This window comes from Streptomyces sp. NPDC102258, from assembly GCF_055584685.1.
This window is the reverse complement of the sequence record NZ_JBVJLO010000001.1, coordinates 257,478-313,167: the sequence shown is the minus strand read 5'-3', so window position 1 is coordinate 313,167 and position 55,690 is coordinate 257,478. Positions and strand designations below refer to the sequence as shown.

Annotated in this window: 52 protein-coding genes (1 of these 52 running past the window's edge); 16 read left to right on the top strand and 36 right to left on the bottom strand. The window is 74.5% G+C overall.

What is annotated here, in order from left to right; all coding sequences use genetic code 11:
- The 3 genes in view from ACZ6ZT_RS01460 to ACZ6ZT_RS01450 are tightly spaced (at most 51 nt apart) and all read right to left on the bottom strand, a layout consistent with a single transcriptional unit that may run on beyond the window.
- On the bottom strand, positions 1-116 hold the 5' end (the start) of the coding sequence (locus tag ACZ6ZT_RS01460) for a histidine phosphatase family protein (protein WP_469714482.1). It extends 520 nt beyond the left edge of the window; the window shows 116 of its 636 coding nt (coding positions 1-116); its start codon is at positions 114-116; the stop codon falls past the left edge of the window.
- Positions 117-167: 51 nt separating this feature from the next.
- Positions 168-1,922, bottom strand: coding sequence for an asparagine synthase (glutamine-hydrolyzing) (gene asnB / locus ACZ6ZT_RS01455; RefSeq protein WP_469714481.1), 1,755 nt, complete (start codon positions 1,920-1,922; stop codon positions 168-170).
- A gap of 9 nt (positions 1,923-1,931) precedes the next feature.
- Positions 1,932-3,041 (bottom strand): hypothetical protein, encoded by a 1,110-nt coding sequence (locus ACZ6ZT_RS01450; protein WP_469714479.1) that lies wholly within the window; start codon positions 3,039-3,041, stop codon positions 1,932-1,934.
- A 188-nt stretch (positions 3,042-3,229) separates the two neighbouring features.
- Between ACZ6ZT_RS01450 and ACZ6ZT_RS01445 the strand changes: the two genes are divergently transcribed.
- Positions 3,230-3,727: an NUDIX domain-containing protein gene (locus ACZ6ZT_RS01445; RefSeq protein WP_469714478.1), complete on the top strand. Its 498-nt coding sequence runs from the start codon at positions 3,230-3,232 to the stop codon at positions 3,725-3,727.
- Positions 3,728-3,740: 13 nt separating this feature from the next.
- On the opposite strand, the gene ACZ6ZT_RS01440 is transcribed toward ACZ6ZT_RS01445, so the two are convergent.
- A complete protein-coding gene (locus ACZ6ZT_RS01440) occupies positions 3,741-4,772 on the bottom strand; it encodes a hypothetical protein (protein WP_469714476.1) in 1,032 nt (343 codons plus the stop codon).
- Between the two features lie 128 nt (positions 4,773-4,900).
- Positions 4,901-5,638: an SDR family NAD(P)-dependent oxidoreductase gene (locus ACZ6ZT_RS01435; RefSeq protein WP_469714474.1), complete on the bottom strand. Its 738-nt coding sequence runs from the start codon at positions 5,636-5,638 to the stop codon at positions 4,901-4,903.
- 180 nt (positions 5,639-5,818) lie between these two features.
- Here ACZ6ZT_RS01435 and ACZ6ZT_RS01430 point away from each other — a divergent pair, with 180 nt between their 5' ends.
- Together ACZ6ZT_RS01430 and ACZ6ZT_RS01425 are read left to right on the top strand one after the other, a co-directional pair.
- Complete coding sequence (locus ACZ6ZT_RS01430; RefSeq protein ID WP_469714473.1) at positions 5,819-6,406, top strand: P-loop NTPase family protein; 588 nt, start codon at positions 5,819-5,821, stop codon at positions 6,404-6,406.
- A complete protein-coding gene (locus tag ACZ6ZT_RS01425) occupies positions 6,403-7,422 on the top strand; it encodes an aminoglycoside phosphotransferase family protein (protein ID WP_469714472.1) in 1,020 nt (339 codons plus the stop codon). Before ACZ6ZT_RS01430 ends, ACZ6ZT_RS01425 begins: the two co-directional genes overlap by 4 nt.
- Before the next feature lie 6 nt (positions 7,423-7,428).
- Here the strand turns inward: ACZ6ZT_RS01425 and ACZ6ZT_RS01420 are convergent, their stop codons facing one another.
- From ACZ6ZT_RS01420 to ACZ6ZT_RS01355, 14 genes are all read right to left on the bottom strand, one after another.
- Positions 7,429-8,571 (bottom strand): phosphoenolpyruvate carboxykinase (ATP), encoded by a 1,143-nt coding sequence (locus tag ACZ6ZT_RS01420; protein WP_469714470.1) that lies wholly within the window; start codon positions 8,569-8,571, stop codon positions 7,429-7,431.
- A gap of 73 nt (positions 8,572-8,644) precedes the next feature.
- The gene (locus ACZ6ZT_RS01415; protein WP_469714469.1) at positions 8,645-9,454 is read right to left on the bottom strand and encodes a histidinol-phosphatase; all 810 of its coding nucleotides are present in this window, start codon (positions 9,452-9,454) and stop codon (positions 8,645-8,647) included.
- A gap of 4 nt (positions 9,455-9,458) precedes the next feature.
- Complete coding sequence (locus ACZ6ZT_RS01410; RefSeq protein ID WP_469714467.1) at positions 9,459-10,247, bottom strand: SDR family NAD(P)-dependent oxidoreductase; 789 nt, start codon at positions 10,245-10,247, stop codon at positions 9,459-9,461.
- A complete protein-coding gene (locus ACZ6ZT_RS01405; protein ID WP_469714465.1) occupies positions 10,244-11,260 on the bottom strand; it encodes a hypothetical protein in 1,017 nt (338 codons plus the stop codon). Before ACZ6ZT_RS01405 ends, ACZ6ZT_RS01410 begins: the two co-directional genes overlap by 4 nt.
- Positions 11,257-12,447 carry a methionine adenosyltransferase gene (locus ACZ6ZT_RS01400; protein WP_469714462.1) on the bottom strand — a complete coding sequence of 397 codons (1,191 nt, stop codon included), beginning with the start codon at positions 12,445-12,447 and terminating at the stop codon, positions 11,257-11,259. Before ACZ6ZT_RS01400 ends, ACZ6ZT_RS01405 begins: the two co-directional genes overlap by 4 nt.
- 31 nt (positions 12,448-12,478) lie before the next feature.
- Entirely contained in the window at positions 12,479-13,546 is a 1,068-nt protein-coding gene (locus ACZ6ZT_RS01395) for a hypothetical protein (RefSeq protein ID WP_469714460.1), read from the bottom strand.
- Positions 13,547-13,589: 43 nt separating this feature from the next.
- Complete coding sequence (locus ACZ6ZT_RS01390; protein ID WP_469714458.1) at positions 13,590-14,606, bottom strand: NAD-dependent epimerase/dehydratase family protein; 1,017 nt, start codon at positions 14,604-14,606, stop codon at positions 13,590-13,592.
- Positions 14,603-15,046, bottom strand: a complete 444-nt coding sequence (locus ACZ6ZT_RS01385; protein ID WP_469714456.1) for a type II toxin-antitoxin system RatA family toxin — start codon at positions 15,044-15,046, stop codon at positions 14,603-14,605. The genes ACZ6ZT_RS01390 and ACZ6ZT_RS01385 overlap by 4 nt, the downstream gene beginning before the upstream one ends.
- 104 nt (positions 15,047-15,150) lie before the next feature.
- On the bottom strand, positions 15,151-16,302 hold the full coding sequence (locus ACZ6ZT_RS01380; RefSeq protein WP_469714454.1) for an acyl-CoA dehydrogenase family protein: 1,152 nt from the start codon (positions 16,300-16,302) through the stop codon (positions 15,151-15,153).
- A 191-nt stretch (positions 16,303-16,493) separates the two neighbouring features.
- Positions 16,494-17,150: an HAD family hydrolase gene (locus ACZ6ZT_RS01375; RefSeq protein WP_469714452.1), complete on the bottom strand. Its 657-nt coding sequence runs from the start codon at positions 17,148-17,150 to the stop codon at positions 16,494-16,496.
- Between the two features lie 69 nt (positions 17,151-17,219).
- Positions 17,220-18,002: an ABC transporter permease gene (locus ACZ6ZT_RS01370; protein ID WP_469714451.1), complete on the bottom strand. Its 783-nt coding sequence runs from the start codon at positions 18,000-18,002 to the stop codon at positions 17,220-17,222.
- Entirely contained in the window at positions 17,995-19,038 is a 1,044-nt protein-coding gene (locus tag ACZ6ZT_RS01365) for an ABC transporter ATP-binding protein (protein ID WP_469714449.1), read from the bottom strand. The genes ACZ6ZT_RS01370 and ACZ6ZT_RS01365 overlap by 8 nt, the downstream gene beginning before the upstream one ends.
- Positions 19,028-19,600, bottom strand: coding sequence for a hypothetical protein (locus ACZ6ZT_RS01360; protein WP_469714447.1), 573 nt, complete (start codon positions 19,598-19,600; stop codon positions 19,028-19,030). Before ACZ6ZT_RS01360 ends, ACZ6ZT_RS01365 begins: the two co-directional genes overlap by 11 nt.
- Complete coding sequence (locus ACZ6ZT_RS01355; RefSeq protein WP_469714445.1) at positions 19,597-20,643, bottom strand: hypothetical protein; 1,047 nt, start codon at positions 20,641-20,643, stop codon at positions 19,597-19,599. Before ACZ6ZT_RS01355 ends, ACZ6ZT_RS01360 begins: the two co-directional genes overlap by 4 nt.
- A 218-nt stretch (positions 20,644-20,861) precedes the next feature.
- On the opposite strand from ACZ6ZT_RS01355, the gene ACZ6ZT_RS01350 reads away from it, so the two are divergent.
- Positions 20,862-22,145, top strand: coding sequence for an aspartate aminotransferase family protein (locus ACZ6ZT_RS01350; protein WP_469714443.1), 1,284 nt, complete (start codon positions 20,862-20,864; stop codon positions 22,143-22,145).
- A gap of 91 nt (positions 22,146-22,236) precedes the next feature.
- Positions 22,237-23,133, top strand: a complete 897-nt coding sequence (locus ACZ6ZT_RS01345; protein ID WP_469714441.1) for a class I SAM-dependent methyltransferase — start codon at positions 22,237-22,239, stop codon at positions 23,131-23,133.
- Here ACZ6ZT_RS01345 and ACZ6ZT_RS01340 read toward each other — a convergent pair.
- Positions 23,114-23,836 carry an IclR family transcriptional regulator gene (locus ACZ6ZT_RS01340; protein ID WP_469714439.1) on the bottom strand — a complete coding sequence of 241 codons (723 nt, stop codon included), beginning with the start codon at positions 23,834-23,836 and terminating at the stop codon, positions 23,114-23,116. The genes ACZ6ZT_RS01345 and ACZ6ZT_RS01340 overlap by 20 nt on opposite strands.
- A 560-nt stretch (positions 23,837-24,396) precedes the next feature.
- Between ACZ6ZT_RS01340 and ACZ6ZT_RS01335 the strand changes: the two genes are divergently transcribed.
- On the top strand, positions 24,397-24,639 hold the full coding sequence (locus ACZ6ZT_RS01335) for a three-helix bundle dimerization domain-containing protein (protein WP_469714437.1): 243 nt from the start codon (positions 24,397-24,399) through the stop codon (positions 24,637-24,639).
- A 24-nt stretch (positions 24,640-24,663) separates the two neighbouring features.
- On the opposite strand, the gene ACZ6ZT_RS01330 is transcribed toward ACZ6ZT_RS01335, so the two are convergent.
- From ACZ6ZT_RS01330 to ACZ6ZT_RS01320, 3 genes are all read right to left on the bottom strand, one after another.
- Entirely contained in the window at positions 24,664-25,056 is a 393-nt protein-coding gene (locus ACZ6ZT_RS01330) for an ATP-binding protein (RefSeq protein ID WP_469714435.1), read from the bottom strand.
- 135 nt (positions 25,057-25,191) lie between these two features.
- Complete coding sequence (locus ACZ6ZT_RS01325; protein WP_469714433.1) at positions 25,192-25,416, bottom strand: hypothetical protein; 225 nt, start codon at positions 25,414-25,416, stop codon at positions 25,192-25,194.
- A 74-nt stretch (positions 25,417-25,490) separates the two neighbouring features.
- A complete protein-coding gene (locus ACZ6ZT_RS01320) occupies positions 25,491-26,174 on the bottom strand; it encodes a TetR/AcrR family transcriptional regulator (RefSeq protein ID WP_469714431.1) in 684 nt (227 codons plus the stop codon).
- Between the two features lie 146 nt (positions 26,175-26,320).
- On the opposite strand from ACZ6ZT_RS01320, the gene ACZ6ZT_RS01315 reads away from it, so the two are divergent.
- Complete coding sequence (locus tag ACZ6ZT_RS01315) at positions 26,321-27,352, top strand: medium chain dehydrogenase/reductase family protein (RefSeq protein ID WP_469714429.1); 1,032 nt, start codon at positions 26,321-26,323, stop codon at positions 27,350-27,352.
- 48 nt (positions 27,353-27,400) lie between these two features.
- Here the strand turns inward: ACZ6ZT_RS01315 and ACZ6ZT_RS01310 are convergent, their stop codons facing one another.
- Positions 27,401-28,585 (bottom strand): ROK family transcriptional regulator, encoded by a 1,185-nt coding sequence (locus tag ACZ6ZT_RS01310; protein ID WP_469715001.1) that lies wholly within the window; start codon positions 28,583-28,585, stop codon positions 27,401-27,403.
- A 485-nt stretch (positions 28,586-29,070) separates the two neighbouring features.
- On the opposite strand from ACZ6ZT_RS01310, the gene ACZ6ZT_RS01305 reads away from it, so the two are divergent.
- The 4 genes from ACZ6ZT_RS01305 to ACZ6ZT_RS01290 all read left to right on the top strand — a co-directional run bounded on the left by ACZ6ZT_RS01305 (position 29,071) and on the right by ACZ6ZT_RS01290 (position 38,792).
- Entirely contained in the window at positions 29,071-33,303 is a 4,233-nt protein-coding gene (locus ACZ6ZT_RS01305) for a molybdopterin-dependent oxidoreductase (protein WP_469714426.1), read from the top strand.
- Positions 33,304-33,467: 164 nt separating this feature from the next.
- On the top strand, positions 33,468-35,201 hold the full coding sequence (locus ACZ6ZT_RS01300) for a cytochrome c biogenesis protein DipZ (RefSeq protein WP_469714424.1): 1,734 nt from the start codon (positions 33,468-33,470) through the stop codon (positions 35,199-35,201).
- A 105-nt stretch (positions 35,202-35,306) separates the two neighbouring features.
- Positions 35,307-37,310 carry a hypothetical protein gene (locus tag ACZ6ZT_RS01295; RefSeq protein WP_469714423.1) on the top strand — a complete coding sequence of 668 codons (2,004 nt, stop codon included), beginning with the start codon at positions 35,307-35,309 and terminating at the stop codon, positions 37,308-37,310.
- A 3-nt stretch (positions 37,311-37,313) separates the two neighbouring features.
- The gene (locus ACZ6ZT_RS01290; protein ID WP_469714421.1) at positions 37,314-38,792 is read left to right on the top strand and encodes a type 1 periplasmic-binding domain-containing protein; all 1,479 of its coding nucleotides are present in this window, start codon (positions 37,314-37,316) and stop codon (positions 38,790-38,792) included.
- An 8-nt stretch (positions 38,793-38,800) separates the two neighbouring features.
- Here ACZ6ZT_RS01290 and ACZ6ZT_RS01285 read toward each other — a convergent pair whose 3' ends face one another.
- From ACZ6ZT_RS01285 to ACZ6ZT_RS01275, 3 genes are read right to left on the bottom strand one after another with little or no spacing between them, the layout of a single operon-like run.
- Positions 38,801-40,888 (bottom strand): xanthine dehydrogenase family protein molybdopterin-binding subunit, encoded by a 2,088-nt coding sequence (locus tag ACZ6ZT_RS01285; protein WP_469714419.1) that lies wholly within the window; start codon positions 40,886-40,888, stop codon positions 38,801-38,803.
- A gap of 37 nt (positions 40,889-40,925) precedes the next feature.
- Positions 40,926-41,936 (bottom strand): FAD binding domain-containing protein, encoded by a 1,011-nt coding sequence (locus ACZ6ZT_RS01280; RefSeq protein WP_469714417.1) that lies wholly within the window; start codon positions 41,934-41,936, stop codon positions 40,926-40,928.
- On the bottom strand, positions 41,933-42,553 hold the full coding sequence (locus ACZ6ZT_RS01275; RefSeq protein ID WP_469714415.1) for a 2Fe-2S iron-sulfur cluster-binding protein: 621 nt from the start codon (positions 42,551-42,553) through the stop codon (positions 41,933-41,935). Before ACZ6ZT_RS01275 ends, ACZ6ZT_RS01280 begins: the two co-directional genes overlap by 4 nt.
- A gap of 233 nt (positions 42,554-42,786) precedes the next feature.
- Here ACZ6ZT_RS01275 and ACZ6ZT_RS01270 point away from each other — a divergent pair, with 233 nt between their 5' ends.
- Positions 42,787-43,722, top strand: coding sequence for a SigB/SigF/SigG family RNA polymerase sigma factor (locus tag ACZ6ZT_RS01270; RefSeq protein ID WP_469714413.1), 936 nt, complete (start codon positions 42,787-42,789; stop codon positions 43,720-43,722).
- 25 nt (positions 43,723-43,747) lie between these two features.
- Here the strand turns inward: ACZ6ZT_RS01270 and ACZ6ZT_RS01265 are convergent, their stop codons facing one another.
- From ACZ6ZT_RS01265 to ACZ6ZT_RS01235, 7 genes are all read right to left on the bottom strand, one after another.
- Positions 43,748-44,026: a hypothetical protein gene (locus ACZ6ZT_RS01265; RefSeq protein WP_469714412.1), complete on the bottom strand. Its 279-nt coding sequence runs from the start codon at positions 44,024-44,026 to the stop codon at positions 43,748-43,750.
- 31 nt (positions 44,027-44,057) lie between these two features.
- Positions 44,058-45,251, bottom strand: a complete 1,194-nt coding sequence (locus ACZ6ZT_RS01260; RefSeq protein ID WP_469714410.1) for a spore photoproduct lyase family protein — start codon at positions 45,249-45,251, stop codon at positions 44,058-44,060.
- Between the two features lie 71 nt (positions 45,252-45,322).
- Positions 45,323-45,811, bottom strand: a complete 489-nt coding sequence (locus ACZ6ZT_RS01255) for an MSMEG_6728 family protein (RefSeq protein ID WP_469714408.1) — start codon at positions 45,809-45,811, stop codon at positions 45,323-45,325.
- Positions 45,812-45,982: 171 nt separating this feature from the next.
- On the bottom strand, positions 45,983-48,088 hold the full coding sequence (locus tag ACZ6ZT_RS01250) for a S9 family peptidase (protein WP_469714406.1): 2,106 nt from the start codon (positions 48,086-48,088) through the stop codon (positions 45,983-45,985).
- A gap of 44 nt (positions 48,089-48,132) precedes the next feature.
- The gene (locus ACZ6ZT_RS01245; protein WP_469714403.1) at positions 48,133-49,914 is read right to left on the bottom strand and encodes an N-acetylglutaminylglutamine amidotransferase; all 1,782 of its coding nucleotides are present in this window, start codon (positions 49,912-49,914) and stop codon (positions 48,133-48,135) included.
- Positions 49,915-50,154: 240 nt separating this feature from the next.
- Positions 50,155-50,466, bottom strand: coding sequence for a hypothetical protein (locus ACZ6ZT_RS01240; RefSeq protein ID WP_469714402.1), 312 nt, complete (start codon positions 50,464-50,466; stop codon positions 50,155-50,157).
- A gap of 13 nt (positions 50,467-50,479) precedes the next feature.
- A complete protein-coding gene (locus ACZ6ZT_RS01235; protein ID WP_469714400.1) occupies positions 50,480-51,577 on the bottom strand; it encodes a carboxylate-amine ligase in 1,098 nt (365 codons plus the stop codon).
- 143 nt (positions 51,578-51,720) lie between these two features.
- Between ACZ6ZT_RS01235 and ppk2 the strand changes: the two genes are divergently transcribed.
- On the top strand, positions 51,721-52,671 hold the full coding sequence (gene ppk2 / locus ACZ6ZT_RS01230) for a polyphosphate kinase 2 (protein ID WP_469714397.1): 951 nt from the start codon (positions 51,721-51,723) through the stop codon (positions 52,669-52,671).
- Between the two features lie 111 nt (positions 52,672-52,782).
- Entirely contained in the window at positions 52,783-53,109 is a 327-nt protein-coding gene (locus ACZ6ZT_RS01225) for a plasmid stabilization protein (RefSeq protein WP_469714394.1), read from the top strand.
- Positions 53,110-53,239: 130 nt separating this feature from the next.
- On the opposite strand, the gene ACZ6ZT_RS01220 is transcribed toward ACZ6ZT_RS01225, so the two are convergent.
- Together ACZ6ZT_RS01220 and ACZ6ZT_RS01215 are read right to left on the bottom strand one after the other, a co-directional pair.
- Positions 53,240-53,596, bottom strand: coding sequence for an STAS domain-containing protein (locus tag ACZ6ZT_RS01220; protein WP_469714391.1), 357 nt, complete (start codon positions 53,594-53,596; stop codon positions 53,240-53,242).
- A gap of 39 nt (positions 53,597-53,635) precedes the next feature.
- The gene (locus tag ACZ6ZT_RS01215; RefSeq protein WP_469714389.1) at positions 53,636-54,310 is read right to left on the bottom strand and encodes an HSP18 transcriptional regulator; all 675 of its coding nucleotides are present in this window, start codon (positions 54,308-54,310) and stop codon (positions 53,636-53,638) included.
- Positions 54,311-54,458: 148 nt separating this feature from the next.
- Here ACZ6ZT_RS01215 and ACZ6ZT_RS01210 point away from each other — a divergent pair, with 148 nt between their 5' ends.
- Together ACZ6ZT_RS01210 and ACZ6ZT_RS01205 are read left to right on the top strand one after the other, a co-directional pair.
- Positions 54,459-54,893: an Hsp20/alpha crystallin family protein gene (locus ACZ6ZT_RS01210; protein ID WP_469714387.1), complete on the top strand. Its 435-nt coding sequence runs from the start codon at positions 54,459-54,461 to the stop codon at positions 54,891-54,893.
- A 150-nt stretch (positions 54,894-55,043) separates the two neighbouring features.
- Entirely contained in the window at positions 55,044-55,520 is a 477-nt protein-coding gene (locus ACZ6ZT_RS01205) for a DUF2267 domain-containing protein (protein WP_469714385.1), read from the top strand.
- The last annotated feature ends 170 nt before the right edge of the window (positions 55,521-55,690 follow it).

Genomic DNA, 55,690 nt, shown 5'->3' with positions numbered 1-55,690 from the left:
ATGGCGGCCGCCTCGCGCAGGCCGGTGGGGGTGAGGTCGGAGTCGTGCCATCCCCCGACCAGCCCCTCGACGTGGTGGGTGGCCTCCGGGTGGGTGACGACGTGGATGGTGCGCACGGGGGTGCCTTTCCGGTGTGGGGTCCGCGCCCGGCCGGCGGGCGCGGCGGGTTACGGGAGGGACAGTTCGAGGACCATCAGACCCCACAGCAGGCGGGCGTGGTCGCGTCCCCGGCCGTGTTCGGTGAGGACGGTCCTGACGGCCGCCGCGTCGAGGAAGCCGGACGCGCACAGGCGCGGCTTCGACAGGGTGGCGACGGCGAAGTCCCACAGGGCGGTGCCGGGAGCCATGAAGGCGCGGACGGGGAAGGTGAACGGCTGCTTCTGGCGGGTTCGTACGGCTTCCGGGACCAGCGGCGCGCCCGCGTCCCACAGGATCCGCTTGCGGTGGGGGCCGTCCACCTTCCACGCGTCGCGGGTGCGCCGCGCGAAGCGGGTGACGGCCGGCTGGCAGTAGGGCACCCGGCCCTCGACGGCGTGCGCCATGGAGAGGTGGTCGAGTTTGCGCAGGTTGAGGCCGGGCAGTTTATGCAGCCGGTCGAAGGCGAGCATCTGTTCCAGCCGTGACGGCGCCGGCCGGCTCAGCAACTTCAGGGACCGCTCCCGGCTGCTGCCCTCCGCGTCGAGCAGCGCCCGGTACTCGCGGGTGTACAGGCTGCGGTACTCGGCCTCGGGAACCAGCGAGAGCCGGTCGAGGTAGCGCGGCCGCCAGTCGCCGTCGGCGGCGGCGAGGGCGGTGCTGTAGCGGCGGTAGCCGCCGAACTGCTCGTCGGCGCCGTCGCCGACGAAGCAGACCCGCAGTCCCCGGTCGGCGATCCGCCGGAAGAGGACGTACGCGCTGAGGGCGTGCGGGGTGGCGTTGGGCGCGCCGAGCGCGCGCACCATCCCGGGGATCAGCGAGGGGAGTTCGGCTTCGCGGATCTCGACGACTTCGAGCGGGACCCGGGCGTGGGCGGCGGCCTGGTGGGCGTACTGCTCCTCGTCCGAGTCGTGCCGTCCCTCGTGGGTGACGTGGAAGCCGGTGACGTCGGGACGCAGCCGGCCGAGGAGGGTGGCGAGGACGGCGGAGTCGAGGCCGCCGGATATCTGGACGGCGACCGGGGCGTCCTGGAGGGTCATCCGGGCGACCTCGTCGGCCAGCAGGGCGGTCAGCCGGCCGGGGGTGTGCTCCTCGTCGGCGTCGTCCGTGGTGGGGGCGGTGTCGGTGTCGGTCGGCACCGCCCGTTCGGTGCCGTGGCCGTCGTGGACGAGGAGTTCGCCGGGGCGCAGCGAGGACACCCCGGCGTACCAGGAGGAACCGTCGGGCAGGCACTGCCAGTTCATGTAGTGGTCGACGGCGAACGCGTCGACGGCCGGGGGGTGTGCGAGGAGCGGGGCTAGTCCGGCGAGTTCGGAGGAGAAGGCGATGCCCCGGTCGCCGGCCGCGTAGTAGAGGCTCTTGACGGCGAGCGGGTCGCACCAGAGTTTGAGCCGGGGCGGGCCGGTGCGCCGGTCCACGAGGGCGATGGCGTACATGCCTTCGAGGCGGTGCACGAAGGCGTCGCCGTGGAGTTCGTAGTAGGGGACGAGGACGGAGCCGTCGGAGTCCCCCTCGACGTGGACGCCGTGGCGGGCGAGTTCCTCGCGGATGGCGCGGAAGTTGTAGATCTCCCCGTTGAAGACGGCGTGGACGGTGCCGTCGGCGTTGGCGAAGGGCTGGCGGCCGTGGCCGGGGTCCTGGATGGAGAGGCGGTTGCAGCCGAGGCCCCACCGCTCGCCGCGGGCGTGGCGCTGCTGGTCGGGGCCGCCCGGGAGCTGGGCGTCCCGGGCGGCGTCGAGCACGTCCGCGGCGGGGTCGTAGCCGAAGTAGCCGTAGATGCGGCACACGGGGGCTCCTCAGCGGGACCGGTTGTTCTCGCCGGCGGGCGCCGTACGGGCGGCGGCCCACTGGCGCAGCGGGAGTCCGTGGGCGGCTTCGGCCCGCTTCTCCAGGGCGGCGAGCAGCTCGCGCAGCGGGGGCACGTCGTCGGTGGCCTCGCGGGCACGGAAGGCGTATTCGTTGGAGATCTCCGCGTTCCAGCTCATCGTGCGGTGGAGTTCGCCGCTCAGCAGGGAGAGGAACTCCTCGCGTCCCACGAAGGCTTCGGCGCCGTCGCGGGCTCGGCGGATCTCGGCGAAGGCGAGGTCGATGAGGTCGAGCCATTCCAGGACGGTGTCGCCGACGGCGTCCGGGGTGGCCGGGCCCAGGGTGCTGAGGCGGCGGTAGCGGTCGCCGAGCGCGGTGAGGGGTGCGGGGAGCCGGGTGAGGAACCGGGGCAGGTACTTGGGGTTGCGGTTGGTGTTGCCGTAGACGTGGGTGAGGCCGCGGAAGGTGTCGACCCCCAGCTTGCGGGCGGCCGTCAGGGCGCAGGCGTGGTCGCCCTGGGCCCACATGCCGGCCAGGTCGCGGAAGTCGGGGTAGCTGCCGACGGCGGTGCGGAAGGCGGTGTAGCAGACCTCGCCGGGGCGCAGGGCGGCCGTGATCTCCTCGTACGCGGCCGGGTTCGTCAGCGGGACGCCGTACGTCAGGCGGGACAGCAGCCGGAAGTCGACGGCGGAGGCGGCGAAGCTGGAGGACTTGCGGGCGCGTCCGCGCATGTGGGCGTACAGCTGGGCGTGCGCGTCGAGCATGGCGGTGATCTCGGGCGCGGTCCAGTATTCGACGTCGACGCCGAGCAGGCTGTGCGGGAGGTAGTCGAAGCTGGCCTTCACCCGGTCGCCGCTGGTGTAGTACCGCATGTGGCGCTCGCGCGGGAAGGTGTCCCGGTGGAACCGCCCGTCCTGCTCGGGGGCGATGACGGAGAAGTCGAAGTCCGACGAGGGGGTGCCCGAGCCGTCGACGAGCGAGCCCGAGAGCATCAGGACGTCCCCGTCGGCGAGGTGGATCTTCTCCAGCACCTCCGCCTCGTCGAAGTCGTCCATGCCGTGGACGGTGGAGAGGTGCGTACGGAAGGAAGGCAGGACCACGGGTCCCCTCTCGGTGGTGGTCGGGGTGGCGGGGGCCGGGCGCGGCGGGCGCGGTGGGCGCGGCGGCCGGTCCGGCTCAACGTAGAAGAAGGGTCAGCGGGGGATCAAGGCCGCGATTCCGGCCGCCGCGTGCGGGAAGCGTGTCCGGATATGGCTCTTGTGTCGGTATCCGTGCGTACGGTGGCCCGATGACCGAGGTGAATCTCCGGCGATCGGTGCGCGCGCTCGTCCTCGACGGCGCCGACCGCCTGCTGCTGTGCCGGTTCGTGCTCCCGGGCCCCGCCGGGACGTTCGTGGTGTGGGCCGCCCCCGGGGGTGGTGTGGAGCCGGGCGAGAGCCCGCTGGGGGCGCTGCGGCGGGAGCTGGACGAGGAGGTGGGCCTCACGGTCACCGGTGAGCCGCCGCACGTGTGGCACCAGGAGATCCTCGATCCCGGGATGAGCCGCAGGTACGACGGCGTCGCCAACGACTACTTCCTCGTCCGCACCGCTCCGTTCACCCCGCGCGGGCGGCTCGACGACGCGGCCCTCGCCGCCGAGAACATGCACGGCCTGCGCTGGTGGCCGCTGCGGGAGGTGGCGGAGTACGAGGGCCCGGACCTGTTCTCGCCGCGCGATCTGGCGACCCCGCTGACGGCGCTGGTCCGCGACGGGGTTCCGGAGCGGCCCGTACGGCTCGGGCCGTGAGGGGGCCGGGGCGTCAGGGGGCCGGGATCCGGGCGTGCAGGTGCTCGGCGAGCCGGTCGACCTGGCGGCGCACGTCCCGGAACTCGTAGCGGAAGCGGAAGGTCGGCAGGGCGGTGAGGGCGCCGCGGGTGCGGCGCAGCCGTTCGGGGTCGGGCTCGTGGCCGAAGATGTTGAGGTGCTTGTTGGGCAGTCCGAGGACGTGCCGGTCGAGCAGCGTGCCGCGCTCGGCGGCCGCCACGGGGGCGAGTTCGGCTTCCGCGGGGTCGTCGGCCAGGCTCAGGTGGACGATGGCGTCGACGCGGGCGGACCGGCCGATGCCGCTGCCCAGCAGCTCCGCGTACTCCCAGGGGTAGATCAGGGCCGTCCCGTGCCGTTCGACGCCGGAGTCGCGCAGGCTGAGCAGGGTGTCGTTGGCGGGGTGGGTGAGGGAGGCGCGGACGGCCCGGGCGCGTTCCTCGCCGAACAGCAGGTCGAGGGTGTCGAGCCGGACGGAGACGGACCGGGGCCAGCCCGCGCCGGTGACGACGCCGTCCCGGTCCGCGGTCAGGCTGACGTCGTCGTTGCAGACCATGACGCCCGCCCCGCCGAGCACGGCGGCCATGACGAACGAGGTCTTCCCGGCCCGGCTCCCGCCGACCACGGCGACCCCCAGGCCGCCGAGCCGGACCAGGCCCGCGTGCAGGAACAGGACGCCCTGCCGGCTCGCCGCGCTGCGGTGGATCGCCCGCGTGGCGCGCAGCAGGGACTGGGTGACCCACGACTCGCCGCGCGGGGCGAGGTGGTACAGCTCCTTGCGCGGATGGTCGACGGCGTAGTCGACGGCGGTCTCGCCCTGCGCGGCGACCGATTCCGTGACGGCGTCCCCGGGGGGCGCCGCATCCGCGATGGTGCGCCAGACGCCCGGCTCCCGGGGGCCGGGTTCGAGGGTCAGATAGGGGGCGGCGAGGCGGTGGATGTGCTCGGCGACGGGGCGCGAGCAGCTGAGGCCGGTGCGTGCGAAGGGGGATCGGACGACGTAGTGGTGCGTGGTGCCGAGTGCGGTCATGTGCGTGCATCACCCCGAGGTATGGGTCCGCGCCCGAAGGGGCAGCGTGTGGCGGCGAACCGCGCCGGGTCGTTGCGTCCCCCCGGTACGGCCGGTTCGGCCGGGTGATATGTCCGGTGCGAGCGAGCCTAGGTCGGCCGGTCGCCGCGTGACAAGGGCGCCTCGGCCGGCTCGTCGCCCACCCAGGGGCCGCGCGTGTCCCACCCCAGCTCCCGCGGACCCCGGAAGAAGCGGCCGTTGGACTGCTCGGCGGGCGCGTCCAGCAGCCGTACCAGGTCGGCGGCGGCCGGGGCGGGGTCGTGCGGAGCGGACGGCGTGCCCATGCCCGTACGGATCCAGCCCGGGCAGTAGGAGAACGCCGACAGGTCCCCGCCGGCCGCCGCGAAGTGCCGGGACACCGCGAGGACCAGGGAGTTGGCCGCCAGCTTCGAGGAACGGTAGGCGAAGGAGGCCCCGTCGGCGTCCTGGAGCCGCCCCATGCCGGAGGACACGCAGACGATCCGCCCCGACCCCCGCCCCAGCATGAGCGGCGCGTACCGCAGGACCAGGCGGGCCGCGGCGAAGACGTTGACCTCGAAGGTGTCCCGCAGGTCCGCGTCGGAGAGTGCGAAGAGGTCCCCGTAGCCCCGGCGGGGATCGTCCAGGTACACGCCCGCGTTGTTGACCAGCACGTCGACGTCCTCGGCGGCGAACAGGTCCTCGGGGAGCGGCTCGCGCAGGTCAACCGGCCGGTAGTCGTCGAGCGCGCCGTGCCCCCCGGAGGCCGCCAGGCCCACCCCGAGCACGCGGTGGCCGGCGGCCTTGAGCGCGTGGCACAGGTGCGCGCCCAGGCCGCGGGAGACACCGGTGACGAGCGCGGTCGGCATACGGGCGACAGTAGCGGCGGCGCCGCGCGCTGTCTGCCGTCGCAATCCGGCCGCCGACGGCGGCGGGCGCCCACCGGCCCCTAGGATCGGAAGCGGACGGTCCCGCCGGCCGGGTCGGCGGCGGGGCGCAGCGGCCCGGCGCGCCGAGGTGCGCCGGTGCACGACGAGGGGAGACCGTACATGCGCCGGCGTCGCCTGCTGGTCACCGGGCCAAGCGGAACGGGGACCACGACCCTGGGCCGGTCCCTGGCCTCGCGGTGGGCCGTACCGCACGCGGACGTCGACGACTACCTGTGGCTGCCGACCTCCCCGCCCTACACGCACAAACGCCCGGTCGGGGAGCGGCTCGCGCTGATGGAGTCGCTGTTCCTGCCGCGCGACGCGTGGGTCCTGTCGGGCTCGTTGCGGGGGTGGGGCGACGGCGTCATCGCGGGGGTCGACGCGATCGTGTACCTGTCCCTGGAAGGGGAGCGCCGGATGGACCGGCTGATGCGCCGCGAGGTGGTCCGGTACGGGGACACCATCGCGCGCGGCGGCCGGCTGGAGGCGGCGCACCGGGACTTCCTGGACTGGGCGCGGGGCTGGGACGAGAGCACGGTCACCAGCCGGAGCCGGGACGTGGACGACCGCTGGCTGGCGCAGCGGCACTGCCCGGTGCTGCGGCTGGACAGCGCGCAGCCGGTGGCCCGGATGGCGGCGGCGGTGGACGAGTGGTTCGACGCCAAGCCGGACCCGGACGGGGACGGGCCGGACGGCGGCGCGGCGTGAGCACACCGGCCGGCGACGGCGGGGCGCGGCCCGGGGAGGCGCGTGAAGGGGCCGTCGTCGCGCGGGTCGTGGCGGCCATCGCGGCCGGGCGCGCCGAGGCCCTGGAGGGCCGGGGTGTCAACGCCTCGTACCGGGTCGTCGAGGGCGGCCGGGAGCTGTCGGTGAAGGTGCACTGCCCGGAGCGTTCCTCGGCCGTCGAGCTGCGGCGCGTCGCGGCCGTGGACGCGGCGCTGCGGGGCTGCGCCTGGTACCCGCCGGTGCTCGGCCTGGGGCTGCGGCCGGGCGGGCGGCCGCGCCTGGTGGTGATCCGGCCGTTCGTACCGGGGGCGCCCTCCGAGGACGCGCGGGAGCACGCCGTCGCCCTGGCCGGGATCCTCGCCGAACTGGCGGGGCGCGCGGCCGGGTTCGCCGTCGCGGAGGACACCGTAGGGGACTACGCGTCCGCCTGGCTGGCCGACGGGGAGCGGGAACGGGCTCTCTCGGCGCCCTTCCTGACGGGCCGGTGGGCTTCCCTGGCGGGGATCGCGGAGGCCCGCCTGAGCGAACTCACGCCAGGTGCGGCCCGGTTGACCCGTACCGATGCCGTGGTGGTCCACCACGGCGATCTGCACGGCCGGAACTTGATCCGCGACCACGGCAACCGCCGCCCGCCGACCGTCATCGACTGGGACGAGACCGGCTTCTCGCGGCGGCCCGCCGACGCCGCCAAGGCGCTGTGGCTCACCTGCCGCGCCGGCCGCGGCGACTTCGTCCTGGACCCGGCCGCCGTCCGGCTGTTCCTGGGGCACCTGCGCACGGGGCTCGGCCTGCCGTACTCCGGCGCGGCGGACCTGGCCCGGCTGGGGGCGCTCTGGTTCCTCCCGCGTGCGGGGCACCTGCGGCTGCTCGGCGAGCGCGGCCCGGAGCTCGTGCCCTGGTACCTGGACTGGGTCGGGCGGTTCTGGGCGCGTTTCCCCGGCAACCTGGAGCTGGTCGCGGAGGTGGCGGCGGCGGCCGGGCGCCGCCGCCCCCGGTAGACGGCGTCACGCCCGCGTGGCGGCCTTGAACCCCTCCGCCAGCCGTGCCACGTCGCCGGCCCCGCCCACGGTGCAGCGCAGCACGGGCAGCTTCCCGAGGTGCTCCAGGAAGGCGTCGAGGGACGGGGGCGGGCCGGGCCGCCGGACGGGGACCTCCAGCCAGTCCTCGCCGTAGAGGTTGTCGTCGAGGGAGAAGCAGTTGCGCCCGATCACCTCGGCCGTGTACGGCGGGCTCGCCGCTTCGAGGGAGTAGCCCGCCGTGAGGTCGACGCGGGGCAGGATGACCCCGGCGAGCGGGGCGTCCGGCACGACCTCCACACCGAGGAAGCGGTGCACCTCCCGGGAGCTCAGCTTCAGCTTCTCCTCGCCCTGGAAGCGGTCCCAGTCGGAGTCCGGCGGCGGGAACCCGGCCCGTACGGACCACTCCCCGAAACCGGTGACGCCCATGACGTCGAGGGAGCCCTTGTTGATGGCGAGGGGCAGGGGGCAGGCCGTCACGTGGTAGGTGTCCGCCCGCCGGTCCAGGTGCATGCGGTCGTTGCCCATCCAGCCGGCCGAGGGCAGGAGGCGGGCCAGCGCGACGGCCGTCGTGGACTTCCCGGCCCCGGAGTCGCCGATGACCAGGTACGCGCCGCCTTCGTGGACGAACGCCGAGGAGTGCAGCACGAGGGAGCCCTCGGCCTTGGCGATGCGCGTGGCCGCGTCACGGATGATCCTGGTCAGCCACCGGTCGCCCAGGGTGGAGCGGGGGCGCACGATCGTGACGCGGCCCTCGGTGCGGATCAGCGCGGCCGTCTCGTCGGAGTTCACGTCGCGCAGCGTGAAGACCGTGTGGGTGTCGGCGGTGTAGCGGGGCAGCCGGTAGTGGCGGGTGAGTTCGTACTCGCCCGGGACGGCCGACCCGGCCGCGTCCCGCAGCAGGGCCTCGATGGCGGCGGGGTCGCGGGCGAGGTCGACGATGGTGAGGTCGGGGTCGCTCTCGTGGGCGGAGCCGACCACACCGAGCATGCCCGGGGGGTCGAAGGTCTCCGAGACCAGGCCGTCGGCGCCGGGCGAGTCGGTGACGATCTTCAGGGGCTGGCCGCGGACCCGCAGGAAGCGGGTGGTCGCGGCGGCGGGGTCGTGGGTGGCGAGGTCGAGGACGTGCATACGGGCTCCAGCGGGTCGGTCGGGACGGGTCAGAGCGGGGTCGGTCAGGCGAGGCCGGTCAGAGCAGGGCCCGTCAGAGCAGGGGCAGCGTCCGGGGGACCCCGCGGCGGAACACCGTCCAGGTGCGGAAGCCGATGCCGCGCAGCACCTCCACGGCCTCCTCGTACTGGTCGGCGACGCGTTCGGGGACGTGCGCGTCGGAGCCGAAGGTGATCGGGACGCCGAAGTGGTGGGCCCGTTCGAGGACTTCGGGCTCGGGGTACCAGCCCCCGCACTTCTTGGTGACGCCGGAGGTGTTGAGTTCCATGACGACCCCGGAGTCCCGGAACGCGCGGAGCATCTCGTCGGTGGCGGCGGGGGCCGGGACGGCGCCGAGGACGGGGTGGTTGCCCTTGAGGGCGTCCACGTGTCCCATGACGTGGAAGATCCCGGCCCGCGCCGACGCGGCGACCTGCTGGAAGAACCGGGCCTTGACGGCGGGCAGTTCGGCTTCGCCGACCGTCTCCCACCGGGTGGTGTCGAAGATGTCACGGCCCTCGAACATGTGGACGGAGCCGATGACGTAGTCCAGCGGGAGGCCCTCGAAAGCCGTGCGGTAGGGCGCGGTCGCGCCCGGCAGGTAGTCGGCCTCGGCGGAGACGAGCAGTTCGATGCGGCCCGCGAACTCCTCCTTGAGGGCCACGGCTTCGGCGATGTAGGCGGGGAACTCCGATTTGGGCATGGCCACGCGCGGCAGGGCCTGGTCCTCCTCGGAGGCGAACATCGGCGCGTGGTCGGACAGGCCGAGGACCTGGACGCCCCGGTCGAGGGCCGCTTCGACGTAGTCCCGCAGCGATCCGGTCGCGTGCCCGCACCGGTCGTGCTGGGTGTGGAGATCGATCACCGTGTCACACCGCCAGATATCCGCCGTCGACCGCGAGGTCGGTGCCCGTGATGAAGCTCGCTTCCGCGGAGAGCAGGAAGACGATGGGTGCCGCGACCTCCGCCGGATCGGCGAAGCGCCGCAGCAGGAACTTGCCGCCGTGCTCGGGGGCGGCCTCGGCCGCCGCCCGGTCCAGGCCGAGGGCCTCGCGGTGGTAGCGCTCGTTGTTGGCGTTCCACACGGTCCCCGGGCTCACCGAGTTGACCCGGATCCCGCGCGGGGCCAGGTCCTGGGCGGCGCAACGGGTGAAGCCGAGGACGGCCGCCTTGCCGGTGTTGTAGGTGAGGTAGCCGCTCTGCGCGATGTGCGCCGAGATCGACGCCATGTTCACGATGGCGGCGTCGGCGGCCCGCTCGGGCAGCCCGGCGACGAACGCGCGGGTGACCAGGGAGAGTCCGACGATGGTGGGGTCGAGGGCGGCGTGCCATTCCTCGGGGGTGGCCTCCAGTCCCTTGAAGACGAAGCCCGCGGCGAGGTTCACCAGCAGCGTGGGCGGGGGCCAGCCGTCGGGAAGGGCGTCGAAGGCCGCCCGCACGGCGGCCGGGTCGCTGACGTCACCCACCGCGAGGTGGACCTCGTAGCCCTGTTTCCGCCAGGCTTCGACGGCGTCGTGGCCGTGCTCCTCGCTCTTGTCGTAGACGACGACGCGGCAGCCCTCGGCGCACAGCCGGCCGGTGACCGCCGCGCCGATGCCCTGGGCGCCGCCGGTGACCAGGGCGGTACGTCCGCCGAGCCCGCGTACGGGTGCGCTCACGCCCGTTCTCCTTTCTCGGTGAGGGCGGTGGCCCAGCGCCGGACCAGGTCGAGGACCTCGTCGCGGCGCAGGCCCTCGGTGGCTCCGTGCGGGGCCAGCGTTCCGCCGGAGCCGTCGGCCAGGCCGGGGTCTGCGGCCAGGTGCCGCACGGCCGCGTCGGGGACGCCGCCGCGGGCCAGGGACCGGCCGAGCGGGGTGCTGTCGAGGCCCCGCCCGTCGGCGGCGGCGAAGTACCGCCAGGCCTGGAACATCCCCTCCAGGTGGCCGGCCGACAGGTGGACGCCGTTGCGGCCTTCGGAGAGGGGGATGCCGTGCCGGCGGCCGACGCGGTCGGCGAGGGCGCCGCGCAGCGAAGCCGGGTCCGCGGCGGCCGGGTGGAGGGCGCCGAGGAGGTGTTCGCGCAGGTCGGCGACCTCCCGGGAGCTGTGGCATTCGAACAGGCCGACCAGGGCCGTGGGGTCGGCGTAGCCGCCGGCCAGGGCGGGCAGGAAGCCGTTCAGTACGGTGACGGGCCGTCCGTGCAGTTCGGTCACCGAGGCGTACGAGCCGGAGCCGAGCTTGTGGATGCCCGCCTTGCGGCAGCGTTCCTCCAGGGCCAGGGGGGTCAGGTCCGGGTCGCGGGTCATCGCGTCCAGGGCGCCGAGGGTCTCCCGGGCGCCGGTGGCCGCCGTGAGCGCGGCCAGTTCGCGCCGGGCGCCGGTGGTCAGGGCGGGGGCCCCGTCGGCGGCGATCCGGTGCAGCCGGGGGTAGTGCAGGTGCAGGTGGCCCCGGACGGCGAAGTCCGCGGCCGGGGTGAGGGCGCAGCGCAGGACCGTGACCCCGCCCGCGCCGAGGACCCGTACGGTCTCCTCAAGCGCCTCGGCGGCGGCCCCGGGGGTGAGCACCTCGGGTTTGACGAGGACGGTGAAGTGGGTGCCGGTGGCGGGGACGGGGCGGGGCGCGGGCCCGGTGTCCTGACGGGTCCCGGTGGTGTGGGCGGCGGCCACGAGGGCCCGGACGGCGCCGCCGGTCACCACAGGGTGATGCCCGTCTCGACGAACTCGGCGGTGAGGTCCCCGGTGGCCGCGACGGCCTTGCCGACCAGCGCGGCGACGGTGTCCTCGTCGGCGCGGGGGCTGGTCACGACGACCTCGTCGGGGTGTTCCAGCGGGGCCTCCTTGGAGGTGAAGACGTGGACCTGCGCCGGGCCGCCGAACTCCTCGTGCACCTGTCGGGCGAGGCGGGCGGCGAGCACGTTGTAGATCTTGCCGGTGTGGTCCAGCGGGTTCTTGCCCGCCGGGGCCTCGATGCTCATCGGGCGCATGGGGGTGATGAGCCCGTTGACCCGGTTGCCCCGGCCGACGACGCCCACGTCGCCGGTGTCGGCGACGGAGCCGAGGGCCGTCAGGTAGGGGCGTCCGTTGCGGTCGGTGGCGTTCATCAGCATCCGGAAGTCCCCGATGCCCAGGCGGCCGACGGCCGTCTCCAGCTCCGCCTGGATGACGGCCTTGCGGGCCAGGTAGTGCTCCATCGACTCGATGTGGGCTGCCAGTAAGGGCATGTTGACGACCAGGCTGAACGCCTCCCCGCGACGGCTGCCGAACACCTTGACGTCCCAGCCGCTGTCGGGGTGGCGTTGCTTGAACGCGGCCCCGTTGACCAGGCGTTCCAGGCTCAGTACGGCGTTCTCCAGGCGGGAGAACGGGGCGTAGCCGTGCAGCAGGTTGGTGTCGTTGGAGACCAGCCCGGGGGCGCGCAGCGGGACGAGGTCGGCCGGGGAGGCCGGCTGGTAGCGCGAGACGCCCCGGCCCGAGCCCTGGTGGTCGACGACCCCGGATTCCACGCGCAGGTGGCGGTCGGGGTCGAAGCCGGTGGTGACCTCCGCGAGCACGTCGGCGGCGGCGCGGAACATCAGCTCCGGTACGGGGATCTCGGCGGAGCCGACCCGGAAGGCCGCCTTGCCGAAGTACCGCACCCGGTAGGGGGAGGTGAGTTCGCCCCGCCCGTAGTCGATGTCGGCTCCGCCGCCGTACAGCGTCACCTTGTCGAACCAGTGGTGGGCTATCCCCCCGAACTCCTTGAGGCAGTGCAGGGAGTAGTAGCGCGACATGCGCTCCGCGATGGCGTCGCACATGGTGTCGGGGTGTCCGACGCCCTTGCGTTCGACGAGTTCGTAGGGGAGGTCTTCGACCGACAGGGCGTCGCGTTGGATCGACAGCATGGACCGTCCTTCAGCTGGGGGGCGGCGGGTGTCAGGAGGCGAAGCCGAGGAAGGCGGCCCGCGCCTCGGTCTCGGGCAGGCCGTGCGGCGGGCTCTTGAAGAGCAGGGCGGTGACGTCGTCCAGGACGCCGCTCAGGCCGCGGTCGGCGGCGGTCTTGCTCACGCGGACGGCGTTGGCGATGACGCCGGCGGCGTTGGGGCTGTCCTCCACGGTGAGTTTCACGTCGAGCTCGATCGCGGATCCGAGGACGGAGGTGGCCTTGATGCTGGCGAAGCACACCTTCGTGTCGGCGAGGTGGCCGATGTAGCCGGTGGGTCCGGCGACCCCGTCGACGTCGGTCATCCCGGCGGCGCGCAGGGCGTTGGCCTTGGAGACGAACTTGCCGGCCGAGCGGCGGGCGTCGGCGAGGTTCAGGAAGTCGGTGTTGCCGCCGACGTTGAGCTGATAGGTGTCGGAGAGGACCACGCCACGGCTCAGGAGCAGTTCGATGAGCGCGGTGTGCAGGGTGGTGGCGCCGAAGTGGCTGCGCAGGTCGTCGCCGAGGAGGACGACTCCCGCGTCGGCGAACCGGCGGCGCAGTTCGGTGTCCCGGGCCAGTTCCTCGGGGGTGCAGTTGACCACGGCCACGCCGGCGGCGAGGGCGGCGTGGGCGAACATCCGGATGGCGTGGGAGGAGCCGGTGGGCAGGGCGATGACCAGGACGTCGACGTCGTGTTCGACGAGGGCCTTCGCGACGTGCTCCGGGGTGGCGTCGCGGGCGGCGTCGGCGGGCTGGACGACCGCGCCGAGCGGGCCCTCCAGCCCGTCGAGCAGGGGCGCCGGGAGGACGGGGGCGTCCCGGTCGGAGCCGAGGGCGGTGAACGCCGTCGCGGAGATCGCGGGGGCGGTGAACGCCTCGGCCAGCGGGAGCCCGACCTTCGCCGCGTCCACGTCGAAGGCGGCGACGATGGTGACGTCGGCGAGCCGGTAGCCGCCCACGGTGTGGGACATGAGGCCGGGCAGCCGGGCCTCGGGGTTCGCCTGGGCCAGGGCGGTGAACTGGCTGAAGCTCCAAGCGCAGTTCCCGGCGCCGGCGAGCGCGACACGGATCGGTTCCATGGACAGGGGTTCCTTCCTCTGCGACTGCACGGCGCGGGCCACCTCAGGTGCCCCACGGCCGGGGGACGCGGCGGGCCGAGGCTTCGTGGGTCTCGGCCCAGCGCAGGATCGAGCGGTACAGCACCGGCCCGGTGTCCGGCACCCGGTCGGTGACGTCGAAGGGGTCGGTGACGGACAGGTAGCCCTGGTAGGCGCGCAGGGCGGTGATCCGCGTCAGCTGGCCGCGGTCCAGGTGCTCCTCGGCGAAGGGCAGGTAGAAGCGGTTCCACTGCTCGGGCGCCACGTACGGGAGCCGGTCGAGCGGGGGCACGCCGTGCGCGGTCCGCCAGGAGTTGAGGGCGTCGCGGACGGTGTCGAAGGTCTCGTCGACGCGCTGCGCCCGGTCGCCGCGCCCCAGGACGGTCAGCCGGCGGCCGGCCGGGGGGCCGTCCGCGAGGAGGCGTACGACGTGTGCGGCGACGTCGTCGGTGCTGACCATGTCCATCACCCCCTTCTCCTCCGCGACCAGGGCGGGGACGGCGCCGCTGCACATCGAGGACGGCAGCCAGAAGAAGCCGCTGTAGCGGTCCAGATGGCCGTCGGCACGGGCGCCCATGACGATGGGGAAGCGGACGATGTCGGCGCTCCCGCGCACGGCGTGCACCAGGCGTTCGGCCGCCGCCTTGGACCATTCGTAGGAGTTGCGGTAGTCGTCCGGTGCTTCGGAGGCGGTGTCCCCGCGCAGGCCGGTGACGTACGAGGACGACAGGTGGACGAAGTGCGTCCCGGGCTCGGTGGCGGCCAGCAGGGCCCGCAGGGGCGCCACGTTGGCGGTTTCGGCCCGGTCGGCCGGGAGGTTCCAGCGGGTGTCCCCCGCGCAGTGCACGACGGCGTGCCAGGGACCGCGCAGGGTGTCGGGCCGGTCCTGGCGGCCGACGTTCCAGGCGTGCTGGCGCGGCCCGGCGCCGCCGCGGCGGCTCACGCCGTGCGTCTCGTGGCCCGCCGCCTCCAGGGCCCGGACGACGGCGCTGCCCACGGCGCCGGTGGCGCCGGTGACCAGGACGCGCGCGGGCGGTGTCACGCGACCGTGATCCGTCGCTCGATGGCGCGGAGCATGTGCTCGGAGTTCTCCCGGAGCGCCTTGGTGGCGACGGGGTTGAGCATGTCGGCGAGCAGGGGTATGCCGATCTCGAAGTCTACGGAGAAGGTGACGACCGAGGTTCCGTCCCCGGCGTCCTCGACCCGCCAGAAGCCGGTGAACTCGTCCAGGTCGCCGGAGACCTGATGGAACGCCATGACGTGGCCCGCCTCGTCGAGGACGTCCTCCTCGACCCATTCCAGGACGGATCCCTTGAGCAGCACCGACCAGGCGCTGGTGCGGGTGCCGTCCTCGCTCTGTCCGAGCACGGTCACCGATTCGACGTTCTCCATGAATCCGGCGTAGTCCTCAAGCCGGATGACGGCCCGCCAGGCGGCGGCCGCGGGAGCCTCGATCGGCAGGTTCACTTCGACGTGCGGCATGGCGGGTCTCCTTGGGCGGCGGGGCGGGGCGGGACGGGGCGGGGACGGGGCGCGGCTCGGCGGGCGGGCGGGCGGGTGCTGCCGGGTGACCGGCGGCCGGGTGCTCAGCCGGCCGGGTCGAAGCTCATCTCGCGTCCCGTGCAGTAGGCGCCGACGGCTTCGTCACAGGTCAGCAGGGACGGCGGATGGTGGTGCACGGCGAGGGAGTCGACGAGGAGGCCGGCGGCCGGCTGGCCGCGCCCGTAGAGGCGGCTGCCGATGACCGGGGTGACGGCCGAGAGCACCCGGTCGCGGGTGTCGCTGAGCGAGGCGCGCAGTCCCACCGCCGCCGCGAGCGCCGCCCGCCCGCCGATCGCGCCCCCGTCGAAGTCCGTGCCGAGCTGGCGGCAGGCGCCGCCGAGCAGCAGCAGTTCCCGGGTGGCCCGCCCGAGCAGGGCGGTCCGCGCGCCGAAGGTGCCGGCCCGCAGGACCCCTTCGTAGGCGGCGTCGAGCAGTCCGCTGAGGACCCCGTGGTAGGTGGCGGTGAGCAGCACCGCGAACCAGGCCATGCCGGAGATCACGTTCTCGTCGATGACGTCGGCCGGGCCGCGGTGGAAGACGAGCCGGTCGTCGAGTTCGACGTCGCGCAGGACCAGCCGGGCGGTGTCGGACCCGGTCATCCCGAGCGAGGGCCACTCCCCCTCGGCCGTCAGGCCCGGGGAGGAGCGGGGGCACAGGGCGAGGATCGTCTCGTCGGTTCCGGTGACGCGGGCCGTCACGCACACCAGGGTGGCCGTGGTGGCCAGTGAGCAGGGGTACTTCACGCCCGAGACCCGGTAGCCCTTGCCGTACGGGACGGCCTCGGAGCGGCTGCTCATGAAGTTGGGGCTGCCGCCGGGTTCGGCGAACGCCGACGCGACCAGCGCGCCGGAGCGGGCTATGCCCTCCAGCAGCATCCAGCTCGTGTCCCGCTGCCGCCGCCAGTAGTCGGCCATCAGCCCCACCGTGAAGGCGTGCATGTTGAGGGCGACGGCGGCCGAGGGGTCGGCCAGCCCCAACGCCCTCTGTGCGCAGGCCACTTCGACGAGGCTCGCTCCCCCACCGCCGAATTCGGCCGGGACGGGCAGGGCCGCGTACCCGCTCGCCGCGAGGTCCCGTATGCGCTCGGCGCCGTCGGCTCCCTCGCGGGCCGGCGAGGGCCGCCACACCGTGCTCCACCCCGCGTCGAGGAGGGTCCGGTGCGGGGGTTCCGGCCCGGTCGGCATGGGTGACTGCACGAGGCGACTCCTTCCGCGCGCACGGCGGCGGTGGGGGAACGGGAAGGGAACGGTGACGAAGCGTCGGATACCGATGGAATCAACGCTGTTATGTGCTTGTCGGACGGCTCTGGACAACTGTAGGCAGACCGGTCGGGCGATGGCAGGGTGTGTTCCTCTGTGCGGAACACCGGATCGGTCCGGCTGTCGCCTCAGGGGCCGAACAGAGGTGTGAGCGCGGCCAGTTCGGGCCGCAGCGGGTCCACGCGTACGGTGTCCCAGCCGAGGGCGGCGGCCGGTGCGAGGTCGGTCGCGGGGTTGTCGCCGACCATCACCCGCCGCTCGAAGGAGCCTTCGCCGATCAGCCGGAAGGCCCGGGCATCGGGCTTCTTCGGGCCGCCGTCGGCCGTGAACACGGCCCGGTCCCACACCTCGGGCGCCTTCAGCCGCTCCAGCAGCCTGCGCATCAGGGGCCCCGGCAGGAAGCAGTTGGACAACAGCCGTACGGTGTGCCCGGCGCCGGCGATCCGGCTCATGGCCTCCGCCACCGGCTCGCAGAGCGCGTACCGGTCCTCGTCCGCGGCGCCGAGGGCGTGCCACAGCGCCCGCTCCAGCTCGGCCGGCTCCCTCGGGGCGGCCCGTTCGCGCAGGGCCGCGTCCAGGACGGCGAGGGTCGCCGGCTGGAGGGCGCGGGGGTCGGCCATCGCCGCCAGGATCGCGGCGAGCACCGCGTGGACGACCTCGGCCGCCCGGCGCTCGTCCAGGGCCAGCACCTCGGCCAGACGGGCGGTGAACTCCTCGGGGCCCGGGAAGGGGCGGCGGGAGATGACGAGGGTGTCGAAGCAGTCGAAGACGACGGCGACGGGCACGGTTCTCCTCTCTCAAACGGGCGGACGGGCGGACGGGCACGCCGGCAGGCAGGCCGACGGACGGCCCGGTCAGGACCAGGACACCTTGCGCTGGTCACCGCGGAAGAACACCACGGTCACGGCGGTGAGCCCGGCCGCGAACGCGCACAGGACGGCGGCCGGCAGCAGCACGGCGCCCGCGCCGCCCCCGTCCACGATCACGGTGGTGAATCCACGCATCGCCCAGTAGCTCGGCACTCCGGGCGCGAGCGGCCGCGCCCAGGAGGGCAGCGCGGACAGCGGGGTCAGGGCCCCGCCCAGCCCGGCGAGGACCAGCGCGACGAGGTTGGCGAAGACGGACAGCTGCGAGATGGTCCGGCACAGTGCGACCAGCGCCATCCCCACCATGACCACGCACAGTGCGAGCGGCGCGCCCACGACGACGAGCCCGAGGTACGAACCGCGCACCCGCAGCCCGAACAGCAGCCCGCCCGCCGCGAAGACGACGGCCAGCTGGACGAGGGCGACGGCCAGCGGCACCACGATCCGCCCGGCCACCAGCTCGAACGGCCGGGCCGGGCCCGCCCGGAGCCGGTCCCAGGTGTGCCAGCCGTGCTCCCGGAACATGGCGAACCCGACGACGGTGACGAGGAAGAACAGGAACATCACCGCCATGCCGGGCACCGCCTGTTCGGCGCCGGTCGCGTCGGGGAGGTCCCCGGCCCGCAGCGCCGCCCGGAACAGCGGCTGCATGAAGCCCATCAGGAGCAGCGGCATGACGGTGCGGACGATCAGCGGTGCGGGATCGCGCGCCAGCAGCCGGGCGTCGTGCCGGACGAGGGCGGCGATCCGGCCGAGCGCCCCGTCACCCATCGCGGCCCGCCCGTACGGCCGCCGGGGCGGTCTGTTCCTGCGCGGGGCCGTCCCCTTGCGCCCCCTCCCCCTCGCCCGGGCGGGGCGTCGGCTCCCCCCGCGGCCGTCCCGTCAGGTGCAGGAAGGCGCTCTCCAGCCCCGGCCGCACCACTCGCAGGTTGACCAGGCCCGACACGGCCCCGCCCAGCGCCGCGAGCACGGCGGGGACGGCCAGGTGGGGCTGCTCCACGTGCACGCGCAGCACCCCGGCGTCCCGGCTGGTCGGCCAGGGCAGCGGCGGGGGCGGGGGCCCGTCGGCGAAGGTCAGTTCCACGGCGCTCTCCCCGTGCCGGTCGACCAGGTCCGCGAGGGTGCCCCGGGCGAGCAGCCGGCCGTGGTCCAGTACCGCCACGCTCGCCTCCAGGGCCTCGATCTCGGCAAGATAGTGCGTCGAGTAGCAGACGGCGGTGCCCTCGGCGGCCAGGTGCCGGACGAAGTCGACGAGCCGGGCCCTGGTCTCCACGTCCACGCCCGCGGTGGGTTCGTCGAGCAGCAGCAGCCGCGGCCGGTGCAGCAGGGCCATCGCGGTGTGCACGCGCCGCTGCTGCCCCCCGGAGAGGTGGGCCACGCGGCGCTCCAGCAAGGCGGTCAGGCCGAGCGGTTCGGCGACTTCCTCGGTGCGCATGCGCAGGGCGGCCCCGCGCAGTCCGGCCAGTTCGGCGAAGAACGTCAGGTTCTGCCGTACGGTCAACGGCGGGTAGACGCCGAGTTCCTGGGGGGCCAGGCCGAGCAGCCGCCGGGCCCGGCGCGGGTCGCGGGCGAGCGGTACGCCGAGTACCTCGACATCGCCCGCGTCCGGCCGCAGCAGCCCGGCGACCAGGGACATCAGGGTGGTCTTGCCGGCGCCGTTGTGGCCGAGCAGTCCGGTGACCTCCCCCTCGGCGATGTCGAACGTGACGCCGTCGAGGGCGGTGGTGGCGCCGTAGCGCCGGGTGACGGCGCGCAGGCGCAGCGCCGGGGCGGATCCGGCGCTGCCCGCGCCCGGATCAGTCGGCACGGCGCGTCCAGGCGCTGGGCAGCAGTCCGGGCAGGCCCACCCGCTCCAGGTGCGGCTGCCAGGTGCGGGCCAGCTTGAAGCCCTTCATCAGGCCGCTCGCGGACCGGACGTCCGGCAGCGGTTCCCCGTAGCCGAGGAGCCGTTCGGTGTCGTGCAGGTGGGCGCGGAGCCGCTCCAGCCACTCCTCGGCGCGCGGGCCGGTGGCGTCGGCGCCCTCGGCGGCCAGCAGGAGGCCGGCCTCGACGTCCTCGGCGGGGACCCCGGCGAAGGGGTCGAAGGCCGCCTCGTCCCGGCCGTAGCTGAGTTCGCCCTCGGTGCGCAGGCCTCGTACGGACAGGGAGAACTGCACCAGGTCGTAGGCCATGAGGACGGCGACCTCGGGCTGGTCCGCGGCGACGGCGCCCTCGATGTCCTCCAGGCGCGCCCGGCAGCCGAGGAGCAGCCGGGCCGCTCCGTGGGCCCGGAAGACGAGCAGCCGGCGCAGGTCGGACGGGGGCGCGCCGGGCCTCGTCGCGGCCCGATCCGGCGTGTCGGCGGCCGGGTGCGCGGGGGTGTGCGTCATGCGGCCGCCGCCTCCGGGTCGGGGTGCGCCACGCCGAGCCACACCATGTCGTGGACGAACAGGGGCAGGAGGTCGGCCGGGGGCGGCGTCCCGAGCGGGCCGGACCAGACGACGGCGTCGCCGTCCTCGGGCGGCAGGTCCCTGCGAGCGCTCTCAACGGCCCGCAGCTGCCACCGGTCCACGACCGTACGGTCCTCCAGTACGGCGGTGCCGACCCCGGTGGACCAGCGCAGCACCGCGTGCAGGCCGCCGGGGTCCCCGGCCAGCCGGTCGACGTCGGCGAGCCGGCGCGGGACCTGTTCGGGGGGTGTGAGCGGGGCCCGGAGCGCCTCGCGGAGCACGGCCAGGCCCTCGGTGTCGCCGAGGACCTTGAGCTTCTCCCCCACCCATTTGCCCGTGAAGTACAGCTGCCCGGCCGCGGCGGCCCGCGCGTTGAGCGCGGCGACCACGGCCTCGCGGGCGCGGACGGCCGCCGCCATGGGCCGGTCGGCCAGCAGCCAGCGCGCGGCCTGCGCGAGCCGGTGCGCCTCCACCGTCCACCAGCGTTCGACGGCCTCGGCGTGCCAGGGGCGGCGCAGTCCGGCGTGCCAGGCGTCCCACGGGGGCGGGGCCAGCAGCGCCAGGCCGAGGGCGAGCCGGTTCGCGGTGTTCAGGGCCCGGCGGCGGTGGTTCCAGGCGTCCTCGGTGACGGTGGCGAAGCGGGGCCAGGGCTCGGCGGTCAGGGCGGCGGTGGTCTCGCGTACGGAGGCGGCCCGGCGGATGTTGACGTCGATCAGGGTGCCGTGCTCGTGGGACTGGATGGGGAAGCGGGTGAGCCGGTCGTTCTCCACGAGCACCAGCAGGTCGAGGTCGCTGCGATGGTTGCCGAACCCGGCGAGCACGGACCCGGACACGACGGCGAGCACCGGCCGGCCCACGCCCTGGTCGGCCTCCGCGCGCACCGCGTCCCGGTGGAGTCCTCGTAGCTTCAGGAAGGCGTCCAGGCGCTGTTCCAGGACGGCGGTCTCGGGGAACGCGGCGGTACTGACTGACGTGGTCTCCATGCGGTCGGTGCACCTCCGGGAAGGGGTTCGACGACGGCGCGGCGCGATCGGGGCGTGATCCGCCGGAACAGAGCCTCCCCCGGAGCGCCGCCGCGGATCAACGGACGTTCCGCCAAGCGGAACGCGGCTTCTCCCCGGCGTGCGCGGCCCGGTACAACCGTTGACCGAACGGCGGTGCCCCGCGATGCCGAGCGGCGGACGTGGAGAGGACGGTCCCGATGAGCGCGACCACCAGGCAGGATTCGGCCCGGGACACGCTCGACGCGCTGCGCAGACGCTTCTCGCCCCAACTGGCCCTGGTCTACGGGATGAACGGCTCCGGCGCCATCGAGCTGAGCGGCGAGGGCGCCCGGCTGCGGCTCTCGGACGGCCGGACCGCCCTCGACTTCGGCAGCTACGCGGTGACCCTGCTCGGGCAGCGCCACCCCGGGGTGGTGGCGGCGGTGCGCCGCGAGCTGGACGCGCTGCCGGTGTCGACGCGCGTTCTGGGCAACCGTACGACGGCGGCGCTCGGCGAGGCGCTGGCGGCCTACGCGGACCCGGAGCGGCTGACCCGGGTGTGGCTGGGGCTGAACGGCTGCGACGCCGTCGAGGCGGCGCTGAAGCTGGCCCGGCTCGCAAGCGGCCGTACCCGGGTCCTGGCCGTGGAGGGCGGCTACCACGGCAAATCCCTCGGCGCTCTGGCCGCGACGTGGAGCCCGCGCTACCGCGCCTCGCTCGGCCCGCTGCTGGCCGGCGTGGACCATATGGCGCCGGACGTCGCGGCGATCCCGGCCGCGTTCGCCGGCGAGGAGGTGGCCGCCGTCATCGTCGAGCCGGTCCAGGGCGAGGGCGGCGTACGGCCGTTGGAGCCGGCGTTCCTGCGGGCGCTGGCGGGGGCCGCGCGCGAGCACGGCGCCTTCCTGATCGCCGACGAGGTGCAGACCGGTCTGCGCCGCTGCGGGCCCCGGCTGGTCAGCGTCGACGCCGGGCTGCGGCCCGACGCGGTGCTGCTCGGCAAGGCCCTCGGCGGGGGTGTACAGCCGCTGTCGGCCGTGGTGGCCACGGAGGAGCTGTACGCGCCGCTGGCCGCCGACCCGTTCGTGCACACCACGACCTTCTCCGGGCACCCGCTGGGCGCCGCCGCCGGGGTCGCCGCCCTCGGGGCGGTGGAGGAGCTGGCCGAACGGGGCGAGCGGCTGGCCGCGCTGCTCTCCTCGGGGCTGGCCGGCCTGGCCCGGCGCCATCCGGCGCTGATCGCGGACGTACGCGGCCGGGGGCTGCTGTGGGGCGTGGAGTTCACCGGCGCGGCCGCGGCGGGCGATGTCCTGCTGGAGCTCGGGCGGCGCGGCCTGGTGGTCTCCCCGTGCCTGGGGCGGCCGGAGGTGCTGCGGCTGCTGCCGCCGCTGGTCGCCACCGACGAGGAGGCCGAGGAGGCGCTGGCCCTTCTGGACGGGGCCTGCGCGGCCGTGCCCGAGGAGTTCCGGCCGGGGGCCGGCACCGCCGCCCCGGCCGTGTCCTGAGCGGGAGGGCCGGGCCGGGTGCCCGGCGGTCCCGGCCGCACCATCCATGGAGGAGCGTCGACGTGCAGCACACCGACCAGCGTCCGGGCCCGTGGTGAGCGCGACGCCGCGCGGCCCCTCGGGCCAGCGGGGCCGCCAGTACCGCTACCACCGTGAGCTGTTCCCGGCGCTGCACGACTGGGAGCGCACCGAGCGGTCCATCGTGGAGTTCACCGGCGAGGAGGGGCCCTCGGGCCTGCTCGGCCTCGACCAGATGGGCCACTTCGGGCCGCACGGTTGCGACCTGGTCGCCGACGCCGTCATCACCGCGGGCGCCGTCGGCGCGGGGCCCGTGGCCCTGTGCGAGCTGGGCAGCGGCTTCGGCGGCGCGCTGCGGTACACGGTGGACCGGCTGGCGGCGGGCGGGGTCGGCGTACGGGCCGCGTACGGGATCGACCTCGTCGCCGAGCACTGCGCGGTGAGCCGTCGCATCAGCCGGGCGCAGGGCCGTACCGCGGTGGCGGAGCTCTGCGCGTCCGCCACCGCGGTCCCGCTGCGCGACGCCTCGCTGGACGTGGTGGTGGTGACGGGTTCGATGCCGCACTTCCCCGACCCGGGGGCGGTGATCGGGGAGGTCGCGCGGCTGCTGCGGCCGGGCGGGCTGTTCGCCTTGACGGAGGAGGTGAGCCTCACGCCCGGCGGCGCCGGCCCCTCGGCCCCGTTCCGCGCGGTCCATCCGCCCGGCGTCTTCTTCACCACGCCGCTCGGCGAGCGGCTGGGCCAGCTGGAGCGCGCGGGCTTCACCGGGGTGCGGCGGCGCGATCTGACCGAGTGGGCCGCCGCGTTGCTCGCCGAGCGGCTGAAGGTGCTGCGGATCTTCCGGGGCAGTGTCGCCGGGATCTACGGGGACACCTCGGCGGAGCTGATCCGGAGCACCCTCGCGACGGCTCGCGAAGAGTATCTGACGGGCCGTCTGCTGCCGTCGCTGTTCACGGCACGGCGGCCCTGAGGTGGCCGCCTTCGAACTCCGGGGTCCGCCGCAGCGAGCGGGAGACGGCAGCGCACGCGGCCTGGAGGTACCAGGCGGCCCTGACGGGCTGTACGCGGCCGTCGGGGCCGGCCACGGCCAGCGCCCCCACGGCCGTGCTCGACGCGTTCAGCACCGGGGCCGCGATGCCGACGGCGCCGGTCCTGCTGCGGACGACGACGAACCCCTGGGCCTGCACCCGGGCCGGGTCCTCGGCCGGGACGGATTCCCGCCGGGCCGGCCGGGCCGCCGCCCGTGCGCCGTACGCACGGAAGAGCCTGGTGGCGGCGAGGGCGGAGGCCCTCGCCTCGTCCTCGGCGCTGTGCACATCCGGCCCACCGTGCCCGCGGCGCACCACGTCCACCAGCGCGGCCTCGGAGCCGCACACATCGGAGATGAAGACGAACGCGCTCCCCCGGGTGAGATGGCGCAGCTGTTCCGCGTAGGGCAGGGCCAGTTCGCGCAGTTCGAGCTGGCGGGGCACCCGGGTGCCGAGAACGAATAAGGCGACACCGAGTCGGAGGCCGTTCTCGCCACGCTCCAGCATGCCTTCTTTCACGAGTTCCACGACGATGCGGTGGGCGGTGGCTTTGGGCATGTCGGCCCGGCGGGCCAATTCGGATAGCTGGACCTCCGGTTCTCCCGGTCGGAAACAGCGCAGAATGCTCAGTCCACGGGAGAGCATGGAACGAGAGGAGCTTTTCGACACGGACAACGGCACCTCCGTCGAGGAAGTTCGGGGAGACGGGAGCGAGCGGGCACGCCAGTGAGGTCAGACCTCTGACCTGCGGGAACGAAGCACGGATGCCGTCGGTCCGGTCACGGGCGGGCCAGGGACGAGGCTCTGCGCAGCAGCACGGGGCTGTCCGGACGCACGCCTCACCACTCTCGCTGAACCCCCGCCGACCACCGGCCTCGCCGGTACCGGCGAACGGAAGAAAACTGTATCAGCGCGGCCGATTGCCGTTTCCCGCACTTCGCAGACATCAAGCCATACCGGGCACGATGACAACCCGGGGTTTGAAACTCCGGAAACCGATCCCGATGCCTGGTTCCGGGGGATTCGCATTCCCCTATCGAGGGGAATTAAGGCCCGTTGCGCCCGGATCACGGCGAATCGGCCATCTTCGCGTGACGTGGCCACCGGGCAACGCCCCGGTGTCACACGGGTTGCGGGCGACACGGCGGGCGCTGGCCTCGGGGATACGATGGACGGCCCGGCCCAGCATGGCGAAGGGTGAGTTCATGACGGCGGAGCCCCGGCAGACCCCCGACACCCACGACAGCCCCGACACCCACGACGCCCTGATCATCCGCCACGTCTTCGAGCGCCTCGTCCGCGCCTACCCGCAGCTGGACGAGGCGCTCGTGCGTCAGGCGACGCAGACCGCCTACGAGGAGCTCAAGTACGCCCGGGTGCGCGCCTATCTGCCGGTCCTGATGGAGCGCAGGGCCCGCGACCTGCTCGCGCCGTCCGAGGACGACTGACGGCCCGGCACCACCCCCCGGGCCTCAGAGCGGGACGCTGACGTGGATGGTCTTGCCGCCCCACGGGAGGTGGCGTATCCCGACGTCGGCCCCGAGGCGGTTGACCAGGTGCCATCCCCAGCCGCCCTCGCCCCGCTCGCCGGGCCGTCTGGGCCTCGGCTCCGCGCTGCTGGAGTCCGTGACGTCGATGGCGATGGCCGCCGGCTCCAGGCGGAGGTCCAGCGCGCAGCCTCCGGCCGTGTGGCGGACGGCGTTGGTGACGAGTTCGCTGATCAGCAGCAGGGTGGCGTCCTGGACGGCGGGCGGTACGGACCGGCCAGGCGCCGGGGCGGTGAGGAACTCCCGCACCGCCCGCCGGGCGTCGGCCGGGGCGCCGCGGCCGTCCAGGTCGAGGTGAAGTGTGTGATGGAGAAGCATGGAACCCGCTCTCCTAGAAACCGTGTGTACCGGAGATCTCCGATGGAGTGCCTCTTGGCGCGGTTGCCCGCTCGCACACGGTTCACTCACCCCCGTCACCCGTCCGGCCGCCACCGGACGGGCGTCGGGGACGCTTCAGTCCTCCGGACTCTTCCAGCGGGACGGCGGGGTCTCCGGGGCGCGCGGTCCGGTCGGTCCGGCCGGTTCGGCGGGGCTGTCGAGGCGGCTCGCCTCGTCGGTGTCGGCGGCGCGGGTGGTCTCCTCGCCGCCGGGCCGTGCGCGGGGTGCACGGCGCCGGTTGTCCTCTTCGTCGCCGTGGCCGTGCAGGGGTACGCCTCCGGCGCCGCCTTGGTCGTCCATGGTGGGTCCCTTTCCTTCCGGCTCGTCCGTGTCCCGTACGCCTGGCGCGTGCCCGGCCGGGTCACGGGAAAACCTCAGGCGCCGGGCCCTGCCGTCAGCCGGTCCACCTCGGCCGCGTAGAGGAGGCCCGGGTCCAGGCCCATGCCGGTGAAGTGGCCCGCCAGCTCCAGGGAGAGGACGCCGTGCAGCCGGCTCCAGAAGGCCAGCGCCAGGCGCAGGGCCGCCGGGGAGGCGTCCGGATGGCCGGCCGCCCAGTCGCGGTGGCCGGTCAGGTGGGATTCGAAGGTCCGCGCGTCGTCACCGGGCGCCGGGGCCGGCGAGACGGCCGTGCAGGCGCCGAGGAGGGCGGACATCATCTCCGAGGCGATCTCGGTGGTGTCCTGCGGGGCCTGATAGCCGGGCACGGGGGTGCCGTACACGAGGAAGTACCGGTGGGGATCCGCGAGGGCCCAGCGGCGCAGCACCCGGGCCAGCTCCACGAACCGCGCGGTACCGGGGCCCGTGTCCGGGACGCCGGCGAAGGCGTCCGCGAGGCTGCGGTAGGCGTCCCGGACGAGCTCGGTGATCAGCTCGTCGCGGTTGGCGAAGTAGCGGTAGAGGGCGGGCCCGCTCAGGCCCATCTGTTTGGCGATGGCGTTGAGCGACAGGGCGGAGGCACCGGATCCGGCGATCTGCTGCCAGGCCTTCTCCTTGACCTCCGCCCGCACCTGCTGCCGGTACCGCTCGCGGGGGGTCGTCGTACTGTCCTTCGTGGGCATGGTGAGAGGCTATCACCATCGGCAAGGGTGTTCACGAAAACGTACCGCCATCCCTTGACGCGAACCCCGCCGCAGGTCAGTCTGGTGATAGCTTCTAACGAACACGAGAAGTCGAAACCGCACCGCATACGCACCTGGAGGTCGTGATGGACACCGTCGAGCGCGTCGAGATCGTTCTGCCCGGCAAGGTCGAGCCCGAGGGCCTGGAGCTGCGCCGCGGGCCGGTGCCGGTGGCGGGGGCGGGGCAGGTCGTGGTCGAGATGGAGGCCACCGGGGTGTCCTTCGCCGAGCAGCAGATGCGGCGCGGCCGGTACTACGACCAGCCCGCCTTCCCCTTCGTCCCCGGCTACGACCTCGTCGGCACCGTGCGGGACACCGGTGAGGGGGTCGGCCCGGGCCTGCTCGGCAGGCGGGTGGCTGCCATGACCAAGACGGGGGGCTGGGCGAGCCACGTCCTCCTCGACGCCGCCGATGTCGTGGAGGTCCCCGACGGCGTGGGCGCGGTGGCCGCCGAGACGGCGGTCGTCAACGGGATCACCGCCTGGCAGATGCTGCACCGCAAGGCCCGGGTGCGCACCGCGCAGACCGTCCTGGTCCACGGCGCCAACGGCGGGGTCGGCTCGGTCCTGGTCCAGCTGGCGCTCGCCACCGGGGCCCGGGTGATCGGCACCGCCTCCCCCCGCCACCACGACGCGCTGCGCGCCCTCGGGGTGAGCCCCGTCGACTACCGCGGCGGTGACGTGGCCGCGCGGGTGCGCGCCCTCGCGCCCGGCGGGGTCGACGCCGTCTTCGACCACGTCGGCGGGGACGGGATCGTCGCCTCCTGGCGGCTGCTGGCCCCCGGCGGCACCCTCGTCTCGTACGGCAGCGCCGCCACCCGGGACGACGAGGGCTCCGGCACATGGCCGGTGCTGCGGCTACTGGGCCGGGTGTGGCTGTGGAACGCGCTGCCCAACGGGCGGAGCGCGTACTTCTTCAACGTCTGGGCCGGGCGCGCGTACGCCAAGGACCGCTTCCGGGCCCGGCTGCGCGCCGACCTCACCGAGGTGTTCACCGCGCTCCAGCGCGGGGAGATCAGCGCCAGGGTCGCCGCCGAGGTCCCGCTGGCGCGCGCCGCGGAGGCGATGCGGCTGGCCGAGTCGGGCACGGTCGCCGGCAAGGTCGTCCTCGTCCCCTGAAGGGCTCCGTTGAAAGGTTCCGTTGAAAGGTTCCGTTGAAAGGTTCCGTCAGCCGGAGGTGTCGAAGACCTCGTCGCGGGTCGCGGCCAGGGCGCTCTCCAGGGCGCCGCGCAGGACCGGGTGCTCGCGCACCTCGCCGAGGACGAGCGGGGGCCGGCAGGCCGACAGTTCGGCGAGTGCGGTCTCGACCAGGGAGCGCAGCGGCTCGCCGCCCGCGGTGAAGACGCCGCCCGCGAGGACCACGACCTCGGGATCGAGGACGGCGGCGACCGAGGACAGGCCGGTGGCGACGCCCGTCGCGAACTGCTCCAGGAGCTGTCGGTAGGGCCCGTCGGTGTGGGTAGCGGCGCGCCGCAGGAGGGCCAGGGCCGTGTCGAGTTCCGGTTCCGGTGCTCCACGGCCGGCGCCGGGGACGTCCTCGGCCGGGGCGATGCCCAGCCCGCGGGCGAGGGCGGGCACGGCCTGGAAGCCCGCCAGGTCCTGGTAACCACCGGTCTGCGCCGCCTCGGGGTCGCGCACCAGCGGTGTGCCGGGGACGGGCATGAAGCCGACCTCTCCCGCTCCGCCGGTGCGGCCGCGGTGCGGGCGCCCGCCGAACATCAGGGCGCCGCCGATGCCCTCCTCATTCCACAGCAGGAAGAAGTCCTCGTACCCGCGGGCCGCTCCGAGCCGCCGCTCCGCGATGGCCACCAGATTGACGTCGTTCTCACAGGCGACGGCCATCGGCAGCCGGTCCGCCAGCCGCCCGAGCAGGTCCGGGGAACGCCATCCCGGCAGGTGGCTGGGGTAGCGGAGCCGGCCCGCCCTGAGGTCGAAGGCCAAGGGGGCGCCGATGACGACGCGGTGCAGGGCGTCCGGGCCGAGGCCGGCCTGCCGCGCCGCCCCGGCGACGGCCGCGGCCACCTGGTCGGTCTCGTCGCCGTGCGTTCCGGGGTCCTGGAGCACGTACGTGCCGACCGTCCGGCCGGTGAGGTCCGCGACGGCGGCCCGGATCAGGCCGGGGGTCACGTCGAGCCCGGCGACGTACGCCGCCGCCGGGTTGAGGGCGTACAGCAGCCCGGCGGGCCCCGGGTGCCCGGCGGTGGTGCCCGCGGCCACGACGAGGCCGCCGGCCTCCAGGCGGGAGAGCATGAGCGAGGCCGTCGGCTTGGACACCCCGGTCAGCCGGGCGATCTGGGCCCGGGAGAGCGGGCCGTGCTCCAGCAGGACCTCCAGGGCCGCCCGGTCGTTCATGGTCCGCAGGACCCGGGGCACGCCGGGGCCCGGTCCGTTCGTGACGCTCACCCCGAGTACCCCGTGCACCCCGAGTACCCCGTGCACGCCGAGCACCCTGTGTACGCCGGGCACCGTGAGCACCCCGGGCACCCCGGGCACCCCGTGTACGCCGAGCAGCCCGAGCGCCTCCGGTACCCCGGGTCCTCCGTCACAGGCTTCCTCCCCCTCGCTGATGCCGCCGAGCTTGATCAACCCGGCGGCCACCACGGTACTTCGTACGGCGCCCGCTCCCGGCCGTCGCCCTGCCGTCGGCCCGGTCCCGCCCTGTCCGCACCGCTCACACCTCGGGCGCCCGTGGTGTGCGGTCCGCTTTACACGGTGTGCCCGCGGGCCGTGACGGCCCGGTAACCCGGGCTTCCTACGGTCTCGGTCGTGGGGGCCTCCCCACTCCCGCCGCAGGTCACCCGGCCCGCGCGGGGCGGAACCCGTGACGCGGGGAGGGAGTGACGGTGACGACGCCGGATGCGGAGAGCGTACGTACGGTCTGCTCGTACTGCGGCGTCGGCTGCGGCGTCGTGCTCGACATCGCCCGGGACGCCTCCACCGGCCGGCGGACGGTGACGCGGGTCTCCGGGGACAAACGGCATCCGGCGAACTCCGGCCGGCTCTGCACGAAGGGGTCGACCAGCGCGGACCTGATGGCCGCCCCCGGCCGCGCCGGCACGGCCCTGATCCGCGCCGAGCGCGGCGGCGAGCCCGCCGCGGCGGACGTGGACACGGCGATCACCGCCGTCGCGGAGCGGCTGCGCGCGGTCCTGGACGAACACGGCCCCGACGCCCTCGCGTTCTACGTCTCCGGGCAGATGTCATTGGAGGCGCAGTACCTGGCGAACAAGCTGGCGAAGGGCTTCGTGCGGACCGCCTGGATCGAGTCCAACTCCCGGCTGTGCATGGCCAGTGCGGGCTCCGGCTACAAGCTCTCCCTGGGCGCGGACGGTCCCCCGGGCTCCTATCAGGACTTCGACCGCGCGGACGTCTTCTTCGTCATCGGCGCGAACATGGCCGACTGCCACCCGATCCTGTTCCTGCGGATGACGGACCGGGTCAAATCCGCCGGGGCGAAGCTCATCGTCGTCGATCCGCGGCGCAGTGCCACCGCCGACAAGGCCGATCTGTTCCTCCAGATCAGGCCGGGCACCGACCTCGCGCTGCTCAACGGCCTGCTGCACCTGCTGGTGGAGAACGGGCACACCGACGGGGCGTTCATCGCCGAGTTCACCGACGGCTGGGAGGAGATGCCCGCCTTCCTCGCGGACTACCCGCCGACGAGGGTCGCCGAGATCACCGGCGTCCCGGAGGCGGACATCCGGCAGGCCGCCCGGTGGATCGGCGAGGCGGGCGAGTGGACGAGCTGCTGGACGATGGGGCTCAACCAGTCGACCCACGGCACCTGGAACACCAATGCCCTGGTCAACCTGCACCTGGCCACCGGGGCGATCTGCCGCCCCGGCTCCGGCCCGTTCTCCCTGACCGGCCAGCCCAACGCGATGGGCGGGCGCGAGATGGGCTACATGGGCCCGGGTCTGCCCGGCCAGCGCTCGCTCCTGGTCGACGAGGAGCGCGCCTTCACCGAGGACCTGTGGGGCATCGAAGCCGGCAGCCTGCGCACGCGGGCGGGCGGCGGGACGGTGGAGATGTTCGAGCGGATGGCCGCCGGGGACATCAAGGCGTGCTGGATCATCTGCACCAACCCGGTCGCCTCGGTCGCCCACCGCACGACGGTCATCGCCGGCCTGGAGGCCGCCGAACTGGTCGTGACCCAGGACGTGTTCGCCGAGACGGAGACCAACGCCCACGCCGATGTCGTGCTGCCCGCCACCCTCTGGGCGGAGTCGGACGGGGTCATGGTCAACTCCGAGCGGAACCTCACCCTGGTCCGGGGCGTCGTCGATCCGCCCGGTCAGGCGCTGCCCGACTGGCAGCTCATCGCCCGCGTCGCCCGCGCGATGGGCTTCACGGACGCCTTCACCTACGGGAGCGCCGAGGAGGTCTTCGAGGAGCTCAAGCGGGCCTGGAACCCGAAGACGGGCTGGGACCTGCGGGGCGTCACGTACGAGCGGCTGCGCGCGGCTCCGGTGCAGTGGCCGGCCCCGCCCGTGGACGCCTCCTCGGACGAGGGCCCCGACGCCGGCGGCCGCAGCCCGATCCGCTACCTCAACGACGGGGTCAGCCAGACGCCGCTGGTACGGGAGGACGGCAGCCGGCCCCGGCTGGCGTTCCCCACCCCCTCCGGCCGGGCCCGCTTCTTCGCCCGCCCGCACCTGCCCGCCGCCGAACTCCCCGACGACGACTACCCCTTCGTCCTCAACACCGGCCGCCTGCCACACCAGTGGCACACCCTCACCAAGACCGGCAAGGTCCCCAGACTGACGAAGCTGAACCCGGGTCCGTTCGTGGAACTCCATCCGGACGACGCCGCCGCCCTGGACGCGGCGGACGGGGACCCCGTCGAGGTCGCCTCCCGGCGCGGCCGCGCCGTCCTGCCCGCCGTCGTCACCGACCGCGTGCGCCCCGGGAACTGCTTCGCGCCGTTCCACTGGAGCGACCTGTTCGGGGAGCACCTCAGCGTCAACGCCGTCACCCACGACGCCGTCGACCCGGTGTCGTTCCAGCCCGGGTTCAAGGCGTGCGCGGTGGCGCTGCGCGTGGTGCCCGCGCCGGAGCGGGAGGCCGCGCCCCGGGAGGGCACTCCGGCGGCCGCCTCCGCTTCGGGCTCGGGCTCGGGCTCGGGCTCGGGCTCGGGCTCTGCCTCGGCCTCGGCCTCGGGCGATGGAGTGGGCGCGGCCGTCTCCGCTGTCGCCGCCCTCCTCGGCCTCCCCGGTCTGGCGGCTCCCGCGCTGGCGGAGCCGGAGCGCCGGTACCTGTCGGGTTACCTGTCCGGGGTCGCGCAGGCACCGCCCGGCGGTGTCCCCGTACTGCCCGCCGGCGCGCCCCTCGCCCCCGCGACGGCGCAGTGGGTGGACGGGGTACTGGCGGGCCTGTTCTCCCGTTCCGCCGTTCCCGCCCCCGCCGGCGCCCCCACGGCGGCCCCCGTCCGGCAGCTGCTCGTGCTGTGGGCCTCGCAGACCGGTACCGCGCAGGAGTTCGCCACCGCCGTGGCCGCCCGCCTCAGCGAGGCCGGCCGCAGCCCCTCCCTGCTGGCCATGGCCGACGTCACGCCCGCCCGGCTCGGCGCCGGCACCGACCTGCTGATCGTCACCAGTACCTTCGGCGACGGCGACAGCCCCGACAACGGAGCCGGCTTCTGGCGGAGCCTGGCCGCCCCCGGCGCCGCCCGGCTCGACGGACTGCGCTACTCGGTCCTGGCGTTCGGCGACTCCTGCTACGACGACTTCTGCGGTCACGGCCGCCGCCTGGACGAGCGCCTCGCGGAACTGGGCGCCACCCGCCTGCACCCCCGTACGGACTGCGAGCCCGACTACGCGGAAGCGGCCGGGCAGTGGCTCGACCGGGTCACCGCCGCGCTCGAGGAACCGGCCGGACCCGGGCGGCGCGCCTCACCGGCCCCCACCGGCCTCGCCCGGCCGGCCGCGCCCCGCGCCGGGGCGTCCGGCGGCTCCTCCAAGGCCTCGCCGTTCGCGACCCTGCTCATCGGCAACCGGCTGCTCAGCCTGCCCGGTGCGCAGAAGGAGATACGCCGCTTCGCCTTCGACACCCGGGGCGGCGAGCTGGCGTACGAGGCCGGCGACGCCCTCGGGGTATGGCCCGTCAACGGCTCGGCGCTCGTCGCGGAGTGGCTGGCCCTCACCGGCCTGGACCCCGACGAGCGCCTCGGCCTGCCCGACGGCGGCGCCATCGCGTTCGGCGAGGCGCTGCGGACCCGCTTCGACATCGCCCGCATCACCCCGGACCTCCTCAGGTTCGTCGTCGCCCGCACCGGTGACCGCGGCCTGCAACGGCTGGTGCGCCCGGACAACAAGGGCGAGCTGGCCAAGTGGAGCTGGGGCCGGCAGGCCGCCGACGTCATCGGCGCCTTCCCCGTCCGGGCCGCCGCCGCCGAGTGGGCCGCGGTCCTCAAACCGCTCCGGCCCCGCCTGTACTCCATCTCCTCCAGCCCGCTGGTCCACCCCGGCGAGGTCCGTCTGACGGTGTCCGTCGTCCGCTACACCAACGGCCTGGGCCGGGACCGCAAGGGCGTCTGCTCCACCTACCTGGCGGACTGCGCCGACGACGGCCCGGTCCAGGTGTTCGTCCAGCGCTCGCCGCACTTCCGCCCGCCCACCGGATCCGCCACCCCGGCGATCATGATCGGCCCCGGCACCGGCGTGGCACCGTTCCTCGGGTTCCTGGAGGACCGGCGGGCCAGGGGACACACCGGGGCCAACTGGCTGTTCTTCGGCGAGCAGCGCGCGGCCACCGACTTCTTCTGCCGCGAGGAGCTGGAGGCGTTCCGCGCGTCCGGCCACCTGGACCGGCTCGACCTCGCCTTCTCGCGCGACCAGCGGACCAAGGTCTACGTCCAGGACCGGATGCGCGAGCACGGCCCGCGCCTGTGGCGGTGGCTCCAGGACGGTGCCCACCTCTACGTCTGCGGCGACGCCGGCCGTATGGCGAAGGACGTGGACCGGGCCCTGCACGAGATCGTCGCATCGCACGGCGGCCTGACGGCGGACGGGGCCGCCGCGTACATCCGCCGGCTGGCCGCCGACAAACGCTACGTCCGCGACGTCTACTGACCGCCGGGGGCAGGCGGCCGTGCGGGCGGGCGAGCCGCCGAAGCCCCGTCCCGTCGGCCGGGTGGATCCGGCGGCTTCCGCGTCCCATCCGGACGGCCCGCCGGTCCGAAGACCCGGCGAGAGGACGCCCCGCCCGGCGCGTCCCCGCGTCGGAGGCGGTCATCATGCTCACCCTGGTCCTCATCGGCCTGCTCGGCGGGCTGATCACCGCCGTCTCACCGTGCATCCTGCCCGTACTGCCGGTGGTCTTCCTCGCGGGCGCCCCGGGCGGCGCGGCACGGCCCGCGTCGGCGCCACCCGGGTCGTCGCCCGCCCCGCCGCCGCCGCGCAACCGCCGCCCGTACGCCGTCGTCGCCGGGCTGGTCCTCAGCTTCGCCACCTTCACCCTGCTCGGGGTCACGCTCCTCTCGGCGCTCGGGCTGCCCCAGGGCGTCCTGCGCTACACCGGCCTGACGCTCCTCGTCCTCATCGGTCTCGGTCTGGTCTTCCCGCCGGTGGAGCGGCTGCTGGAGCGGCCCTTCACCCGGATCCCGCAGCGGCAGGTCAACAAGGAGGGCAGCGCCTTCGCCCTGGGACTCGGGCTCGGACTGCTCTACGTCCCCTGCGCCGGGCCGGTCCTGGCGGCGATCACCGTCGCGGGGGCCCGGGGGGAGATCAACGCCGGCATCGTCGCCCTCACCCTCTCCTTCGCCGTCGGCACCGCGGTCCCGCTCCTCGTGTTCGCCCTCGCCGGCCGGCGCGTCGCCGAGCGCGTCGCGGCCTTCCGCGGCCGGGCCCGCGCGCTGCGGACCGCCGCCGGGGCCCTGATGATCGTGCTCGCGTTCGCCCTCACCTTCGACGTCACCACCGCCCTGCAACAGGCGCTGCCCGACTACACCGCGGCCGCCCGTGGGAAGGTGGAGGACAGTGACACCGCCCGCCGGCAGCTCTCCGGGCTCTACGACGACTCGAACAAGGACCTCGCCCGCTGCCCGGACGGCGCCGCCGAACTCCGCTCCTGCGGCGCCGCCCCGCCGCTGGCCGGCATCGCCGGCTGGCTGAACACCCCCGGCGGCCGGCCCGTCGACCTCGCCTCGTTGCGCGGCCGGGTGGTGCTGATCGACTTCTGGACCTACTCCTGCGTCAACTGCCGGCGCAGCCTGCCGCACGTCCAGGCCTGGGACCGCGCCTACCATGACCAGGGGCTGACCGTCCTCGGCGTCCACTCCCCCGAGTTCGCCTTCGAGAAGGACCCGGGCAATGTGGCCGGCCAGGCCCGCTCCCTCGGCGTGGACTACCCCGTCGCCCTCGACAACGACCTCGACACGTGGAACGCGTACCGCAACCGCTTCTGGCCCGCCCGGTACCTGATCGACGCCCACGGCACCGTACGCCACCTCGCCTTCGGCGAGGGCCGCTACGACCGGACCGAGAACCTGATCCGCGAACTCCTCCGGGAGGCCGGCCCGGCCGTCCGGCTGCCGCCCGCCACGGGCCGGGGTGACGACGCGCTCACCGCGGGCCGCACCCCGGAGACCTACCTCAGCACCCTGCGCCTGCGCGGCTACACCGGCACCCCCGCACTCGCCAAGGACCGGGCGACCGAATACGCCTTCCCGCCCGCGGGCGTCCCGCTGAACCGGCTCTCCCTCGCCGGCACCTGGACCGCCGGCTACGACCAGTTCACCGCCGGGCCCGGAGCCCGCCTCGCCCTCACCTACCGGGCCAGGAACGCCCACCTCGTCCTGGCCGGGGAGGGCACCGTCACCGTCCTGGTCGACGGCAAGGAGACCACGGCCCTGCGGATCCACGGCGCCCCGACCCTCTACCGGCTCACCGACGACGAGGCCGCCCGCGAGGCCCACCTCGAACTGCGCCTCACCCCGGGCCTCCAGGCCTTCGCGTTCACCTTCGGCTGACCCCCGGCCCGGCCGGGCAATGAGCCAAGGCGGGCAAACCCCTGTCTGACTCCCGCTCCGAGTGGCAGGCTGCAGTCCTCGGAAGCGTCGTCCTGGGGGGAACACGTGAGGGAGCCGGGTACGGGCATGGGCCTGCGGGGCCGCAGCGGCATCCTGTCGCTGGTCGAGGCCTGTCTGAAGCAGGACCCGGCCGCCGAGCGGCCCCTGACCATGCTGCTCGGCCCGGCGGGCAGCGGGGCCAGCGAGGCGCACAGCGCGCTCATGGAGCACTTCGGGCCCGACTACCCCTTCGCCTTCGTCAACTTCGGCGGCGCCCAGTCCCTGCTGCCGCGCTACGCCCTCGGGCTCCTGGCCCGCCAGCTCGAACGCAAACTGCCCCGCTACGGGCGCTCGCACTTCCCGCTGCTCAGCCTCGGCCTGCTCGCCTCCGACCAGGAACTGCGCATCCGCAGCCTCGCCGAGGGCCGGCGGGCGGTACAGCGCCGGCTCGACCGGTTCCAGGAGGAGAACGAGGCCCGGCACGGCGACTACCTGGCCGCGTTCTTCGAAGTGGGCATGGGCGCGGTCGGCATGCCCGAGGGCGCCTCGACCGCCGCGCTCGCCCTGTTCCAGGACGCCTTGCGGCGCGGCCGACGCACCGTGCCCGGCCTGTTCGGCGGCCGGCTCGGCAACCGGCTCACCGCCGGCGCCCACTGGTACGGACGCCACCCCATGACCCGCAGCGCGGATCCCTGGGAAGCCCTGGTGGAGCTCAACCTCTGGCGCCACGAGGGGGACGAGAACGAGCAGGAGCGGCTCGACCTCGTCCTGTTCTCGGCGTTCCTGGAGGACCTCAGACGCAACACCGCGCGCAACTTCATGCCCCGCTCCTACCTGCTGCTCCTCGACAACTGCCACACCGAGTACGGCCGCCGCTTCCTCGACCTGCTGCTGCGCTCGCGGCACGACGAGACGGTCGTGGCGGGCCGCACCAGCGACCCGCTGACCGTCGTCGCCAGTTCCAACCGCTGGCTGCCGCGCTGGGGTCCGGCCACCGGGGACTCCTGGCCCTGGCAGTTGCGCGGTCCCGACCGGGCCTCCCTGGCCGACTGGGAGGCCCACCGGCCGACCCGCGACAGCGAGGACACCTGGTGGTACCCGCTGCGGCTGCGCGACCTCAACCTGGACGAGGTGCGGATCCGGATAGAGCTCCAGCTCGGCGGGAACAGCGACCTGGCCCCGCTGACCCGCCTCACCCCCTTCGTGCACCGGCTGACCGGCGGACTGCCGCGCGCGGTGCACCAGGTGCTGGACGTACTGCGCCAGGCGGGCCCACCGCCGGACCCGGGCCCCCAGCAGGACCACTGGCTGCGCACCCTGCCCGACCGGGCGCTGCGCACCGGGGACGACTCCGCGAGCCTCGCCGACACCGCCCTCGGTCACCTGCTGCGCGACTTCGACGGGACCCAGCGCGCCGTCCTCGCCGAATGCGCCGCCGCCCGGGACTTCTCCGTCGCCACGCGCCTGCTGAGCCCCGACGACTCCCTCTTCGGCGAGATCCGCTCCCGCTGGCTGCTGACCGGGCCGGTCGCCATGGTCCCCGTACTCCACCCGTGGCTGCGCCGGCTGCTGCTGTGGCGGCTGGCCGAGCGCCCGCAGGGGTGGGACGCCGTGCACGAGCTGCTCGCGGAGTACTACCGCATCGAGGGCAGGCCGGTGCCCGAGATGTACCACCAGCTCGCCCGGGGGCGGACCGAGGAGGTCACCGCCCACCTGACGCGGCGCTTCACCGCCGTGCCGGCCGCGCAGTGGATCTCGGAATTCGACGCGATCACCGCCGCGCCGAACCGGTTCCCGGCCGACAGCGGGCCGCTGGAACTCCTGGCGGGGCTCGCCCCGCGCCGCCCCGGGGGCGTCGTGGACACCGAGGCGGTGATCCACACGCTGGTGACCACCCGCTGGGTGTGGAGCGATCCGCTCGCCGACCCCGCCATGCGCCTGGGCGACATCATCGCCGACGGCTACACCCAGCTGTCCCAACTGCGGAGGAACGACATCGTGGCCCTGTTCAACGAGGCGGAGCGCTACCGTCACTGGCGCGACCCCCAGACCGCCGGCTGGGAGGGCTGACCCGTGGCCAGACTCGAATGGCCGCTGCACGTCGTGCGCCGCGTCGCCCTCGCCACGGCGGCCGCCGTCGCGCTGGCCGCCGCGCTCTGGGTGGGCGTGGGCTGGTTACAGGAACGTGGGGCGCGGTGCGCCGACGGGGTCGTGCGGCAGGGCCCGGACGACGAGTGCGTCGGGGTGAGCGACGGCGCGTACGTCTTCGCGCCGCACCTCGACGCCGTCACCCGCAAGATCGAGGAGGAGAATCGCCGGGTCCTCGCCGACGCGGACAAGGAACCGTACGTCAGCGTCGCCTACTTCACCTCCTTCACCACCACCGCCGAGGACAGCAACTCCGCCGAGGGCGTCCGGCACGAGCTGGAGGGCGCCTACCTCGCCCAGTTCCGGCACAACCGGGGCGACCTGGCCGCCACCCCCAAGATCCGCCTGCTGATCGCCAACCCGGGCAGCAGGTCCACGCAGTGGAAGCACACCGTGGACGAGCTGATCGCCCGCAAGGACTCCCCGGACCGGCTCGTGGCGGTGGCGGGCCTCGGTCCCAGCACCGACGAGAACCTCGCGGCCATAAAGAGCCTGTCCGCACACGGCATCGCCATGGTCGGCGCGACCCTGACCGCCACCGACATCCAGAACATCAACGGTTTCGTCCGGATCGCCCCGACCAACGAGGACGAGGCGTACGCGGGCGCCGCCTACCTCAAGCGGCGCGGCATCGCGACCGCCGTCGTCATCCAGGACGTGGCGCGGGGCAACCTCTACGCGGCCACCCTCGGCACCGCGTTCACCAAGGCCTTCCAGGACGGCGACAAGCACCGCCTCGTCGCCGAGCGCATGACCTACGACTCCTCGGTCAGCAGCGCCTGGCAGAACGAACTGCGCTACATGCCGGGCCAGTTGTGCCAGCAGCGCCCCCAGCTCGTGTACTTCGCGGGACGCGGCCTGCACCTGACCCATTTCCTCGACGCGCTCGCCAACCGCAGCTGCACCGACCAGCAGTTCACCGTCTTCGCCGGGGACGACACGACCAACCTGAGTCCCGAACAGCTCGCCCACGCCGCCGAGACGGGCATCGAGGTGCTCTACACCGGGCTCGCCCACCCCGACATGTACCGTTCGGCGCCGCAGGCGGTCTCCGGGCCGTCCGCGAAGAACTTCCAGCCGGGCGGGCTGCTGGACCAGTGGTTCCCGCACGACTCCCGCGAGGACGGCGGGGCCCTGATGGGCCACGACGCGGTCCTCGCCGCGGCCCACGGCATCCAGATGGCCGCCCGCTGGCAGGGTCAGGTCGTCGGGGACGCGGTGGCCCGGATGTTCCACCAGATGGACGGCACCCAGCAGGTGGCCGGGGCCAGCGGGTTCATCTCCTTCCAGAACAACGGCAATCCGCGCAACAAGGCCGTCCCGATCCTGCGCCTCGACGGCAAGGGCCGGGTCGAGTTCGTCGAGGTGTCCGCGGCGGAGGGCAAACCGCCCCAGGAGCAGTGAGGGCCGGGTCAGCCGAGTGCGGTCAGGACCCGGTCCGGGGTCAGGGGCAGTTCCCGCAGGCGGCGGCCCGTGGCGTGGGCGACGGCGTTGCCGATCGCGGCGGCGGTGCCGACGATGCCGATCTCCCCGATGCCCTTGCTGCCCATCGGGTTGAGGTGGGGGTCGTGCTCGTCGATCCAGTGCGCCTCGATGTCGGGCACGTCGGCGTGGACCGGTACGTGGTAGGCGGCCAGGTCGCTCTCGACGAACTCGCCGTGGACCGCGTCGAGGGTGCTGTGCTCGGTCAGGGCCATGCCCAGGCCCATGACCATGGCGCCGACGAACTGGGAGCGCGCCGTGACCGGGTTGAGGATGCGGCCGGCGGCGAACACCCCGAGCATGCGGCCTACGCGTACCTCCCCGGTCACCGTGTCGACCTGGACCTCGGCGAAGTGCGCGCCGAACGCGTGCCGGGCGTACGGGGACTCCTCCCCCGCCGCCCCCGCGGTGTTGGCGGACGCGGAGAGCCCCTCGGCGGGCAGGGGCCCGCTGTGGGCGGCGACGCGGACCGCCAGGGCCGCACAGGCGTCGTGCACCGCCCAGCCCCACGATCCGGTGCCGGCGGAGCCGCCCGCGAGGGGCGCCGCGGGCAGGTCGGTGCTCCCGATGCGGATGCTCACGGACTCCAGCGGCACGCCGAGCGCGTCGGCGGCGACCTGGGCCAGCACGGTCCGCGCGCCGGTGCCGATGTCGGTGGCGTTGACCTCGACCAGGTAGCCGCCGTCCGGGCCGGCGTGGGCCCGGGCTGTGCACGGGGAGATGAGCACCGGGTAGGTGGCGGCGGCCACGCCGCTGCCGGTCAGGAGCGCCCCGTCCCGGCGCGGGGTGCGCGCGGAGGACCAGCCGAAGCGCTCGGCGCCCTCGCGCAGGCAGTCCACGAGGTGCCGGCTGCTGAACGGGCGCCCGCTGTCGGGCTCGTGCGTGGGTTCGTTGCGCACGCGCAGCTCGACCGGGTCCATGCCGAGCGCGTCGGCCAGTTCGTCCATGGCGGATTCCAGGACGTACATGCCGGGGGCCTCCCCGGGGGCGCGCATCCAGGACGGGGTGGGCACGTCCAGGGCGACCGCCCGGTGGGTGGTGAGGCTGTCGGGCGCGGCGTACATGACGCGGGCGGGCACGGCGGCCTGCTCGACGAACTCGCGGACGCGCGAGGTGTGGGTGGTGACCTCGTGCGCGAGGGCGGTGAGGGTGCCGTCCGCCCGGGCGCCCAGCCGGATCCGGTGCAGGGTCGGCGCGCGGTGCCCGACGACGGCGGGCAGCTGGCGCCGGGGCAGGGCGAGGGTCACCGTACGGCCGGTGTGCCGTGCGGCCAAGACGGCCAGGACGACGTGCGGACGGGGTGTCCCCTTGGAGCCGAAGCCGCCGCCGACGTGTTCGGACACGACGGTGACGGCCTCCTCGGGCAGGCCGAACAGGCTGGTGAGCGCGGCCCGGACCGGTCCCGTTCCCTGGCTGGAGTCGTGGACGGTGAGGTGTCCGCGCTCCGCGTCCCAGGCGGCGGTGGCCGCGTGCGGCTCCATGGGGTGGTTGTGCAGGGGCGGCACGGTGTAGGTGAGGTCGACGGATACGGGGGCGGCGGCGAGCGCCGCTTCCGGGTCACCGTGGCGTCGGTGGGCGGGCTGGCCGCCGTTGGCGTCCTCGGGGGTGTACGCGTCCGGGTGGTCGGCCCGCAGGATGACGTCGGGGTCCTCGGCCGTGTAGGTGACGCGGACGGCCGCGGCGCCCGCCCGGGCGGCCTCGGGCGACTCGGCGACGACGAGCGCCACGTACCAGCCGCGGTGCGGGACCGCGTCGTCCTGGAGGACCTGGAGGGTGGCGTCGTCGGAGGGGCCGAGCCGGGGCGCGTTGGCGGGGGTGAGGACGTCGAGCACGCCGGGGAGGGCGGCCGCGGCCGCGGTGTCGATCGCGGCGACCCGGCCGCGGGCGATGGTCGCGGGCACGGGCCAGGCATGGGCGCAGCCGCGCGGCGCGTGGTCCGAGGCGTACCGGGCGCGGCCCGTCACCTTCTGCGGGCCCTCCGCCCGCGCGGCCGGGTTGCCGAGTGCGGCGTGGGGCATGGCTGCTCCTGGTGCGTGAGGTCGGGGTGGTGGGCGGCTATGCGGCGCCGGGGGCGGCCGCGGCGCGGCGCGCGAGGGTGGCGAGGGCGTCGCGGGCGAGGCCGTGGGCGAGGGGGACCTTGAAGGCGTTGTCCCGCAGCGGGCGGGCCGCGGCCAGCTCCGCCCGTACCGCCTCGTCGACGGCGGCGGCCGTGGGTTCGGCACCCATCAGCCGGGCCTCGGCCACGGTGGCCCGCCAGGGGCGGTGGGCGAGGCCGCCGAAGGCGAGTCCGAGGCGGCGGACCCGGCCGGCGCCGTCCAGTTCGAGGACGGCGGCGACGGACACCAGCGCGAAGGCGTACGAGGCGCGGTCGCGGGCCTTGCGGTAGAGGGAGACGGTGCCGGGGGTGGTGGGGGGCAGGACGACGGCGGTGATGATCTCTCCGTCGCGCAGGACGGTGTCCCGTTCGGGGTGGTCGCCCGGCAGCCGGTGGAAGTCCGTGACCGGCACCGTACGGGCCCCGTCGGCGCCGTGCAGGGCGATGTCGGCGTCGAGCGCCGCGAGGGCGACGGCCATGTCGGAGGGGTGGGTGGCGACGCATTCGGCGGAGTGCCCGAGGACGGCGTGGTCGCGGTGGACCCCGTCGCGGGCGGCGCAGCCGGTGCCGGGGCTCCGCTTGTTGCACGGTGTGGAGACGTCCTGGAAGTAGGGGCACCGGGTCCGCTGGAGCAGGTTGCCGCCGGTCGTCGCGATGTTGCGCAGCTGTCCCGAGGCGCCCGCCAGGAGGGCCTGGGCGAGGGCGGGGTGGTGGGCGCGGACGAGGGGGTGCGCCGCCACGTCGCTGTTGCGCGTCATGGAGCCGATGCGCAGGCCCGCTCCCGGCAGTTCCTCCACCTCTCCCAGCGGGAGGCGGGTGATGTCGATGAGGGCCGCCGGGGTCTCGACGCCGAGCTTCATCAGGTCGACGAGGTTCGTTCCGCCACCCAGGTAGCGGGCGCCGGGGAGCCGGGCATGGGCGGCGGTGGCTTCCTCGACGCTGTGGGCGCGCAGGTAGCTGAAGGGCTTCACTCGATCACGTCCGTCATGTCGGTCACGTCCGTCACGGCGTCGACGATGCGCGGGTAGGCGCCGCAGCGGCAGAGGTTTCCGCTCAGCCGTTCCTTGATCTCCTCCGTCGTCAGCGGGACGGGGCCGGGGTCGGCCAGTGCCTCGGCACTGGTCGCGTGGGACGGGTGGCCCGCCCGCGCCTCCTCGATCGCTCCGATCGCCGAGCACAGCTGACCGGGCGTACAGAAGCCGCACTGGAAGGCGTCGCGGTCGAGGAAGGCCCGCTGGAGCGGATGGAGTTCTCCCCCGGCGTCGGCGAGTCCTTCCACCGTGGTGATCTCGGCGCCGTCCTGGGCGACCGCGAGGAGGAGACAGCTGTTCGCCCGGCGTCCGTCGACCAGGACGGTGCAGGCACCGCACTGGCCGTGGTCGCAGCCCTTCTTGGGGCCGGTCAGCTCCAGGTGGCCGCGCAGCGCGTCGAGCAGCGTGACGCGGTTGTCCAGCCGCAGCACGTGCTCGGTGCCGTTGACGCGCAGCTCGGTGCGGCCGGCGAAGCCGTCGGCCGTCTCCCCGTCCCGCGTACCGGGGCCGCCGCCGGCTCCGGCGTCGTGGGGCTGCCGGTCACTGCCACGCGTCATCACGCCTCCGTACCTGGTCCGTGTCCGACCGGTGCGGCTGCGACCGGTCCTGTCCGTCCGTCTCTCCGTCCCCCTCCTTCTCGCCACAGCCTGGTCCATGCGGCCCGCTTCGGCATCCGCTGGTTCCGGGCCGAAGGTCCCGCCGGGAGGGGCCCGACGGCCCGTGCGCCGGCTCTTCCGGGCGAGGCAGGCTCGGGGTGGCAAGCCCGCCCAGACGAGAGAGGGAAACCACCGTGCCCGTTCGCCCCGCGGCGGTCGACGCCCACACCGGTTCCGCCACCCGGGACACGCCCCCGCTCCCGGCGGCGGCTCCGGGGGATGTCCGGGACGACGCCCCCGGGCTGCCCGTGATCGGGGAGCCCGGGCGGGTGCCGGCGCTCGACGCGAAGGAGCTCTCCCGGGTGTTCCTCGCCCGGTTGGCGGTCCTCACCGAGGGGACGCCGGAGCACCAGTACGTCCGCAACACGCTCATCGAGATGAACACCAGCCTGGTGCACTACGCCGCCCGCGCCTTCCGCAGCCGGGCCGGTGGCCCGGCGGGGGCCGGTACGGAGATGGAGGACGTCATCCAGGCCGGGACCGTCGGCCTGATCAAGGCGATCGACCGGTTCGAACCCGAGCGGGGCGTCGAGTTCACCACCCTGGCCCTGCCCTACATCACCGGGGAGATCAAGCGGCACTTCCGGGACACCACCTGGGCGGTCCGCGTCCCGCGCCGGCTCCAGGAGCTGCGCGTGGAGCTGGCCAAGGCCCGCGACGCCATCGCCGCCGCGCAGGGCCGGGCCCCCACCGTCAAGGAGCTGGCCGACCGGCTGGGCCTGGACGAGGAACAGGTGATCGAGGGGCTCGTGGCGTCGAACGGGTACGCCACGGAGAGCCTCGAACCGGCGGCCCCGGGCGGGGACGAGCACGCCACCGCGCGCATGCCACAGCGGCAGCCGGTCGCGGAGGACACCGCCCGGGCCATCGAGCTGTTCGAGAACCTGCACGCCCTCGGCCCGCTCCTGAAGCGGCTCCCGGAACGCGAGCGGGAGATCCTCCGGCTCCGGTTCGGCCGGGAGATGTCCCAGTCCGAGATCGGCGCGGAGCTGGGCATCAGCCAGATGCACGTGTCGCGGCTGCTGTCCCGCACCCTGGCCGGGCTGCGTACGGCCCTGCTCGCCTCGTAGCGGCCGGTGCGGCCCGGCCCCGGGCTCAGGCGGTTCCGGCCGGCGGGGAGGAGCCCGCGGAACCCGACGCCCGGGGCTTCCAGTGGTACCTGCCGCCGCCGACCCAGCGGATCTCGTCCGGGTTGTCCAGATCGTGGATGGTGATCCCGGCGGCCGCCGCGGTCAGGAGCACGTCCGTCATGGACCGGGCGGTGCCGACGAACTCCCCGTCGATCTCGACGATCCGGAACGGCGGGTCCGCGATCTGCACCCCGAGGACGGTGACGCGTGCCGGGGAGAGGTAGGGACTGGCGCTTTCGGTCATGCGAGGCTCGCTTCCACTTCGGGGCCGGGGGTCAGAAGGCGTACCGGATCCGCAGCCACGGTGCGTGGGCGGCGACGAGCGTACGCATCGTCTCGACGGCCCCGGCCTTGACGCCGTCGCGGTAGCGGACGTTCCGGGCGCCGTTCTCGGAACGTTTGGGCTGCTGGAGGTCCGGCCGCCAGAGCACGTCCTCCGCGCGCGGGTGCCAGCCGAGGTTGATGCCGTGCAGATCCTCGTTGTGCGTCAGCGTGATCACCTCCGCGGCGGCCTGGTCCTTCACCGCCCGGGGCAGGACGTCGTCCATGTGGCGCAGCAGCAGCGCCCAGTCCCGCTCCCAGCCGGGCCGCAGGACGACGGGCGAGAGGTTGAAGTGGACCTCGTACCCCGCTTCCAGGAAGTCCCCCGCGGCGGCGATCCGGCTCTCCACCGGACTGGTGCGCAGGTCCAGCAGCCGGGAGTCCTCCTGCGGCATGACGGAGAACCGCACCCGGGTCCGGCCGCGGGGGTCCAGCAGCAACAGGTCGGGGTTGACGAACTTGGTGGCGAAGGAGGCCTTGGCGCCCGGCCACCGTGCGAAGGCGCGGACCAGGTCGGCGACGTTGTCGCTGATCAGGGCGTCGGCCGAGCAGTCGCTGTTCTCCCCGATGTCGTACACCCAGGCGGCCGGGTCGCACTGGTTCGCCTCCGTCTTGGGCCCGAGGCGCGCCAGGTGCCGGGAGAGGTGGCCGATGAGGCGCTCGATGTTGGTGAAGACGGTGACGGGATTGGCGTACCCCTTGCGGCGGGGTACGTAGCAGTACGCGCAGGCCATGGCGCAGCCGTTCGCGGGGCCGGGGGCGATCCAGTCCGCGGAGCGTCCGTTGGGCCGGGTGGTGAAGGTCTTGCGCTCGCCGAGGACCAGGACCTCGCTCTTGATCCGGACCCAGCGCTCGACGTTGCCCTCGTTGCCGTGGAGGTCGGGGATCCGCCAGTGCGAGTCGACGGGTACGACCTCGGCTCCGGGGAAGCGGGCGATGACCTGCCGGCCGCGCGGGGAGGCCGCGGCGGCGGATTCGGCGTGGATGGTCCGTACGGACAGCAGCCGGCGGGCGGCCGGGGAGTCGCGGAACAGCGGGCCCCGGTCCTCCGGTGACGTGCTCCCGCGCCCCGGATCGAGGTCCTCCAGGCCGAACAGGGCGTCCGGGTGGAGATCCTCAGGGTGGGGGTCCGGCCGGCCGACGCGCATGAGCGGCTCCTGGGGTGTCCCGCGGGCGTGCCCCGCGGGAGGTGGACGTTCCACTTTAGGCCGGTCACCGCTCATGGCGCCCGCGCGGCCGGGTCGCGGTCGGACGCCGGCCAGACGTACGGCAGGTCGTCCGGTACGTCGGGAAAGTGCCGGCGGTAGAGGTCCGGGGCCTTGCGCACCAGCGCGGAGCGGTGGCTCCGGTGGAAGGCGGGCTCGCCCAGCCACGGCGGCAGCTCCCCGTCGGCGGCGAGGCGCTCCTGGGTCCTCGGCCCCCCGCCCTCCCCGGGCAGCCAGGCGTGGAAATCGTGGACCAGGGTGGTGGCGCAGGTGTCCGCGCGGCCGCCGGCCGTCCAGACCCGGCAGACGTCCAGTCCGTACCGTACGAGGGCCTCCTCGTAGCCGGCCCACATGCGCACGGCCGGGTGCCGCCGCCAGCCGTAGTCCGGGACGATCAGCCCGCGGAGCACCTGGAGGGCCTCGACGCGCTGTTTGCCGAGCCGGCGCCCGTCGAGCACGGCCGCCGAGTCCTGGAACGAGGCGAAGGGCAGGAACGTCTGCATGGGGCCTCCTGACGGGGTGCGCCTGCCCCGGGGCGGGCGGCGGAAACCGGGTCGGCGGCCCGGTCGGCGGTGGGCGGCCGGGCAGTCCGCAGGCCGGTCGGGCGGTCAGCAAGCCGGCAGTCATCCGGTCGGCGGTCAGCAGGCCGGTCGGGCGGTCAGCCAACCGAGCGGTCAGCCGGCCGGGCCCGGGCCGAGGTGGCGCTCCAGCCAGTCCGCGGCCGTGCGCCGGTAGAGCCGGCGGTTGTCCGCGCGCAGGAACTCGTGCCCCTCGTCGCGCAGCGTCAGCTGATGCGCCGGTACGCCCCGCTCGCGCGCCGCCCGCACGAACTGCTGCGATTCCGTCGGCGGCACATTGGTGTCGTGCTCCCCGTGGACGGCCAGGACGGGGGCCCGCAGCCGGTCGACGCGGCTCATCGGGGACAGGGCGCGCAGCAGCTCCCGGTCGTGTTCGGGATGACCGTACTTGGCGGCCGCGGACCGCGCGATCCACGGTTCGGTCCCCGCGAAGAACGTGCCGAGGTCCGACATCCCGCAGACGGCGACTCCGGCCCGGAAGAGGTGCGGGTGCCACACCAGGGAGGCCATGGTGAGGTAGCCGCCGTACGAGCGGCCCATCACCCCCAGCCGCAGCGGGTCGGCGTATCCGAGTGCGACGACGTGGGCGGCGCAGTCGGCCACGTCGTCGATGGCGGCGAAGCGGCCCGCGCCGAGGTCGGCGTCGACGAAGGACCGCCCCCAGCCGGAGGAGCCGCGCACATCGGGGGCGAAGACGTCCAGGCCCCGGCCCAGGAGCTCGTGGTACAGCGGGTTGAACACCGGCCGCTCCTGCTCCTCGGGGCCGCCGTGGAGGTGGATCACGCAGGGCGCCGGGCGGCCCGGATCCCGCGCGGGCGCCCGGTAGTACCAGCCGCCGAGCAGCAGCCCGTCGCGGGCGGAGCAGCGCAGCGGCACCGGTCGTACGGGGGGCCGCCCGGGCGGGACCGCGTCGGTGTCCCGGGCCGTCCACGGGGCGCGTACGGGGACGAGCCCCTGGTCCAGCTCCCAGACGCCCGGCCTGCGCCGTGATCCGGAGAGGGCGGCGAACAGTCCGCCGTGCTCCAGCGGGGCGATGCGGGTGACCACCTCGTGGGGCAGGCGGCCGGGCCGGTGAAGCGGTCCGATGGCGCGCCCGGCGTCGGGGCCGGTGGGCAGGGCGACACTCTCCAGCCGGGTCGTGCCGTGCTCGTTCCACGCCAGGAGGGCCCACCGCCCGTGGGCGGGGACGCTGAGCAGGTCGAGGCCGCAGTCCTCGCGCTCCAGCACGGCGGACAGCTCCCGGCGGGTCCCGTCCGCGCCGAGCCGGACCCGCAGCAGGGCCGCGAACTCCCGCTCGGCGTCGCTGCGCAGCCACAGGGTGCGACCGTCGGCGGAGAAGCGGCCGATCCAGGGGTCTCCGTCGGCGACGTGCAGCGCGAAGGCGGTGCGGCCCGACGCGATGTCGAGCACGAGGGCCTCGCGGTGGCCGCGCGGGCCGCGCCGCAGCAGCGCGAGGCGGCCCTCGGCGCTGACGTCGCACACGCGCAGGGAGGCGGCCCCCGCCTCGGCGTAGAGCAGGGCGGGGGCGTGCGTCCCGTCGGGGTCGACCAGGTAGGCGGCCAGCCCCCCGCCGGCGCCGGGCTCCGGTTCCGCCGTGGCCCCGCGCGCCGGGCCGCCCGGGCCGCCCGGGCCGAGCAGGGTCGCGGGCCCGTCGCGCCCGGGCGGCAGCGGCCCCGGCGCGCCGGGGGCCGCGTCCCCGGCGCCCCGGGCGGCGTCGCCCTCGGCATCGGCGGCCAAGTGCCCGGGGCCGCGGTGTTCCGTCCCCGACACGGAGGGCTGGGCGACGGTGACGGCGAGGGCGGAACCGTCCCGGGTCCAGCACCCCAGGTGGGCCGAGCTGCCCGGTTCCGCGCCCGCGAGCACCCGGCGGCCGGAGCCGTCGGGGCGTACGGCCAGGACCCGGGTGTGCTCGCCGCCGCCGGGGGCGGTGGTGTACGCGATCCAGCGCCCGTCGGGCGACCAGGCGACCTCGGTGACCGGGTCGGGACCGGCGTCGAGGGCGTGGGCCTGCGCCCCCCGGGCGGGCCCGCTCCACAGTTGCGGAACCCCGGCGCGGTCGCAGATGAACGCCACCTGCTCGCCCCTGGGGTCGGCGGAGGGGTACCAGCATCCGTGGGCGGTGAGGAGGGTCGGCGGATCGCCGCTGCCGTGGTCGGCCAGTCGGACCGGCTCGGGGGCCGGGCGCGCGCGTTCCGAAGACATGGGCTCCTCTCCAGGGCTGTCCGCCGGTGCCGGGGGCGGGCCGTTCAGTCGATGCCGTGGGCCTGCAGCCAGATTTCCAGGGTCGCCACCTGCCACAGCGCATTGGCTCCGCGTTTCGTCCGGTGGCGGTCGGGCGCCGCCAGGAGCTGCGCCACCCGGTCGCGGTCGAAGGTGCCGCGCCGCAGCGCCTCGGGCGCCGTCAGGGCCTCCCGTACGCGGGCCAGTACGGGGGCCACCATGTGCCGGACCGCCGGCACCGGGAAGTAGCCCTTCGGGCGGTCGACGACCTCCGCCGGCAGGACCGCCCGGCCGACGTCCTTGAGCACGCCCTTCCCGCCCTGCGCGAGCTTGAGCTCCGGGGGGCAGGCGGCGGCGAGTTCGACCAGCTCGTGGTCCAGGAAGGGCACCCTGGCCTCCAGTCCCCACGCCATCGTCATGTTGTCGACGCGCTTGACCGGGTCGTCCGGCATGAGGGCGTGCACGTCCAGGCGCAGGGCGGCGTCGAGGGACGTCGCCGCGCCCGGTGCCGCCATGTGGGCCCGGACGAACTCCGTCGAGGCGTCGTGGGCGACGGCGAGGTCCGGGTGCAGCAGGGCGGTCAGCTCGACGTGCGGCCGGTCGAAGTAGGCGTCCGCGTAGGCGGCCGCCGCGTCGGGCCGGTCGGCTGCGGCTATCGGCGGGTACCAGTGGTAGCCGGCGAACACCTCGTCGGCGCCCTGGCCGCACAGCACCACCTTGACCTCCTTGGCGACCTGTTCCGCCAGCATGTGGAAGGCGACGGCGTCATGGCTGACCATCGGTTCGCTCATGGCGCCGATCGCGGTCTCCAGCGCGGTGGGCAGCCGGTCGGAAGGGATCATGAACTGGTGGTGGTCGGTCCCGTACCGGCGGGCGACCAGGTCGGAGTAGTGGAACTCGTCACCGTCCTCGCCGTTCTCCGACTCGAAGCCCATGGCGAAGGTCGCGAGGTCCGCCTGCCCCTCGTCGGCGAGCAGGGCGACGATCAGGCTGGAGTCCAGTCCGCCCGACAGCAGCACCCCCACCGGTACGTCGGCGACCGTGCGCCGGCGGACCGCCGCGCGCACGGCGTCGTGGACCGCCTCCCGCCACAGCACCGGGTCCGTACCGAGCGCGGAGTGCCGGGTGTAGGAGGGCTGCCAGTAGCGGTGGTCGCTCTGGGTGCCGTCCGGTTCGATGACGCGTACGGTGGCCGGCGGGATCTTGCGTACGCCGTTCAGTACGGTGCGGGGCGCGGGGACGGTGCCGTGCCAGCTCAGGTACTGGTGGAGCGCCACCGGGTCGAGGGAGGTGTCGACCCCGCCGCCCGCCAGCAGGGCGGGCAGGGTGGAGGCGAAGCGGAGCCGGCCGTCGTCCTGGGTGACGTAGAGGGGCTTGATGCCCAGCCGGTCGCGCGCCAGGACGACGCGGCCCGTGTCGTGCTCGACCACGGCGAAGGCGAACATGCCGGTCAGCTGCTCCACGCAGGCCCGGCCCCACTCGCCGTACGCCTTGACGACGACCTCGGTGTCGGAGCCGGAGACGAACCGGTGCCCGAGCCGCTCCAGCCGGCCGCGCAGTTCGCGGTAGTTGTAGACGCAGCCGTTGAAGACGGCGGTGAGGCCCAGTCCGGAGTCGGTCATCGGCTGGGCGCCGCGCTCGGAGAGGTCGATGATCTTCAGCCGGCGGTGGCCGAGCGCCACCGCTCCCTGGGACCAGACGCCCCTGCCGTCGGGGCCCCGCGGCTCCATGACGTCGGTCATGCGTTCGACCGCGGCGAGGTCGGGCCGCCTCCCGTCCCACCGCACCTCCCCGCTCAGGCCGCACACGGGGCACCTGCCCGGGCCCGGGCGGCGCCCCCGCAGGGTCGTTGCCGCACCGTTGCCGTCATGGCCTGCCGAGTCTTCAGCGGGGATCCGTCCGGGTACGTCGTCACTTTCCTCACTCCTGCGTTCACTCCCGCGTCCGACGGGCCGGCGGGATGCGGGCCGGTCGGGCGGGTGGTCGACATGCCGGGCGCCTGCCCGCCGGACGGCCCGATAAGCGGCCCGGCCTCGGACCGGCCCCTCTTAACCGTCGAGCGCGGCCAGTCCCCGCCGCCAACGGGCCCGCCGCTCCGGCGCGCTCTGCTCCCACCACGGGGCGCCGCGTTCGCCGAGCGCCACCTTCGCCGTCTGGACCCGGTCCCGGGCGGCGCGCTCGGCCTGCGGATCATCGGCCCGGCGGGCGGCGCCGACCGCCCGCCGGGCCGCCATCAGGTGAACGCGCAGCCGGGCGGCCACCTCTGCGGGGACGGCCGGATCCGTGGCGCGCCAGCGGCGGCCGCCGATCACGACGTGGTGGCCGTCGGGGGTCTTCGGCGGCCCGGGGTCCGTGGTCACCGGCGTGCCTTCATCAGTCGGCCGGCCCGGCGCCGGTGAGCAGGTCGAGGAGCGCGGGCAGGCCGCCCTCCGCCATGGCGCGGCGCTGCCGGTCGGCGGGGGTGCCCTCCCGCAGCAGCCGGTCGGTCAGGGCGCTCACCTCGCGGAGGTCGCCCGCTTCCTCCAGGGCGGGGGTGATGTGGCGCAGCAGCGAGCCCAGGACGTCGCCGCCGTCGCACGGCCGCCCCCGCGGGTCGAGCAGGGTGGAGCCGAGACCGTACCGGGCCGCGTGCCAGTTGCCGGCCTGCGCCATCTCCGGCGTGGCCGCGAAGACCGGTGCCGCGCCCGCCTTCTCCTCGGCGATGGCCGTGGCGACCAGTGCCCGGACGACTCCGGCGAGCATCACGGCGTCGTCGGCCCGCAGCTGGACGTCCAGGCAGCGCAGCTCGACGGTGGGGTAGCGCTCGGACAGTCTGGCCTGCCAGTACACCTGGTGGCGGTCGCCGATCACCCCGGAGTCCACCAGCGCCGCCAGCCGGCGTTCGTAGTCGGCGGGACCGTGGAAATGGGGCGGCGGGCCGCTGACGGGCCACCGCCCGAAGACGATGGTGCGCCAGCTCGCGAAGCCGGTGTCCCTCCCGTCCCACAGGGGCGAGTTCGCGGACAGGGCCAGCAGCGCGGGCAGCCACGGCCGGATCCGGTTCAGCACGGCCACGCCCGTATCCGCGTCGGGGACGCCCACGTGGACGTGCATCCCGCAGATCAGCTGCTCGTCGACCAGCTGCCGGGCCGCGCCCTCCATCCTCAGGTACCGGGGTGTCCGGGTCACCGGGACGGGCAGGGTGCCGCGCAGGGGCGCGGCGCCGGTCGCCGCGACGCGGCAGCCGTTGGCCTCGGCGGCGGAGGCCAGCGCGTGGCGCAGCCGCAGCAGATGGCCGCCGACCTCGTCCAGCGTCCAGCACACCGGAGTGGCCACCTCGATCTGCGCCTGCAGCAGCTCGTCCTGTACCTCGCCCTGCTCGGCCAGGAGCCCGAGCCCGGCCGTACGCCGCACTTCCTCGACGAGCGGCACCGGTACGCCCGTGGCCGGATCGACCAGCAGATATTCTTCTTCGACTCCAACGGTGATCACGCAAGGCGGCTACCCGGCCACTCCATGATCACCCCAGGGGCGCCGGCCCTCCGCGGGAGACGCGCCCCGGGTGGCGCGGCGAAATGTGGGCAGGGACCCGGCGGAAGGGACGCGGAAGAGAGACGGCCCGGAGGAGGTCCGGTGTGAACGACGAGGACAGGCTGCTGGCGGGCCTGAGCGTGGACAGCCGCCGCCCGGAACAGCCGGTACTGCTGGACGGCCAGGGCAGCCCCATCCGTACGTGGCGGGAGAACTACCCCTACTCCCACAAGATGCCCCGGGCGGAGTACGAGCGCACGAAGCGGATCCTGCAGATCGAGCTGCTGAAGCTGCAGCGCTGGGTCAAGGAGACCGGCGCCCGGGTGCTCGTGATCTGCGAAGGCCGTGACGCCGCCGGCAAGGGCGGGACCATCCAGCGCTTCACCGAACGCCTCAATCCGCGCGGCGCCCGGGTCGTGGCGCTCGACAAGCCGACCGCCCGGGAGGCCGGGCAGTGGTACTTCCAGCGGTACGTCGCCCACCTGCCCGGGCCGGGGGAGATCGTCTTCTTCGACCGGTCCTGGTACAACCGCGCCGGTATCGAACGCGTCATGGGGTTCTGCGCACCCGAGCAGTACGAGCTGTTCCTGTCCCAGTGCCCCGCCTTCGAACGGATGCTGGCCGAGGACGGCATCTGCCTGGTGAAGTACTGGTTCTCGGTCTCCCGCTCGGAACAGCGCACCCGGTTCGCGATACGTCAGGTCGACCCGGTCCGCCAGTGGAAGCTCTCCCCCACCGACCTCGCCTCGCTCGACCTGTGGGACGCCTACACGCGGGCCAAGGTCGCCATGTTCCGGGCCACCGACACCCCCGAGGCGCCCTGGACCGTGGTCAAGAGCAACGACAAACGGCGTGGCCGGCTCGAAGCCATCCGCTACCTGCTCACCCGGCTCGACTACACGAACAAGGACCCGGAGGCGGTGGGCTCGCCCGACCCGCTGATCATCGGCGCGGCCAACACCCTGCTCGAACCCGGGGAGGAGGACACCTCCCTGTCCCCGACCCCGCTCGCCGGCCCGCCGACGCCGCACAAGCCGGGGCCCGGCGGTTCCTGACCCCCGGGTCCGGCACCGCCGGACGGACCCGGATGGACCCGGTGGGATGCGGGAGCCGGGAGCCGGGCACACGATGACCGAGACAGGCACAGCACCGACGGAGGGTTCGCCATGCCCCGAGGATCCAGCCCCAAGCGGGAACGCCAGTACGAGCACATCAAGGAGTCCGGAGAGGAGCGCGGCATGTCCGAAGGCCGCGCGAAGGAGATGGCCTCCCGGACGGTGAACAAGGAGCGCGCCCGCTCCGGGGAGAGCAAGACGTCGAGCCGCAGCTCGACGCAGGGCAAGTCCGCCTCGCAGCGCGGCGGCGAGCGGTCCGGCGGGGGCGGCTCCTCGGAGCGGACCAAGGAAGAGCTGTACGAGGAGGCGAAGAAGCGCGGCATCGAGGGCCGCTCCACGATGTCGAAGCAGCAGCTCAAGAGCGCCCTCGGCCGCTGACCCGGGCCGAGCCGGACCGGCCCCGGGGCCGGTTCGCCGCGAGGCGGCCGGGGTCCCGCGTGGTGCCCGTGCAAGGGCACGCGCGGGCCCCGGCCGTCTGCGTTTTCACGGATTCACGGTTTGCACGGTTTCACGGGGCGGGCAGCTGGTCGACCGGGAAGAGGGGGAGGGTCCCCGTCGTCTCCAGCAGCCGGCGGAACTGGCGGTTGGGCGAGCCCAGCCGGATGTCGACGCCCGCCCGCTGCGCCGCCTGCCGGGCGATGAGCAGGGCGTTGAGGCTCGCCGAGTCGCAGAAGGTGAGGCGGCGGCAGTCGAGGACGACCGGCCTGGCGGGCGTGGCGTGCCGGAGCGCTTCGGCGAGCGCGTCCGCGAGGGGCGGCACCGTGGCCAAGTCGATCTCGCCGGTCGGCCGCACCACCACGGCCCGGTCGAACACCTCCACGGCGACGGGGAGTTCGTCGGCGGGGTCTTGCGGCTGCGCGGTCATGGCAGGGCGGTTCCTTCGGTGGGCCGCAGGTGGCGGCGGTCAGTTGCGGGTGGTGCGCTGGTCGTGGCTGTCCTGCCGCAGCCGGTCGGCGTGACGGGTCATGGCGTCGATGCGGTCGGCGAGGTGGGCGTCCTCGGGGCGCAGGTGCGCCCGGGCTTCGCTGAGGGGGCCGACGAGCCGGGCGGCGTCGTTGTCGGCCAGGGCCTGGTCCAGTTCCGTCATGGAGCTCGCGGCGCCGGGCGGCAGGTCGTTGAGCGAGCTGACCTGGCCGGCCAGCCGCCGCAGGTCGGCGGCGTTGTCGCGGGCCCAGGCCGCGACGGAGCGGTCGGCCGCGCGCGAGTTGCGGGTCGCGGCGACGCGCTCTTCACCGGTGCTACCTGCGGCTCCCGGACGCAGCCGCAGGTAGCGGCGTTCGGCGGCCTGCCGGCTGGCCACGCCGAGGGGGCCGGCGAGGTCGGCCCAGCTCACCCCGTCGTCACGGGCCGCCGCGATCAGCCCGCTCTCCCATCCGGTCAGCTGCTCCCGGATCCGCCGCAGCGCGACCAGGGCGGCCAGGGCGGGATGGGGACCGGAGCCGGACAGGGCGGTGGGTGTGGAGGAGGGCGCCGGCGTCCGCCGGGCCTCGGTCAGGGTCCGGTCGACGCCCTCCAGCGCCGTGACGGCGGCGCCGAGGTCGAAGGGGTGCGGCCCGAAGGGCTCGGGGGCTTCGCGCATGCTGCCTCCATGTCGTCGATCCGTCGACACTCCACGGGTCATCGTGAGGGCGACATCTTGCTTGTCATCGTTTCGATGACATGTTACAACGGGAGCACCTTGAAGCGCACGGGCGGATCCCGCCCGAACCCCATGGAGGTGTTCAACGATGCTGATGCGCACCGACCCGTTCCGCGAGATGGACCGCATCGTCCAGCAGCTCTCGGGAGCGTCCGGTACGTGGTCCAAGCCGGCCGTCATGCCGATGGACGCCTACCGGGAGGGCGACGCGTACGTGATCGCGTTCGACGTTCCCGGCGTGAGCGCCGAGGCGATCGACATCGACGTCGAGCGGAACATGCTGACGGTCAAGGCCGAGCGGCGGCCCGCCACCCAGGGCGACGCGGTGCGGATGGAGCTCTCGGAACGGCCCTCCGGCGTCTTCTCCCGCCAGATCGTGCTGGCCGACACCCTCGACACGGAACGCATCGAGGCCGACTACGACGCCGGTGTCCTGACCCTGCGCATCCCGATCCCGGAGCGGGCCAAGCCCCGCAAGGTCAGCATCGGCGGCGGCGCCGACCGCAAGCAGATCGCCGGCTGACCGGCCGCCCCCGAACGCGGCGGCGGACCGGGGCCTTCCCCCTCTCCCCCGGTGCCCCGGTCCCCGCCGCCTCCTTCCGGAACACCGCGCGGCGGCCCCCGCGCGCCCACCCGACGCCACGAACGACCGCACAGAAAGGGCGGCCCCGTCATGTACGAGCAGACCCGGCCGGAACGGTTCCCCGCTGCCATGACGTACGACCAGATGCTCGAACGCGTCCGCTACGAGGGCGCCTACCCGACCCGCGAACGCGCCGACGACGCGGTCCGCGCCGTCCTCGGCGCCCTCGGCCGCCAGCTGACCGGCACCGATCGCGCCGACCTCGCCCGCCGCCTGCCTCCCGAAGCTGCCCTCGCGCTGACCGCGGCGGCCCCCGCCGCCGAACGGCTCACCGGGTGGGGCTTCGTCAAGGACCTCGCCGCCCGCACCGGCGCCTCACCGGCCACCACCCGCTGGGCCACCGGAGCCGTCCTCGCCACCGTCGCCGCCCTGGCCGGCCCCGACCTGCTCACCCGCGTCCTGCGGCAGCTCCCGGAGGGGTACGCCCTCCTGTTCGGCCAGGCCGAACTCCTGCGGCCCCAGCCCGTACGCCCGTCCCAGCCCCAGCCCCAGCCCGCGGCGGCCTGACCGCCGCTCTTCCCTGACGCCCCGGACGCCTGGAAGCGGGGGGGCGGCCCCCCGGGGCGGCCCCCCCCCCCCGGGGGTGGGGGGGGGGGGGGCGGGCCGCGCCCCCCCCCCGGGGCGGCGGCCCCCGTCCCACGCCCGACCGCGGTGGGGCGCGCGGCGGGGCGCCACCG

Bases quoted from the DNA above. Each gene is read 5' to 3' on its own strand.
- ACZ6ZT_RS01320 (WP_469714431.1), bottom strand. From the start codon at position 26,174: ATGCCCACGAAGGACAGTACGACGACCCCCCGCGAGCGGTACCGGCAG.
- ACZ6ZT_RS01210 (WP_469714387.1), top strand. From the start codon at position 54,459: ATGCTGATGCGCACCGACCCGTTCCGCGAGATGGACCGCATCGTCCAG.
- ACZ6ZT_RS01440 (WP_469714476.1), bottom strand. From the start codon at position 4,772: ATGACCGCACTCGGCACCACGCACCACTACGTCGTCCGATCCCCCTTC.
- ACZ6ZT_RS01400 (WP_469714462.1), bottom strand. From the start codon at position 12,447: ATGCTGTCGATCCAACGCGACGCCCTGTCGGTCGAAGACCTCCCCTAC.
- ACZ6ZT_RS01355 (WP_469714445.1), bottom strand. From the start codon at position 20,643: ATGGAGACCACGTCAGTCAGTACCGCCGCGTTCCCCGAGACCGCCGTC.
- ACZ6ZT_RS01285 (WP_469714419.1), bottom strand. From the start codon at position 40,888: ATGCCCCACGCCGCACTCGGCAACCCGGCCGCGCGGGCGGAGGGCCCG.
- ACZ6ZT_RS01420 (WP_469714470.1), bottom strand. From the start codon at position 8,571: ATGCACGTCCTCGACCTCGCCACCCACGACCCCGCCGCCGCGACCACC.
- ACZ6ZT_RS01385 (WP_469714456.1), bottom strand. From the start codon at position 15,046: ATGCCGCACGTCGAAGTGAACCTGCCGATCGAGGCTCCCGCGGCCGCC.
- ACZ6ZT_RS01215 (WP_469714389.1), bottom strand. From the start codon at position 54,310: ATGCGCGAAGCCCCCGAGCCCTTCGGGCCGCACCCCTTCGACCTCGGC.
- ACZ6ZT_RS01350 (WP_469714443.1), top strand. From the start codon at position 20,862: ATGAGCGCGACCACCAGGCAGGATTCGGCCCGGGACACGCTCGACGCG.
- ACZ6ZT_RS01435 (WP_469714474.1), bottom strand. From the start codon at position 5,638: ATGCCGACCGCGCTCGTCACCGGTGTCTCCCGCGGCCTGGGCGCGCAC.
- ACZ6ZT_RS01430 (WP_469714473.1), top strand. From the start codon at position 5,819: ATGCGCCGGCGTCGCCTGCTGGTCACCGGGCCAAGCGGAACGGGGACC.
- ACZ6ZT_RS01265 (WP_469714412.1), bottom strand. From the start codon at position 44,026: ATGACCGAAAGCGCCAGTCCCTACCTCTCCCCGGCACGCGTCACCGTC.
- ACZ6ZT_RS01395 (WP_469714460.1), bottom strand. From the start codon at position 13,546: ATGGAACCGATCCGTGTCGCGCTCGCCGGCGCCGGGAACTGCGCTTGG.
- ACZ6ZT_RS01205 (WP_469714385.1), top strand. From the start codon at position 55,044: ATGTACGAGCAGACCCGGCCGGAACGGTTCCCCGCTGCCATGACGTAC.
- ACZ6ZT_RS01250 (WP_469714406.1), bottom strand. From the start codon at position 48,088: ATGTCTTCGGAACGCGCGCGCCCGGCCCCCGAGCCGGTCCGACTGGCC.
- ACZ6ZT_RS01220 (WP_469714391.1), bottom strand. From the start codon at position 53,596: ATGACCGCGCAGCCGCAAGACCCCGCCGACGAACTCCCCGTCGCCGTG.
- ACZ6ZT_RS01335 (WP_469714437.1), top strand. From the start codon at position 24,397: ATGACGGCGGAGCCCCGGCAGACCCCCGACACCCACGACAGCCCCGAC.
- ACZ6ZT_RS01340 (WP_469714439.1), bottom strand. From the start codon at position 23,836: ATGCTCTCCCGTGGACTGAGCATTCTGCGCTGTTTCCGACCGGGAGAA.
- ACZ6ZT_RS01275 (WP_469714415.1), bottom strand. From the start codon at position 42,553: ATGACGCGTGGCAGTGACCGGCAGCCCCACGACGCCGGAGCCGGCGGC.
- ACZ6ZT_RS01370 (WP_469714451.1), bottom strand. From the start codon at position 18,002: ATGGGTGACGGGGCGCTCGGCCGGATCGCCGCCCTCGTCCGGCACGAC.
- ACZ6ZT_RS01325 (WP_469714433.1), bottom strand. From the start codon at position 25,416: ATGGACGACCAAGGCGGCGCCGGAGGCGTACCCCTGCACGGCCACGGC.
- ACZ6ZT_RS01225 (WP_469714394.1), top strand. From the start codon at position 52,783: ATGCCCCGAGGATCCAGCCCCAAGCGGGAACGCCAGTACGAGCACATC.
- ACZ6ZT_RS01310 (WP_469715001.1), bottom strand. From the start codon at position 28,585: ATGAACGACCGGGCGGCCCTGGAGGTCCTGCTGGAGCACGGCCCGCTC.
- ACZ6ZT_RS01445 (WP_469714478.1), top strand. From the start codon at position 3,230: ATGACCGAGGTGAATCTCCGGCGATCGGTGCGCGCGCTCGTCCTCGAC.
- ACZ6ZT_RS01260 (WP_469714410.1), bottom strand. From the start codon at position 45,251: ATGCGCGTCGGCCGGCCGGACCCCCACCCTGAGGATCTCCACCCGGAC.
- ACZ6ZT_RS01255 (WP_469714408.1), bottom strand. From the start codon at position 45,811: ATGCAGACGTTCCTGCCCTTCGCCTCGTTCCAGGACTCGGCGGCCGTG.
- ACZ6ZT_RS01360 (WP_469714447.1), bottom strand. From the start codon at position 19,600: ATGACGCACACCCCCGCGCACCCGGCCGCCGACACGCCGGATCGGGCC.
- ACZ6ZT_RS01300 (WP_469714424.1), top strand. From the start codon at position 33,468: ATGCTCACCCTGGTCCTCATCGGCCTGCTCGGCGGGCTGATCACCGCC.
- ACZ6ZT_RS01330 (WP_469714435.1), bottom strand. From the start codon at position 25,056: ATGCTTCTCCATCACACACTTCACCTCGACCTGGACGGCCGCGGCGCC.
- ACZ6ZT_RS01315 (WP_469714429.1), top strand. From the start codon at position 26,321: ATGGACACCGTCGAGCGCGTCGAGATCGTTCTGCCCGGCAAGGTCGAG.